The sequence below is a fragment of the Acidobacteriota bacterium genome (assembly GCA_022340665.1).
GTDB lineage: Bacteria > Acidobacteriota > Thermoanaerobaculia > Thermoanaerobaculales > Sulfomarinibacteraceae > Sulfomarinibacter.
The window spans coordinates 1-57,671 of sequence record JAJDNM010000028.1; the positions used below are offsets into that span (position 1 = coordinate 1).

50 protein-coding genes and 1 tRNA gene (1 of these 51 running past the window's edge) are annotated in these 57,671 nt (G+C 61.8%); 22 read left to right on the forward strand and 29 right to left on the reverse strand.

The window, feature by feature from the left end; translation table 11 throughout:
- Positions 1-294: 294 nt before the first annotated feature.
- Together surE and LJE93_03920 are read right to left on the reverse strand one after the other, a co-directional pair.
- On the reverse strand, positions 295-1,185 hold the full coding sequence (gene surE / locus LJE93_03915; protein ID MCG6948048.1) for a 5'/3'-nucleotidase SurE: 891 nt from the start codon (positions 1,183-1,185) through the stop codon (positions 295-297).
- Between the two features lie 79 nt (positions 1,186-1,264).
- Positions 1,265-1,408, reverse strand: coding sequence for a hypothetical protein (locus tag LJE93_03920; GenBank protein ID MCG6948049.1), 144 nt, complete (start codon positions 1,406-1,408; stop codon positions 1,265-1,267).
- A gap of 179 nt (positions 1,409-1,587) precedes the next feature.
- Between LJE93_03920 and LJE93_03925 the strand changes: the two genes are divergently transcribed.
- The 6 genes from LJE93_03925 (at position 1,588) to LJE93_03950 (ending at position 10,736) form a co-directional block, all read left to right on the forward strand.
- A complete protein-coding gene (locus LJE93_03925) occupies positions 1,588-2,982 on the forward strand; it encodes a TolC family protein (GenBank protein ID MCG6948050.1) in 1,395 nt (464 codons plus the stop codon).
- On the forward strand, positions 2,972-4,045 hold the full coding sequence (locus LJE93_03930; protein MCG6948051.1) for an efflux RND transporter periplasmic adaptor subunit: 1,074 nt from the start codon (positions 2,972-2,974) through the stop codon (positions 4,043-4,045). The genes LJE93_03925 and LJE93_03930 overlap by 11 nt, the downstream gene beginning before the upstream one ends.
- The gene (locus LJE93_03935) at positions 4,045-7,119 is read left to right on the forward strand and encodes an efflux RND transporter permease subunit (GenBank protein ID MCG6948052.1); all 3,075 of its coding nucleotides are present in this window, start codon (positions 4,045-4,047) and stop codon (positions 7,117-7,119) included. The genes LJE93_03930 and LJE93_03935 overlap by 1 nt, the downstream gene beginning before the upstream one ends.
- Before the next feature lie 364 nt (positions 7,120-7,483).
- On the forward strand, positions 7,484-8,923 hold the full coding sequence (locus LJE93_03940) for an MFS transporter (protein MCG6948053.1): 1,440 nt from the start codon (positions 7,484-7,486) through the stop codon (positions 8,921-8,923).
- 94 nt (positions 8,924-9,017) lie between these two features.
- Complete coding sequence (locus tag LJE93_03945) at positions 9,018-9,725, forward strand: GntR family transcriptional regulator (protein MCG6948054.1); 708 nt, start codon at positions 9,018-9,020, stop codon at positions 9,723-9,725.
- Between the two features lie 42 nt (positions 9,726-9,767).
- Positions 9,768-10,736, forward strand: coding sequence for a PHB depolymerase family esterase (locus LJE93_03950; protein ID MCG6948055.1), 969 nt, complete (start codon positions 9,768-9,770; stop codon positions 10,734-10,736).
- Positions 10,737-10,742: 6 nt separating this feature from the next.
- Here LJE93_03950 and LJE93_03955 read toward each other — a convergent pair whose 3' ends face one another.
- On the reverse strand, positions 10,743-12,098 hold the full coding sequence (locus LJE93_03955; GenBank protein MCG6948056.1) for a 2-oxo acid dehydrogenase subunit E2: 1,356 nt from the start codon (positions 12,096-12,098) through the stop codon (positions 10,743-10,745).
- 10 nt (positions 12,099-12,108) lie between these two features.
- Positions 12,109-12,657, reverse strand: a complete 549-nt coding sequence (locus LJE93_03960) for a VOC family protein (protein ID MCG6948057.1) — start codon at positions 12,655-12,657, stop codon at positions 12,109-12,111.
- A 312-nt stretch (positions 12,658-12,969) separates the two neighbouring features.
- Between LJE93_03960 and LJE93_03965 the strand changes: the two genes are divergently transcribed.
- From LJE93_03965 to LJE93_03975, 3 genes are all read left to right on the forward strand, one after another.
- Complete coding sequence (locus LJE93_03965; protein MCG6948058.1) at positions 12,970-15,132, forward strand: TonB-dependent receptor; 2,163 nt, start codon at positions 12,970-12,972, stop codon at positions 15,130-15,132.
- A 230-nt stretch (positions 15,133-15,362) separates the two neighbouring features.
- Positions 15,363-17,546 (forward strand): MFS transporter, encoded by a 2,184-nt coding sequence (locus LJE93_03970; protein MCG6948059.1) that lies wholly within the window; start codon positions 15,363-15,365, stop codon positions 17,544-17,546.
- 56 nt (positions 17,547-17,602) lie between these two features.
- Complete coding sequence (locus LJE93_03975; protein ID MCG6948060.1) at positions 17,603-18,415, forward strand: alpha/beta hydrolase; 813 nt, start codon at positions 17,603-17,605, stop codon at positions 18,413-18,415.
- A 128-nt stretch (positions 18,416-18,543) separates the two neighbouring features.
- Here the strand turns inward: LJE93_03975 and LJE93_03980 are convergent, their stop codons facing one another.
- The 5 genes from LJE93_03980 to LJE93_04000 form a co-directional block, all read right to left on the reverse strand.
- A complete protein-coding gene (locus LJE93_03980) occupies positions 18,544-19,182 on the reverse strand; it encodes a hypothetical protein (GenBank protein MCG6948061.1) in 639 nt (212 codons plus the stop codon).
- A complete protein-coding gene (locus LJE93_03985) occupies positions 19,160-20,059 on the reverse strand; it encodes an ABC transporter ATP-binding protein (GenBank protein ID MCG6948062.1) in 900 nt (299 codons plus the stop codon). The genes LJE93_03980 and LJE93_03985 overlap by 23 nt, the downstream gene beginning before the upstream one ends.
- On the reverse strand, positions 20,056-20,439 hold the full coding sequence (locus tag LJE93_03990) for a GntR family transcriptional regulator (GenBank protein ID MCG6948063.1): 384 nt from the start codon (positions 20,437-20,439) through the stop codon (positions 20,056-20,058). Before LJE93_03990 ends, LJE93_03985 begins: the two co-directional genes overlap by 4 nt.
- Complete coding sequence (locus tag LJE93_03995; GenBank protein MCG6948064.1) at positions 20,436-21,446, reverse strand: SpoIIE family protein phosphatase; 1,011 nt, start codon at positions 21,444-21,446, stop codon at positions 20,436-20,438. The genes LJE93_03990 and LJE93_03995 overlap by 4 nt, the downstream gene beginning before the upstream one ends.
- Positions 21,447-21,638: 192 nt before the next feature.
- A complete protein-coding gene (locus LJE93_04000) occupies positions 21,639-23,135 on the reverse strand; it encodes a Do family serine endopeptidase (protein ID MCG6948065.1) in 1,497 nt (498 codons plus the stop codon).
- 401 nt (positions 23,136-23,536) lie between these two features.
- Between LJE93_04000 and LJE93_04005 the strand changes: the two genes are divergently transcribed.
- The 3 genes from LJE93_04005 (at position 23,537) to LJE93_04015 (ending at position 27,662) form a co-directional block, all read left to right on the forward strand.
- Positions 23,537-25,000 carry a BON domain-containing protein gene (locus LJE93_04005; GenBank protein ID MCG6948066.1) on the forward strand — a complete coding sequence of 488 codons (1,464 nt, stop codon included), beginning with the start codon at positions 23,537-23,539 and terminating at the stop codon, positions 24,998-25,000.
- Between the two features lie 176 nt (positions 25,001-25,176).
- Positions 25,177-27,087: a potassium transporter Kup gene (locus LJE93_04010; GenBank protein MCG6948067.1), complete on the forward strand. Its 1,911-nt coding sequence runs from the start codon at positions 25,177-25,179 to the stop codon at positions 27,085-27,087.
- Positions 27,088-27,191: 104 nt separating this feature from the next.
- Positions 27,192-27,662, forward strand: a complete 471-nt coding sequence (locus LJE93_04015) for a hypothetical protein (GenBank protein MCG6948068.1) — start codon at positions 27,192-27,194, stop codon at positions 27,660-27,662.
- 36 nt (positions 27,663-27,698) lie between these two features.
- Here the strand turns inward: LJE93_04015 and LJE93_04020 are convergent, their stop codons facing one another.
- The 4 genes from LJE93_04020 to LJE93_04035 all read right to left on the reverse strand — a co-directional run bounded on the left by LJE93_04020 (position 27,699) and on the right by LJE93_04035 (position 32,063).
- Entirely contained in the window at positions 27,699-28,454 is a 756-nt protein-coding gene (locus tag LJE93_04020; protein ID MCG6948069.1) for a hypothetical protein, read from the reverse strand.
- A 23-nt stretch (positions 28,455-28,477) separates the two neighbouring features.
- A complete protein-coding gene (locus LJE93_04025) occupies positions 28,478-29,200 on the reverse strand; it encodes a cytidylate kinase-like family protein (GenBank protein ID MCG6948070.1) in 723 nt (240 codons plus the stop codon).
- Between the two features lie 19 nt (positions 29,201-29,219).
- A complete protein-coding gene (locus tag LJE93_04030) occupies positions 29,220-31,700 on the reverse strand; it encodes a plasma-membrane proton-efflux P-type ATPase (GenBank protein ID MCG6948071.1) in 2,481 nt (826 codons plus the stop codon).
- Positions 31,701-31,904: 204 nt separating this feature from the next.
- Positions 31,905-32,063: a hypothetical protein gene (locus LJE93_04035; GenBank protein ID MCG6948072.1), complete on the reverse strand. Its 159-nt coding sequence runs from the start codon at positions 32,061-32,063 to the stop codon at positions 31,905-31,907.
- Between the two features lie 131 nt (positions 32,064-32,194).
- On the opposite strand from LJE93_04035, the gene LJE93_04040 reads away from it, so the two are divergent.
- On the forward strand, positions 32,195-33,487 hold the full coding sequence (locus tag LJE93_04040; protein ID MCG6948073.1) for an APC family permease: 1,293 nt from the start codon (positions 32,195-32,197) through the stop codon (positions 33,485-33,487).
- Between the two features lie 48 nt (positions 33,488-33,535).
- On the opposite strand, the gene LJE93_04045 is transcribed toward LJE93_04040, so the two are convergent.
- On the reverse strand, positions 33,536-34,933 hold the full coding sequence (locus LJE93_04045; GenBank protein MCG6948074.1) for a sigma-54 dependent transcriptional regulator: 1,398 nt from the start codon (positions 34,931-34,933) through the stop codon (positions 33,536-33,538).
- Entirely contained in the window at positions 34,926-36,356 is a 1,431-nt protein-coding gene (locus LJE93_04050) for a two-component sensor histidine kinase (protein MCG6948075.1), read from the reverse strand. Before LJE93_04050 ends, LJE93_04045 begins: the two co-directional genes overlap by 8 nt.
- A 392-nt stretch (positions 36,357-36,748) precedes the next feature.
- On the opposite strand from LJE93_04050, the gene LJE93_04055 reads away from it, so the two are divergent.
- Positions 36,749-37,294 (forward strand): type II secretion system GspH family protein, encoded by a 546-nt coding sequence (locus LJE93_04055; GenBank protein ID MCG6948076.1) that lies wholly within the window; start codon positions 36,749-36,751, stop codon positions 37,292-37,294.
- Positions 37,295-37,560: 266 nt separating this feature from the next.
- On the opposite strand, the gene LJE93_04060 is transcribed toward LJE93_04055, so the two are convergent.
- The 6 genes from LJE93_04060 to LJE93_04085 form a co-directional block, all read right to left on the reverse strand.
- Positions 37,561-37,977 carry an SgcJ/EcaC family oxidoreductase gene (locus LJE93_04060; GenBank protein ID MCG6948077.1) on the reverse strand — a complete coding sequence of 139 codons (417 nt, stop codon included), beginning with the start codon at positions 37,975-37,977 and terminating at the stop codon, positions 37,561-37,563.
- Positions 37,978-38,075: 98 nt separating this feature from the next.
- Complete coding sequence (locus LJE93_04065; GenBank protein MCG6948078.1) at positions 38,076-38,381, reverse strand: YdhR family protein; 306 nt, start codon at positions 38,379-38,381, stop codon at positions 38,076-38,078.
- A 111-nt stretch (positions 38,382-38,492) separates the two neighbouring features.
- Positions 38,493-39,635 (reverse strand): PQQ-dependent sugar dehydrogenase, encoded by a 1,143-nt coding sequence (locus tag LJE93_04070; GenBank protein ID MCG6948079.1) that lies wholly within the window; start codon positions 39,633-39,635, stop codon positions 38,493-38,495.
- Between the two features lie 109 nt (positions 39,636-39,744).
- Positions 39,745-40,191 (reverse strand): response regulator, encoded by a 447-nt coding sequence (locus LJE93_04075; protein MCG6948080.1) that lies wholly within the window; start codon positions 40,189-40,191, stop codon positions 39,745-39,747.
- Positions 40,192-40,215: 24 nt separating this feature from the next.
- Positions 40,216-40,587, reverse strand: a complete 372-nt coding sequence (locus LJE93_04080) for a hypothetical protein (protein MCG6948081.1) — start codon at positions 40,585-40,587, stop codon at positions 40,216-40,218.
- Positions 40,588-40,615: 28 nt separating this feature from the next.
- Complete coding sequence (locus LJE93_04085) at positions 40,616-41,137, reverse strand: ester cyclase (protein MCG6948082.1); 522 nt, start codon at positions 41,135-41,137, stop codon at positions 40,616-40,618.
- A 219-nt stretch (positions 41,138-41,356) separates the two neighbouring features.
- Here LJE93_04085 and LJE93_04090 point away from each other — a divergent pair, with 219 nt between their 5' ends.
- Positions 41,357-42,103 carry an MBL fold metallo-hydrolase gene (locus LJE93_04090; protein ID MCG6948083.1) on the forward strand — a complete coding sequence of 249 codons (747 nt, stop codon included), beginning with the start codon at positions 41,357-41,359 and terminating at the stop codon, positions 42,101-42,103.
- A 98-nt stretch (positions 42,104-42,201) separates the two neighbouring features.
- Here the strand turns inward: LJE93_04090 and LJE93_04095 are convergent, their stop codons facing one another.
- Complete coding sequence (locus LJE93_04095) at positions 42,202-43,161, reverse strand: DUF1028 domain-containing protein (GenBank protein ID MCG6948084.1); 960 nt, start codon at positions 43,159-43,161, stop codon at positions 42,202-42,204.
- A 135-nt stretch (positions 43,162-43,296) separates the two neighbouring features.
- Here LJE93_04095 and LJE93_04100 point away from each other — a divergent pair.
- Positions 43,297-43,374 (forward strand) — tRNA-Glu (locus LJE93_04100).
- 102 nt (positions 43,375-43,476) lie between these two features.
- Here the strand turns inward: LJE93_04100 and LJE93_04105 are convergent.
- Both LJE93_04105 and LJE93_04110 read right to left on the reverse strand, forming a co-directional pair.
- Entirely contained in the window at positions 43,477-44,160 is a 684-nt protein-coding gene (locus tag LJE93_04105) for a response regulator transcription factor (GenBank protein MCG6948085.1), read from the reverse strand.
- Positions 44,157-45,836 (reverse strand): HAMP domain-containing histidine kinase, encoded by a 1,680-nt coding sequence (locus LJE93_04110; GenBank protein ID MCG6948086.1) that lies wholly within the window; start codon positions 45,834-45,836, stop codon positions 44,157-44,159. The genes LJE93_04105 and LJE93_04110 overlap by 4 nt, the downstream gene beginning before the upstream one ends.
- Positions 45,837-46,111: 275 nt before the next feature.
- Here LJE93_04110 and LJE93_04115 point away from each other — a divergent pair, with 275 nt between their 5' ends.
- Positions 46,112-46,579: a PDZ domain-containing protein gene (locus LJE93_04115; protein MCG6948087.1), complete on the forward strand. Its 468-nt coding sequence runs from the start codon at positions 46,112-46,114 to the stop codon at positions 46,577-46,579.
- 103 nt (positions 46,580-46,682) lie between these two features.
- The gene (locus LJE93_04120; GenBank protein ID MCG6948088.1) at positions 46,683-46,877 is read left to right on the forward strand and encodes a hypothetical protein; all 195 of its coding nucleotides are present in this window, start codon (positions 46,683-46,685) and stop codon (positions 46,875-46,877) included.
- A 93-nt stretch (positions 46,878-46,970) separates the two neighbouring features.
- Here LJE93_04120 and LJE93_04125 read toward each other — a convergent pair whose 3' ends face one another.
- From LJE93_04125 to LJE93_04140, 4 genes are all read right to left on the reverse strand, one after another.
- The gene (locus LJE93_04125) at positions 46,971-48,695 is read right to left on the reverse strand and encodes an acyl-CoA dehydrogenase family protein (protein MCG6948089.1); all 1,725 of its coding nucleotides are present in this window, start codon (positions 48,693-48,695) and stop codon (positions 46,971-46,973) included.
- Positions 48,696-48,823: 128 nt separating this feature from the next.
- Positions 48,824-49,531 carry an LON peptidase substrate-binding domain-containing protein gene (locus LJE93_04130; GenBank protein ID MCG6948090.1) on the reverse strand — a complete coding sequence of 236 codons (708 nt, stop codon included), beginning with the start codon at positions 49,529-49,531 and terminating at the stop codon, positions 48,824-48,826.
- Positions 49,532-49,547: 16 nt separating this feature from the next.
- Positions 49,548-49,964, reverse strand: a complete 417-nt coding sequence (locus tag LJE93_04135) for a hypothetical protein (protein ID MCG6948091.1) — start codon at positions 49,962-49,964, stop codon at positions 49,548-49,550.
- A gap of 80 nt (positions 49,965-50,044) precedes the next feature.
- Positions 50,045-51,766 carry a cyclic nucleotide-binding domain-containing protein gene (locus LJE93_04140; protein MCG6948092.1) on the reverse strand — a complete coding sequence of 574 codons (1,722 nt, stop codon included), beginning with the start codon at positions 51,764-51,766 and terminating at the stop codon, positions 50,045-50,047.
- A gap of 133 nt (positions 51,767-51,899) precedes the next feature.
- Between LJE93_04140 and LJE93_04145 the strand changes: the two genes are divergently transcribed.
- The 4 genes from LJE93_04145 (at position 51,900) to LJE93_04160 (ending at position 57,531) form a co-directional block, all read left to right on the forward strand.
- Positions 51,900-53,657 carry a hypothetical protein gene (locus LJE93_04145; protein MCG6948093.1) on the forward strand — a complete coding sequence of 586 codons (1,758 nt, stop codon included), beginning with the start codon at positions 51,900-51,902 and terminating at the stop codon, positions 53,655-53,657.
- On the forward strand, positions 53,654-55,753 hold the full coding sequence (locus tag LJE93_04150; protein ID MCG6948094.1) for a hypothetical protein: 2,100 nt from the start codon (positions 53,654-53,656) through the stop codon (positions 55,751-55,753). Before LJE93_04145 ends, LJE93_04150 begins: the two co-directional genes overlap by 4 nt.
- Before the next feature lie 133 nt (positions 55,754-55,886).
- Positions 55,887-56,387 carry a pantetheine-phosphate adenylyltransferase gene (coaD, locus tag LJE93_04155; protein ID MCG6948095.1) on the forward strand — a complete coding sequence of 167 codons (501 nt, stop codon included), beginning with the start codon at positions 55,887-55,889 and terminating at the stop codon, positions 56,385-56,387.
- Positions 56,388-56,394: 7 nt separating this feature from the next.
- The gene (locus LJE93_04160; GenBank protein MCG6948096.1) at positions 56,395-57,531 is read left to right on the forward strand and encodes a glycosyltransferase family 4 protein; all 1,137 of its coding nucleotides are present in this window, start codon (positions 56,395-56,397) and stop codon (positions 57,529-57,531) included.
- Between the two features lie 106 nt (positions 57,532-57,637).
- On the opposite strand, the gene LJE93_04165 is transcribed toward LJE93_04160, so the two are convergent.
- A protein-coding gene (locus LJE93_04165; protein MCG6948097.1) for a hypothetical protein crosses the window boundary here: on the reverse strand, positions 57,638-57,671 show its final stretch. It continues 989 nt past the right edge of the window; 34 of the gene's 1,023 nt are visible here — the last part of the coding sequence; its start codon lies off the right edge, out of view; it ends in the stop codon at positions 57,638-57,640.

Consider the following 57,671-nt stretch of genomic DNA (forward strand, 5'->3'; position numbering starts at 1 on the left):
GAGGGTCTCAACGGTGGTGAAGCCGTCGATGTCGGCTGAAGGGAACAGCTTGACCTACAGCTTCCCGCCGCACGCAGTCACCCTGCTGCGGGGCAGAATCGAATAGCGGCTTCGCGCGGCGACTATTCAGGAACTGGGCGAGAAGGCGCCTGGTACGAGGGCTCTGATGTCTCGACCATGACCCTGTCCCATCGGTGCGAGCGATCTGGAACCACGGCCTCTCTGCTCTAGCGGGCGGACAGGGATCGGGCTGATTGTTGAATTTTGAATAGAACAACGATCGGTACTCACGACTCAGTTCAGAAAGGACTCCAGGGAAGGCTCCCATGCGGCGATCGACTCGAGGGTCGGGTGATGCGTCCGGTCCAGCTGAAGCGGTGTCAGTGTGATGCAGCCATTCTTGAACGCCCAGAGGTCCGTGTTGGGATCGGGCGTTTCGTTCATGATGCGCTCGCCTCTGTAAATGGTATCGCCATCAGAGTCGCCGATCGGTGGGAAAATCATCTCGTAGCGTCGTCCGCCTGGCGGGGCTTCGGTGACGCATTTGATCGTGCCGTCAGGAACATTCACCGAGAGCAGGACTCCATTTTCGAGTGGGTGCGCGAGGACGTGTCGCACGATACGCGCCGCGAACTCTGCTGCCGTGGTGTACTCGGCACGTTGTTTGGACTGCGAAAAGGCAATCCCGGGAATGTCGTTTAACAGCGCTTCGAATGCCGCGCCGACGGTGCCTGAATAGTTGTAGGTGCTGCCGATGTTTGCGCCGTGGTTGATTCCCGATACTACGAGATCAAAGGGCCGGTCCTGGCCGAAGATCCTGACGCCGAGGTACACACAGTCGGTCGGGGTGCCATCGATCGCGTAACCGGTCAGGTGGTCGCCGATGGAAACGTTGTGCACTCGAATCGAATCACGTTTATAGGCACGGTGCGATTGGCTCGCGCCAGACTCGTTTTCTAAAGGCGCGATCACGAGCACGTCTGCGAACCCGGAGAGCGCCTCCGCCAACGCGGCGATTCCTTCGCTCGAGAATCCATCGTCATTGGTGACGAGAATGCGGGGCGTTCCTTCGTCGGCCTGGGGGAAGGACTCCGCAATCGCACCTTCCTGTGCGCGGCCACACGCAACCCACAGTATCAACCCGAGCACCAGTGCGACTCCGAGTAAAACAGCAGCTCTTTTCATTTCACATTTCCTTCAGGTGGTACGCGACACGCAGGCGGCGCCACATCGAACAGTGATTACCTCAGCCAGCATTCAAGGTTCATTTTCGTTCCCTGCGCACGAGTGTGCGTCGTCGGTCGAGGGGCGTCAACCTGTATCTCGTCACGCTTGGCCAAGCTGCGAGACCACAAGCTTGCCGCAGCGCATACGCGATCTGCTCGTCCGTGTACATCTTCCGCTTCATCGATCCTTCCTTTCCGAAGGTCAACTCTAGCCTCATCTCTCAACTTGGAATTGATACAGCTTTTGGGGGAATGGGTCGGTGTACACGTCCGGTGTAGACTCGTAGCGCCCGGTAACCGGAGGATGACCACGTTCCAACCGCCACACTTACGAGCAGGATTATTTCGTGGCGCCAGGATCGTGGCCGCGTATCTGTTGTGCGTGCTCGTCAACGGCTGCGTCCACTACCAACCGCGCCCGATCGTAGCCGACGCGACCCTCGACGACTTCGAGGCGCGAAGCCTCGATGCCCCGGAGATCCGACGTTTTCTTCACGACCAGGTCGGTGTCGACCAGTGGCCGCCGTCGTTTTGGGATCTCCAGTCACTGACCCTGGCCGCGCTCTACTACAGCCCCGATCTCGACGTCGCCCGCGCGCGTTGGGGTGTGATACAGGCTGGGACGATTACCGCCGGTGCGCGCCCCAATCCGGCGCTCAACGCCTCCCTGGGTTACAACAGCACATCGGAGTTGATCCGGCCCTGGATTCCGGAGGTCGTGCTCGGCCTGCCGATCGAAACCGCCGGCAAGCGGGGTCTCCGCATATCCGAAGCACAGACGCTTTCGGAGGCGGCACGGCTGGATGTGATCTCCGCCGCCTGGGTTGTGCGCAGCCGCTTGCGCCACGCGTTGGTAGACCTCTACCGTGCTCAAGAAATCGAGGCCGCCCTGCTCCACCTGCATGAGCTCCAGGTTCAGAGCCTCAATTCGCTGGAGGCGCAGCTTGCCGTGGGAGCGATTTCCGCCAACGAGGTAACCTTGACGAGGATCGCCACCGGGCGCACCCGACTGGCTGCGCTCGAGGCCGCGCGCGAGCGCGAGCGGGCCTGGGTGGAATTGGCGGCCGCGCTCGGCATCCCAACCACGGCCGTCGAGGGCATCGAGATCTCCTTTGACGAGTTCGAGCGCCTGACCACCGACGTGCCGTCAGACGAAATGCGGCGGCAGGCGATTGTTCATCGCACCGACATCCTGAGCGCGCTCGCGGAGTATGAGTCCACCCAGGTGGCCCTGCAGATCGAGATTGCCAAGCAGTACCCTGACATCGACATCGGTGCCGGCTATCAGCTCGACCAGACCGACAACAAGTGGACGCTTGGGCTCAATCTTGTCCTTCCAATATTCAACCGTAACCGCGGGCCGATCGCCGAGGCCGACGCCCGTCGTGCGGAAGCGGCGGCACGTTTTCTGGCGCTCCAATCGCGGGTCCTGGCCGAGGTCGATGGTGCTACGGTCTCCTATCGGAGCGCGGTCGAGGCTGCGGCCGCCGCCGACGAGATACTGACGAAGCTCCGGCAACGCGAAGACTCCATCCAGACGGCCTACGGATTGGGAGCAGCTTCGAAGCTCGAGGTGCTGAGCGCCGAGATCGAGATCGCCACCGGCTGCGTTGCCCGGCTCGAGGCGCTGGTGCGCGCCCAACGCGCGGCCGGGGACCTGGAGAACGCTTTGCAGAAGCCGCTCGACACAGCGGAATGGATTCTGGTGACGCCGGCGAGGGCAGAAGGGGATACGGAGGCGCAAGATGACGAGTGATCGGGCACGTTGGGTGGGGAGGCTCGTCTTCAGCGCGGCTGTGGTAGCCGCCGCTATCCTCATGAGTCCCGGATGTCGGCGAGGCGACAACAACAGTGATGCGCGCGTCGAGGTCTTGGTCCACGTTGGCACCGTCACGCGTGCTACGCTCCACAGCTACGTAGAGGTGTACGGTCGAGTCGAACCGCAGCCACCGGGAATCGACAGCCCGCCGGCGCGCGCGATCATCGGTGCACCAGTCAGCGGCCTCCTCGCCCGGATCGAGTGCGCGGAGGGCGAACGGGTCGGCGTGGGATCGACGCTTTTCGTCCTCGACAGCCGCGCGGCGGAGGTCGCAGCCACCAGGGCGCGGACCGCCCTGGCGTACGCTGAGAAAACGCTGGAACGGCAACGCGAACTTCTCGAGGCCGGCGGCACCTCTGAACGAGCGGTGCAGGATGCAGAGCAGCTGCATGACACCGCCGAGCTCCAGCTAGCGGCCGCAGAAACACAGCTCGAGCTGTTGCGCGTCACCGCACCGGTGGCCGGCACGGTTGTCCGCATCGACGCAGCGCTCGGGCAGCCTGTCGAGCCAAACACGATCCTGGCCGAAATCATCGATCTCGACCGTCTCGTGGTCGAGGCCGGTGTGCCGGACCGCGAGGCGCAAAACGTCGCTCTGGGTCAACGGGTCGAGTTCGTGGCGGACGGCTCTATTTTTGGACGCGTTGTCTTTGTCGGTCGAAAAGTCGATCCCGCGACCGACACCGTCGTGATCCGCGCCTCCGTACCGGCGGACTCGACACTACGACCGGGGCAATTCCTCGAGTTCCGGATCGTCACCGATGAGCACCCGGACTGTCTCGTGGTCCCGGTGGCGAGCGTGGTCACCAGCGAGGGTGAGGGCAGTTGGGTCATGGTCGTCTCCGGCGACGCCGCGGTCAGAACACCGGTAACTATCGGGTTGCGGGAGGATGGCATGGTTGAAGTCAGCGGGCCGGAGATCGCGGAGGGAACCGTCGTCATCACCGACGATGCCTACGGCCTCCCGGTGGAGACCCGGATCCGCATCGCGGGCAGCTGATGCTCGGGCGATTCGCCACCCGCCACGCGATTCCCATCGTCTTCCTCAGCATCGCACTATGCTTCGCGGGGGTCTTCGCCGCATCGACCCTGTCGTCATCGGTGTTTCCCCAGACCGATTTTCCGCGCGTCGTGATCCTCGCCGACAACGGCGTCATGCCCGGCGATGAGATGATGGCCACCATCACCCGTCCCATCGAGGAGGCGATGAAGGACATCCCGGGAGTGGTCACTGTTCGCTCGGCCACCGGCCGCGGCGCGGCAGAGATCAACGTCTTCTTCACTTGGCACGTGGACATGGTGCGTTCGGAGCTTTACGTCCTCAGCCGTCTATCGCAGATCCGCAGCCGCCTTCCGGTCACCACCGAAACCACCGTCTTCCGACTGACCTTTGCGGCGTTTCCGATCATCGGCGTCAGCCTGACCAGCGCCACGCGCGACATTACCGAGCTGTGGGAAACGGCGCGCTACGACCTCAAGCTGCGGTTTCTGCAGATCCCCGGTGTTGCGAGGGTGGACCTGGTTGGCGGCCGCAGGCCCGAGTACCACGTCGTCGTCGACCCGATCCGACTCGGCGCCGCCAACCTTACGCTGGCCGAGATCACCGAAGCGCTGAACGCCACCAACCTGGTCCAGTCCTCCGGGATGCACGAGGAAAACCACACCCTCTACCTGACCGTGGTCGACGGCCGTGTGCACGGCATTGCGGACATCGAGAACCTCGTGATCACGGCGATCGATGGGCATCCGCTGCGCGTCGCCGACATCGCCACCGTCCAGCACGGGCACGAGCCGATCTTCAACATCGTCACCGCGGACGGCGAGGACGCGGTACTGCTCAACATCCGCAGCCAACCCGACGGCAGCACGCTCGAAATCGCAAAGGCGCTCAAGGATGAGGTCGAGCAGCTGCGGCGGGAGCTCCCGCCCGATATGAAGCTGGCGTTCTTCTACGACCAGTCGGAGATCGTCAAGGCGTCGGTGGAAAGCGTGTGGGAGGCCATCTTCTTCGGCCTCCTGTTGTCGGTGACCATCCTTTTTCTCTTCCTCAAGAAATGGGGAACGACCCTGGTTGCCACCCTGGTGATCCCGGTGACCGTGCTCATCACCCTGGTCTCCATGCGCGCCTTCGGGTTGACCTTCAACCTGATGACGCTTGGCGGCATCGCGGCCGCCATCGGTCTGGTCATTGACGATGCGATCGTGGTGGTGGAGGCGATTCACACCAAGCTCACAGCCGGCACCAGCCGACTCGAAGCGGTGGAGACCGGGATTGCGGAAATTCTTCGCCCGCTGGTGGGCTCGACCTTGACGCCGGTGGTGGTCTTCCTGCCGCTCGCCTTCCTCGACGGCATCACCGGAGTCTTCTTCCGCGCCCTCGCCCTGACCATGGTGGTTTCGCTGCTGACGTCGCTGGTGCTGGCGGTCACCCTGACCCCATCGCTGGCGGCCACGCTGATGCGCCCGAGCCGCCGCGAGCAGGGTACAGCCGTGGACGAGAAAGGCCCAGTGCTGCGTCGCCTGGTCCGCCTCTACGAGCTCGCGGTGCGGCCGGCGCTGCGCCACCCGCGGTTGACATTGGGGGTGTGTTGTCTGGTCATCCTGGCCGGCATCCTGCTCTACGCCCACCTCGACAGTGAGTTCCTCCCGCCGATGGACGAGGGCGGGTTCGTGATCGACTACGTCACGCCGCCGGGCACGAGCCTGGCCGAAACCGACCGCCAGCTCCTGCAGGCGGAAGCGATTTTGAGAACCATCCCCGAGGTGGAGAGTTACTCGCGGCGCACCGGGGCGCGGCTGGCGCTCGCCATCGCCGAGCCCAATACCGGTGACTTCCTGGTCAAGCTGCGGCGCGATCGGCGGCGCTCGACCGACGACGTCATCGGCGAGCTGCGGGCGCGTTTCAACAGCGAGCTCCCAGGCGTCGAGTGGGAGTTTCCGGGCATCCTCGGCGACCTCATCGGCGACCTCATGTGGGCGCCGCAGCCTATTGAGGTCAAGCTGTTCTCCACCGACCAGGGCTGGCTCGAGAGGAAGGCACCCGATGTCGCGGCGCGGCTGGCCGCGATTCCCGGAGTTGTCGACATCTTCGATGGCCTCGTCTACACCGGCCCCACCATCTCGCTACGGGCGCGGCCGGCCGAATCGAAAAGGTTCGGTCTCGACACCGCGGCCATTGCGGCCGCGGCCAGTGTCGCCATGTTGGGCGAGACGGCGTCGTCGGTGCTCGAGGGTGACCGCGTCGTCGACATTCGGGTCACGGTCGACCCCACCCGGGTCGGCTCTCTCGACGCGCTCATGCAGCTGCCGTTAAGAACTCCCGGCGGCGACCTGGTAAAGCTCGGGCAGATCGTCGATGTCGTTGAGGAGCCCGGGCAGCTCGAGCTGCGGCGCGAGGACGGACGCCAGAACGTAGCCGTCACCGCTCGCCTCGAGGGCCGCGACATGGGCAGCGCCATGGCCGAGATCCGCGCCAGCCTCGGTCAGGACGACTCGATCCCACCCGGGACCATCGAGTACGGCGGGCTCTATGAGCAGCAGCAACAATCGTTCAAGAACCTGGTGTTGGTGCTGTTGATGGCCGTGGTCCTGGTGTTTACGGTCCTGCTCGTCGAATTCGGATCCTTCGCCGAACCGCTGGCCATTGTTTTCGGCGCCGTGCTCGCCCTCTTCGGTACCGTACTCGCTCTGTGGCTGACCGGGACTTCGTTCAACGTCGTTTCTTTCCTGGGTGCGATCATCGGCGTCGGAATCGTCGCCAAGAACGGCATCCTGATGCTCGACTACGTCCGAAACCTGCGCGACCAGGGCCTCGACCTGGTCGAGGCCCTAGTGGGTTCGGGACGTCGCCGGCTGCGGCCGGTGCTGATGACGTCGCTGGCGGCGGCCCTCGGCATGTTGCCTTTGGCGTGGGGCGTCGGCTCCGGCGCCGACATGCTGCGGCCGCTGGCCATCGCCGTCATTGGCGCCCTCTGTATCTCGGTGCTCCTTTCGCTGGTGGCAACGCCAGTCGTGTACTCTCTGCTCGTGCATCCTCGAAGGGGTGAGGCTGATGACGGTCGGAATCATCGCTGAATTCGTGGCAGGACGTGCCTCGGGACGCGCGAATTTCCGCACCATGACGTCCTGCAGCGCTGGCGAGTAGGCCTTCTCCTCCCCCCCCCCAGGTAGAGCTACGGCGGCCCCGGGCTGGCTGGATGGCGTTGCCTGCTCGACGCGAGGCATCGCGTTGGTGACACCCTCAGAAAATCTCAGAAATATGATTTGTATCCAATATTGAAAATACGTACGAGAAATATCGCTCTGAAGTGAGCTGAAAAGATAGATAGGATACAATCAGATCGTCTCCAGGGTTTGGTGGTCGAAGGAATGTTTACTTCGGATCTCCCAACGCTACTGATCGACAGCTGAAAATCCAACGCCGGGATCGGGGGTTCGAGTGACGGGCAACAACGGTGAAATCGATGCCAGCTCGACGGCGTCGCTTTTCAGTGAGGGCTACAAACGCGGCGTGTTGAGCTTGTTGCTCCTGGCGTACACCTTCAACTTCATCGACCGTACGATCGTCAATACGATCGGACAGGCCATCAAAGTCGATCTGAGGCTCACGGATACGGAACTCGGCCTGCTCGGTGGCTTGGCCTTCGCACTGTGTTACACATTTCTCGGCATACCGATCGCGAGGCTGGCTGATCGTGGCAATCGCGTAACGATCATTACCGTTTCGATTGCCGTATGGTCGGCCTTCACGGCCGCTTGCGGGATCGCCCAGAACTTCGTGATGCTCCTCCTGATGCGGGTAGGCGTCGGTGTGGGTGAGGCCGGACTTTCCCCGCCGGCGCACTCCCTCATCTCCGATTACTACGAACCCCACCGTCGTGCCTCCGCGTTGTCCGTGTATGGTCTCGGAATTCCCCTCGGCGTCATGTTCGGCGCGGTAGCAGGCGGGTGGATTGCCGACAATTTTTCGTGGCGCATCGCCTTCCTACTGGTCGGTCTTCCGGGTCTTTTCGTCGCGCTTCTGGTCAAGGTCTTCATCAAGGAGCCACCACGCGACTCCGTCGGGCGTAGTGGTTCGGCGTCGACCTCTGTGCTGGCAGATCAGAACCCGTCGCTCTGGGACGTCATCCGGACGATGTTCAGCACCTGGGGACTGATCCACCTCGTGGCAGGCTGTACCCTCGTGTCAATGGCCGGGTACGGGACGAGCATGTACTCGCAGGCCTATTTCATCCGCTATTTCGGGGTCAGTTACACCCTTGTCGGTTTGATCTTCGGCGTGATCGGCGGTATCAGCTCCGCGATCGGGACTTTGCTTGGTGGATGGCTGGCAGATCTCGGCGGTCGCTCAAATCTAAGGTGGTACGCTCTGGTTCCGGGAATCGGAGTGACGCTGGCGCTGCCGTTCTACGTCTTGGTCTTCACGCGCGGATCGTGGCAGGCCTCGGCCTGGCTGCTCATCCTTCCTGGAATTTTCCATTTCATGTACGTCGGGCCTTCCTGGGGCCTTGTGCAGAATGTCATGCCGGGCCCCACGCGAGCAACAGCCGCTGCGCTACTTCTCTTCATAGTCAACATCATCGGTCTCGGGCTCGGGCCACCGGTCTGTGGTTGGTTGATCGATACATTCAGCGCCTCCGCCTTCGACGCGTACGAGCTCGGCAGTATGGCGGAACAATGTCCGGGGGGGATTGGTTTCGAGGGTTCCTCGGCGCAGTTGGACGCAGCGTGCAGAGCTTCGGTATCGCTCGGAACACGGTGGGGGATCCTCGTAACCTTGATTTTCTATGCGTGGGGAGCGCTGCATTACTTCCTATCGGCGATGGCGTTGCCGAGAAAATTTCCCGCGCAGATCGACACGCAGAATAGGGCCCCCTGATCGTGTATGACATCGTGGGCGGTCCCAATTTGAAGGTCCGCGCCCGGCTCATTATCATGACGGGGACCTGATCTGACGGAGGAGGGAAGAGCGATTGCGAAAAAGTGAAGCGGACTGCCCACCGAAGGAACCTGGCGACCGGGCGAAGAGCGCTCCGCTTAGTGATCAGGTCACCGCGAAGATTCGGGAGCTCATTTTGAACGAGGAGTTGCGGCCCGGCACCCGGATCGGCCAAGAAGCGCTCGCCAAACGTTTTGGAACCAGCCGCATTCCGGTGCGTGACGCCCTGCGCCAGCTCGAGAGTGAGGGGCTGGTCATTCTCACTCCCAACAGTAGCGCGCGGGTGGCGAAGCTCGATGCCCAGGAGTGTTCGGAGATTTACAAAATTCGCGAGCGCATCGAGCCGCTGGCGTTGGCCGAGTCGATTCCCCGAATGTCCGATGAAGACGTCGCGGCCCTGGAGCGAGCGGCTGACAGAATCGAGCGCACTATGGACAGTGATGTTTTCTTGCGGCTGGATCGTGAGTTTCACCTTTCAAGCTACCGGGCAGCGAATACGCCACGGTTAATGGCACTCATCGAACGTTACTGGAACACGACCCAACCGTACCGAAGGGCGTACACGAACATGGTTTGGCAGAAGGGGAACTGGATCATCAACTCCGAGCACAGGCTTCTGGTTGAAGCGATCGGGCGGCGCAACGTCGATGATGCCGGTCAGATCCTCACGCTGCACATTCGGCGCACCCGCCAGGAGCTGATTCGGCACATGGAACTGTTTCCAGACTCCGATTCAGGGTGAGCTCGATCAAGGAGCGTTGCCGGCTGGCTTGAGGGGTTCATCATGGAAAGGTACACGGCAGGAAAAACATGTTGCGTGCTCGCTGGATTGGCGGCGATGCTTTTCGTGGCGAGCGCATCCTCCTCAACGCTGCGAGAGATCGAGTCATTCGGCTCGAACCCCGGACATCTTCAGATGTTCGTGCACGTTCCCCGCGATTTGCCAGAGAACGCTCCGCTGGTCGTCGTGCCGCATGGGTGTTTTCAATCGGCTCAGGACGTTGCTGACAACTCGGGTTGGGTAGAGATGGCGGATCTCCATGACTTCGCTCTCGTGTTTCCACAGACCTCGAAAGCCAACGAGCCAAACGGCGGGTGTTTCCGAACCTGGCAGCCAGAGCACCAGAAACGTGGCGCCGGAGAGCCGCTGTCGGTACGGCAGATGATCACATGGGCGGTCGAACACCACCAACTCGACGACAACCGGGTGTTCATCGCTGGCATGTCATCTGGCGGGCTCTTGACCGGCGTCATGCTCGCGACCTACCCGGATGTGTTTGCCGCTGGCGCGCCGCAGTCGGCCTATCCGTACAGATGCGCCAACAGCTATGACGAGCTGAAACCCTGCGCGGAAGGCGCGCGTCACCTCCCGGGAGAAGCTTGGGGTGATTTGGTCCTCAACGCATATGCGGAATTTTCCGGTGTCAGGCCGAGGGTTTCCATCTGGCATGGTGAGACAGACCCACTGATCGCGCCCGCCAACCTCCACCTTCAGCTCGAACAATGGGCCACAGCGGCCGGTGTTGATCAGGACGCCGATGACGTCGAAAGAGTCGGCGGTCATGTGCGAAAGCGCTATAACAACTCTGACGGCAAGCCGGTGATAGAAACCTACATGGTCCAGGGCATGGGGCATGCGATCGCCGTCGACCCTGATGGAACCCCCGGGTGCGGCGTTGCCGCACCGTTTTTCGTCGACGCGGGCATATGCTCCGCTTTCTGGATTGCGAGGTGGTTCGGCATCGCGCGCTGACGTGTTTCAGTGCGCGCCAGCCGATGCGACCGTTTCCAGGTGCTTTTTGAAGGCCGTCAGGAACTCGGCTCCGATGACGCCGTCAACCACCCGGTGATCGCAGGTCAACATGACGGTCGCCATCGTCGCGATGGAATACCCGGAATCATGGAACAAGGGCCGCCTCTCGGCCGCACCGACCGACAGCACGCAGGCCTGCGGAGGAGTGAGGACGGATGAGAACGACTTGATTCCGTACATTCCGAGGTTCGAGACCGTGAACGTGCCACCATCGATGTCCGGCCTCTCGAGCTTGTGCGACCGTGCCTTTTCAACCAGGTGCCTGATCTCCGCGGCAATTTTCTGGACCGATTTCGATTCGGCAGCCTTCACCACCGGAGCCACGAGGCCGCCATCGACCGCGACGGCCACCGCAATGTTGGCGTGGTTGTGCCGCGCGACGCCTTTATCGGTGTACGAGGTGTTGGCTGCCGGCACCTCTTTGAGTGCGGCCGCGGCCGCCGCCACCATGAAATCGTTGAGGCTGAGCTTGACGTCGCCTTCGCCCGACGACTGGTTCATAAGCGCTCGGCGTCGCGTGACTCCATCCAGCTGTATGTCCACCGACAGCGAGAAATGTGGAGCTTCGCGAATGCTCTCCGACATGCGGCGGGCAATCGTCTTGCGCATTCCGGTTAGAGGTTCAAGACGATAGCTTCCCGGCTCGATGCCAAGGGCGGTGAGCCTCGGCGACACCCCCATCTCCTGTGCCGCGTTCTGCGGCTGCAAATCCACGCTCGGCTCGGCAGTGGATGCGTTGGCATCTGGCAGCTCGAGATCGCGGCTCACGATCCTACCGCGAGTTCCCGAACCTGAAATTTCGTGGAGACTGATCCCGTGCTCGCGTGCCATACGGCGAGCTCGCGGCGAGGCCAGAACGCGCTTTGACTGTGCTTGATCGGGCGTCGATGGTTGATTACCCGGCTCGGCAGTGGAGTCGACCTGACCCATCGAACTCGGTTGGTCGTCGCGAGCGCCGGAATCCACGGGAGTCGGCTGATTCGAGGACGAATCACCCTGTGGCGCCCCCTGCTCGCCGGGATGCTTGCACGAGTCGACCCCATGATCTGCCGTGACCAGACGAGCGAGCGTCGTTCCGACTCGAACCGGCTCGCTTCCCTCGGCGACCTCTATGGCGTCGATGATGCCGGTTGCTGGCGCCTCCAACTCGACCGTGGCCTTCTCGGTTTCGATTTCGGCAATAACCTGGCCGGCCTGGACCGTGTCACCGACCTCGACGAGCCAGCTGATCACGGTGCCCTCCTCCATCGATGTGTCGAACGAGGGGAGGGTGATCTCAATCGGTTTTTCTGCAGCGTGCATCGTGCTCCACCTAATCCGCCGGGCAGGCCGGGTGCCACAGTCGAATCGACGTCTCTCGCTCATAGGCTTTGCCGTTCGGAAAGCTGACAAGCTCGAGCTGCATGCCCCAAGGTGTGAGGAAGTAGACCCACGTCTGACCGCCGCTCGGTCCGCTCGTCCGCGTCGTGGGCTCGCCCAGGATCTTGAGGCCGTGGCTCTTGAGGTATTTGAGCGCACGGTCGAAGTCGTCGACATAAAACGCCAGGTGGTGCCCTCCGACGTCGCTGTTCTTTGGAGGCGTGTCGACATGATCCGGCGATTCGTACTCGAAGATTTCGAAATTTGGGCCGTGCTTGCAGCGAAAGAACCTGAGCTCCTTGACCACCGCCCTTGGATGCACGTTGAGGTGCCGCGCCATCCAATCGCCGTCATCCTGGAAAGGTCCCAGGGAATACACGTACTCGCAGCCGATAACGTCGACAAAGAACCGAGTCGCTTCTTCGAGGCAAGGAACGGTAAAGCCTACATGTTCCGTCCCACGCAACCCCGGGATTCCGTTTTGCGGTTTGTTCTCCGACATGGTGTTGCCCCCGTGAGTACTCGATCGTGCAGAGAAAACTGCTATTCCGCGGACCCTGGTCTATCTACAGTTGGATCCAATAATCGTTATCATACGCTATTTTTCACTTCGTTCGTTACAAAATGTCAAATTTTGGATACAATTCTGTTGACATGGAGCTCTTTTCCGTGATATTCCGTCGGCCAGGGAATCTCAGCGGCGAATGGACAAAATGGCCAAACCTGACCGCACCGCTCGCGTCACGGAGCTTGCGGTCACAAACGACAGTTGGGGGGTCTGAAAATGTCGAGAGTCGTTTGGTGTAGATGGAGCATGATCCTTATTCTGGTGCTGATGCCCGTGGCCCTGCTCGCCCAGGAGTCAGAACCTGAAACTCCAACCGATGAAAGCGCCGAGGGCCAGACCGTTGCCTTTACCGGCGAAATCATCGTCAACGCTCAACGCCGTGAGGAAGCCCTGGTCGACGTCCCGATCTCCGTTACCTCGAACGATGCAGATCAGCTCGACAAGGCGGTTGTGTACGGGATCATGGATCTGGAGAAGCTGGTTCCGGGCATGCGGGTAGACCAATACGGCGCTTATGCCCAGCCGACTATTCGCGGTGTCGGGACGCAGGATGTCACCGGACCCGGCGCGAACGCAAACGTCGCGATCTATGTTGACGGCTTTTACATGCCGTCCCAGGCAGGCAACATTTTCGATTTCGCGAACGTCGAGCGAGTCGACGTGTTGAAGGGCCCGCAGGGCACGCTGTTCGGACAGAATGCTACCGGTGGCGCCATTCTCGTGACGACGCCGGATCCGAGCTTCAACCCGAACGGGTATGTCCTAGGCAGTTACGGCAGCTTCAACGATTATCGCGGCAGCATTTACGGGACGACTGGGTTGAGTGACACCTTTGCGATGGACTGGTCACTGTACTACCGCAAGAGTGACAACTATCTCGAGGACATCACGACTGCCGAACCGTCGGCGCCGATCCATTACAAGGTCGCGCGAACCAAGCTGATGTACAAACCGAGTGACAGGACCAAGGTCATCCTGAGCCTCGAGTACTCGGACCTCAACGATCCCACAGGTCTGGGAGAGGTGACCGGTCAACCGATCGCGCAGTTTTACAACGATTTCTATGGGGTACCGATTACGACCACTCTCGAGCCCGGCAAAACGTCCCTCAACTTCCAAACGCTCGCCAATCCGGTCACAAAGACGGCGTCGCTCAAGGGTGTCTTCGACATCGGCAGCGGAGTAACGCTGACTTCCTTGACGCAATACAGGGACCAGGACAGCGACGTCGCGGCCGACCTCGACGGAACGACGATCCAGTACTGGCACGTGGACTACACCGAGCTCCAGGAAACCTTCACACAGGAGTTCAACTTTGGTGGAGCCGAGGGCCGCTTCGACTGGACCGCGGGTGTGTTCTATCTCCACGACGTTGGCTCACTCACCAACAACGCGTGGCAAGACATCTTCAACACCGGGACCCAAACCAACTGGCTGTCCTCGGATGTCGAGGTAACCACCGATTCCATCGCCGCCTACGGCGATGTGGTCATCGGTCTGACAGAAAACTTCTGGTTGACCGTCGGTGGCCGATTCACATCGGAAGAGAAGTCACTGGCATCTCAAGGTTTGCTCGATCCGTTCATCTCTTTCGAAGACTCGACGAAATGGAACGAGTTCACACCGCGCGCCGTGCTCCGCTGGGCCCCCAACGAGGGCTCGAGCCTGTATGGATCGATCAGCCAGGGCTTCATGAGCGGCAACTACCAATACACCACCGTCGGACCCCAGGAGGCGGTGGATCCCGAACGGATCACCCAGTACGAGATCGGCTTCAAGACCTCTCACGAGAAATCGTCGTTCAGCACCGCCGTATATTTCCAGGACTACAAAGATCTTCAGGTATACCAGTGGAGCGATGCGTGTGCGTGCTTCATCCTCGACAACGCGCCGAAAGCCGAGAGCTACGGCTGGGAAGGCCAGCTCGGGTACAGCCTGACCAAGAATCTCTCCTTCAACCTCGGCGCCGCCTACACCAATGCCCAGTACAAGGAGTACATCGGGTCGGGGATCACGGGCGATCCGTATTTCCCGCCAAGCTACGGCTTCGCGACTGCGCCTACGGATTTCAACGGACGGCAGATGCTCCGGACACCCAAGTGGACAGGCAATCTGGCCGTTCTCTACAATCTTCCGGTCAGCTTCGGTCAGCTCTATTTCGCCGGCAATTACTACTTCACCGACGATATCCCGCTGTCGCCGGGTGGCGAGCTGGTCCAGGACGCGTATGGACTGCTGAGTGGTCGGGTCGGGTGGACGTCGAGAAAGGGCACGGTCTCGATTTCCGTCTTTGGCAACAATCTCCTCGACGAGGAATATCTCATCTTTTCAGCGGCTGGCTTTCTCGGCAACAACCACATCTACGGTGCGCCACGCAGTGCGGGGGTGCAGTTCGACTTCCGCTATTAGGATGGGTTTTGGCTCGACGAGATGTCGACGACGCGATCGCGGGCTGTCGAAATCGGCGTTAGGAGTGACCGGGAGACGAGCTCTCAGAGCCTGGATTGCGAACGCAGAAGTATCTGACAACGTTAACGCTGTCGTCTCGCAGCCCAACCGTGGTCGACCCGAGCTCGGATGCAGGGACCGCAGTGCGGCAGCGTCGCAATTGAGCGAATCGATTCAAGGAATAGGTTGACATGCCACGTCTTGAACCCCTCCAACCGATGGTCCCCTGGTTCGACGTGTCCACCACGCCAGAAGACTGGGACAACGCGCCACCGGATATCCTCGGCACCATCCTGACTCGTCTCTATCTGATTCGGGCATTCGAAGAGAAGGTGCTCGACCTCGCTGGCGAAGGCCTCATCCATGGACCGGTCCACTCGTCCATCGGGCAGGAAGGCGTGGCGGTTGGCTCGTGCGTCGCATTACGTCCGTCGGACCAGGTGAATGGCTCGCACCGCGCACACCACCAATTCCTGGCGAAATCGCTCGGATTCCTCGCCGACACCGACGATCCGACGGCGGAATTTTCGGCCCGGACCGAGGAACTCGTGCAGCGGACCATGGCCGAGATCGCAGGCCTCGCGGATGGTTTCTGTAAGGGTCGGGGCGGTTCCATGCACCTGCGATGGAAAAACGCGGGCGTTCTCGGCACGAACGCCATCGTGGGCGGTGGAGTTCCGTTCGCGGCAGGAGCGGCGTTCGCACAAAGGCGCTCGGGATCGGACGACGTGGTGGTGACGTACTTTGGCGATGGTGCAGTGAATATCGGGTCGGTGCTCGAAACGATGAATCTGAGTGCGGCCTGGAAGCTCCCATTGCTGTTCTTCATCGAAAATAACCTGTATGCGGTGGCGACGCATTTTGAAGATGTTTCCGAGGAGTCCCGCGCGTCGAGCCGCGGCCAGGCATTCGGGATTCCGTCATGGCGGGTCGACGGAATGGACCCGCTCGCGGTCAAGATCGCCACCGACCTCGCGTTGGAAGTCCTGCGCGCCGAGAACGGTCCTGCGATCATCGAAGCCAACTGCTACCGGTACTTCCACCAGAGCGGACCGCTTCCCGGCAGCGCTTTCGGTTACCGCAGCAAAGAGGAGGAGCAAGAGTGGCGCGCGCGCGACCCGCTCGAATTGGTCAAATCCGCGATGATCGATCGCGATCTCGTGACGGTCGAAGACATCAATCAGTTGGCCGAACGCGCACGATCTCTGATGCAGAGATGCGCGGAACGGTTGACCGAAACAGTCGACAACCGTCGCAGAATACGGGATGAGCTCTGGCCCAAACCCGAATTTCGCGATGTCGGCATCCGGGGTGACCTGTCGGAACTCGACGGCCTGCGGAACGAGGAAGAGCTTTCTTTCTCTGGCCCGCTTCACGAAAGGAAGTTCGTCGACGCCGTGGCGGACGTGATGCACAGGCGCATGGCGAGCGATGATTCGATCATCGTGTTGGGTGAGGACATCCACCGGCTCAAGGGCGGCACCAACGGCGCCACCAGGGGGCTCGCCGAGGCTTTCCCGGATCGCATTCTCTGCACACCGATCAGCGAAAATGCCTTCGTTGGGCTCGGCGGTGGTGTGGCCGCGGACGGACGCTTCAAACCTGTAGTCGAACTGATGTACGCGGACTTCTCATGGGTCGCTGCGGATCAGATCTTCAACCAGATTGCCAAGGCGCGCCACATGTTCGGCGGCGACATCGACATGCCACTTGTCCTGCGGACGAAGGTCGCGATGGGCACCGGATATGGATCCCAGCATTCGATGGATCCTACTGGCACGTACGCGGCGTCGCCGGGTTGGAGAATCGTGGCCGCATCTACGCCGTTTGATTACGTCGGCCTCATGAACTCGGCGCTCGCGTGCCAGGACCCGGTTCTCGTTTTGGAACACGTCGCTCTGTATCAGACCAAGGGCCGGATCCCCGTCGATGACCTCGACTATTACATACCGCTTGGCAAGGCCAAGATCGCGCGTTCCGGAAGCGTGCTGACGATTCTCACGTATCTGTCAATGGTTCATGAGGCGGTGGAGGCGGTCAACAATCTGGGGATCGACGCCGAGGTCGTCGATCTTCGGTCACTCGACCGAGCGAGTCTCGATTGGCACACCATCGAAGCGAGTGTGCAGAAGACCAACAACGTGATTGTTGTCGAGCAGGGCTCACTTGGCCATTCATACGGGGGCATGCTGGCAGACGAAATCCAGCGTCGTCTATTGGATTGGCTGGATCAACCCGTGTTAAGGGTCCATGGCGGGGAGGCGTCACCGAGCATCTCAAAGGTTCTTGAACGGGCGGCCATCGCAGGCCAGTCGGAGATCGAGGTGTGTCTCCGAACTGCGATGTCGAATCTGGGCACGCCCTTGCCTGATTAGCAGTCTCGGGTGTTCTACGAACTGAACTCGAAAAGGTACGGCGATGGGAGGTTCTAGTGCCGTTCGCACACAACGGAGAAACTCGGATCTTCTGGAGAGAAATCGGCTGCGGTGAACCGCTCCTCCTGATCATGGGCATCGGCTACACGTCGGACATGTGGCTCCACGTTGAACCGGGCCTGTCCGATCACTATCGAGTCATCATGTTCGACAACCGGGGCGTCGGCAAAAGCGATACCGTGCCTGGTCCGCACCGCATCCCGACGATGGCTGAGGATGCCGCAGCGGTTCTCGATGCGGCTGACGTCGAGACCGCCCACATCTTCGGCCTTTCGATGGGTGGCTACATCGCACAGGAATTCGCCCTGAATTTCCCACAGCGAGTTCGCGCGCTCGTTTTGGGTGGCGCTTCGTGCGGTGGGGAGAACGCAGTTCCGGCCAGACAGGAAGTCTGGGACGTTGCGCAGGAGCGACTGAACATGCCACCTGAAGACGCCGTCCGCGCGTTGGTTCCGTACATCTACGATCCGTCGACGCCGAGAGAACGGATTGAAATGGATATGAAGATCCGTCTCAGGACCTACCCATCAGCTGAATCTTACGTGGCACAGCTGGAGGGTATCCTTCAGTGGGAGTCTTTTGGACGACTCGGACAGCTTCGAGCCCCGACGCTGGTAATGCACGGGGAGCACGATCAGCTGGTTCCGCCTGAGAATGGCCGGCTGCTGGCCGAAATGATACCCGGGGCGACCCTCGAGATGCTGCCGGACGCCAGCCACATGTTCACCACCGATCGACCGCAAGAAACGGTTTCTACCGTCGTTCGATTCTTGGATGGGTGTGAGCAAAATGCACCCACTCCATCCTGAAAGTCGGTGCAGAAGGCCACACCCTGTGGGTGCTGAAGGCTGCCGGTCGATCCGGCCGCTGGGCGTAAGCCGTCCAGCTCTCGCCCTTCCGCTTCGGCCACGCCGTCAGGTCGCCGATTTTCGCCGTGTCACCGCGTGAAATCGGTGCGGTGTTGGTAAAGCATCGCGGCGACCACCAAGGTGGTGCCGCCAACCGCCGCGAAACCGAGAAGACCCCAGATCGAGTGCATGAAGAACTGGGATACTGCCAGGACCAGGATCGCTGCGACGAACAGGGTCCAGCCGGCGATATATGCCGAGGTGCGCTGCTGGCGGCGGGCGGCGCTCGATTCCTGCGCCAGCGGTCCGAGCTGCGCGTATGCCCAGAACTGGCCGGCAAAACCGGCGACGACGCGAAGGTCGGAGGCCTCGAACTTGCCGGTGATCCAGGTGGCCAGCCCGATCATCGGAACGGCCGCGAGGACGCCGAAGGCGACAAAGATCACGGGCAGGAGAACGGTCACACCGGCAAGTTGACGCGGGGTGAGGGGCCCTGCGAGGAGCAATCGCGCACGTCGCTCCTCGGCCCGATAGCCCTGAGCGACGAAGGACACAACCATACCGGCGATAATCGGGAACATCGCGATGACGAAGCTCGGTGGTCCCTGCCCTTCTTCGAGAAACCGTACCAGCACGCTGAGCAGGATGACGACGAAGGCAGCGATGCCGAAACCGCCGAGCAGCCACGGCCAGAAATAGAGGAGCTCAGCTTTCAGTGCTCGCCACATGGTGTCCCTCCTTGAGGATCTGTACCGCGATCTCGTCGACGCTCATGCGCGAGACCTCGACCGCCTCCGCCCCGAGCTCGTCGAGCTGGCGCAAGGTGGCCTCGGCATCCCGGGTGATGACCTGGTGCTCGGAGCGCACATGGCGGTGCTCGACGACACCGGAGAGTTCGACCTCTTCGTTCGTTAACCGGAAAGAAACCCGTCGCCAGCGCTCGCCGAGCTCGTCCCGCCCGGTACGCAACACGATTCGGCCGTCACGCAGGAAGACCAGCTCGTCAGCGAGGCGATTGATATCGGACAGGACGTGGGTGGAGTAGAGAACCGCGTGCTCTCCGTCCTCGATGGTCTCCCACAGCACGTCCAGCACCTCTGCTCTGACAACCGGGTCGAGGCCGGAGGTCGGCTCGTCCAGCAGGAGCAGGCGCGGCCGGTGAGACATGGCCGCTACAAGGGCGAGCTTGGTCGTGTTGCCGCGCGACAGCTTGTTGACCGGCCTGTCCAATGGCAGGCCGATGCGATCGGCGAGTCGCCTCGCACGGTCGTTCGACCAGCCGGGGAGCAGGCCGGCCAGGTACTCGAGGTTGCGGCCGGCTGTCCAACGCTGGAAGAATCCGCTCTCTTCACCGACATATCCGACATCGCGTCGGTACTCCGTTCGGACCGGGTGGACGGGCGCGCCGAAGACTCCGACGGCGCCCTCGTCCGGCACGACCAGACCGGAAATGCAGTTCAGGGTCGTAGTCTTACCGGCGCCGTTTGGCCCGACCAGGGCGAGCACAGTGCCCGCTTCCAGGGTCAGGTCGAGCGGCCCCAGCTGGAAACCCGGGAATCGCTTGCTGAGCCCGGCGAGGCGGATGGCCTCGGCATGGTCATTCATCGATGCGCCCCTCTCTTCAAGAGTTCGTCCAGGATGCGCCGCATCTCGGCTTCGCTCAGGCCCTCGGCGGCGGCATGCGCCACCAGCCTTCTCAGTGCGTTCTCGAAACGCTCCTCGGCCATCGTATTCTTCCTTCCTTTGGGTATCGGCGCCACCCAAAAACCCTTGCCGCGACGGGAATGCACGAGTCCCTCGCGCTCGAGATCGTCGTACGCGCGCTGCACCGTAATGACGCTCACCCGCTGTCCCTTGGCGAGACCGCGGATCGAGGGCAGCGGAGCGCCGCCGTCCAGATCGCCGGCAAGGATCTTCGCGCGAATCTGACGCGAGATCTGCGCGTGCAGCGGTTCGTCGGAAAGATCCGACAGGGTCAGGATCATGACGCCCCCTCGGCCTCCCTGCGCACCAGCATGGCTGCGGTCCAGTCGTCCTCCGGTGCGCGCACGCTGCGCTTCTGGACCGAATCGAAGAGCTCTGTGAGCCACGAGGAGGGCGACCCGGTCGGAGGTGCCTGGGAGAGCATCTCCTCCAGCACCTCGTACCCCATCGGCTCGCCGGCGGTATCGCGTGCCTCTGGTAAACCGTCGGTCAGCAGGAGCAGACTGTCGTCTTCCCTCAGCTCCACCCTGCGCGAGGCGTAGGCAACCCCCTCGCGAACGCCCAGCGGCAGGCGCGGTCCGGGCACCGACAGGGGCTGCGGGGGCTGGCCTGGTCGCACCAGATAGGGATCCGGCGCACCGGCGTTCGCCAGCTCGACGCGGCGGTCGGACGGATGGTACCGAGCCAACGTCAGGGCGACGAACTCGCCGCGGCCGAGCTCGAACGTCAACCGGCCGTTGAGCTGGGCCAGTGATTCGGCGACAGTGCCTTCGGCCGTGACGAAGGGAAGCATCGCCTTGACCGACGCCATGATGAGGCTGGCCGCGAAGCCCTTGCCGGCGACGTCGGCAATGATCACGTCGACGCTGCCGTCGGCGCGTCGCAGCACGTCGTAGAAATCTCCCGCCACGATCCGGGCCGGTTGGCAGCGAGCGGCCACCTCCCAACCCGGGCCAGTGACCTCGGATGGGGGCAGCAGCCGGCGTTGGACGTCGCGGGCCATCTCCAGCTCACGCCGCCCGAGCTCCTGCGCGACCAGATTTTCGAGTTGTAGACGCTCGACCATGTCGCCCCTGCGTTCGGCACCGATCTTCGCCACCTTGATGCCGCCCTCCGGCGATCCGGTCAGTAGCCCGTCGGCGAGGAGTGCCTCGTAGGCTGCCTCGACGGTGGACGGAGCTACCCGGAACTGGCGGGCCAGCTGCCGGTGTGCGGGCAGGACCTGGCCGGCCGCCAGCTCGCCGCGCACGATCCGTTCGCGGAGTTGGCGCGCGATCTGGTCGCGCACGGGCTCAGGGTCCCCGGGAGCCAGATGAAGGAGCAGTGGGAATGACTCACTGTTCATATACGATATATACAGTAAAATTCGAAAAAAGTTTCTTCCAGGGCGGGAGATTTCCCAATTATGTTGGGTGCCACCCATGAGAGGAGGGCGCGCCGGTTGGCGCGCCCTTCATAAAGAAATCGCACTGCGGCTCTCCTACTCGGTCAGGTTGAGAACGGCAAAGAAGTAACGATCGAATTGGGGCCGATAGATATACAGGCGAAGGTAGCCGTTGTCGTTTGCCCTGACCTGCTGGGTGAGGGCTTCGGTGGTGGCGATCGACAGGCCGTTGGCCTCGGTTATCACATCACCGGGAAGAAGCCCTTCCTCGCCGGCGGGCGATACCGGATCGACTCGGGTGATGACCACGCCGGAGATCTGATCACCGATACCATAGACCTGACGAAGCTGAGGGCTGATCTCCCGTGCCGTCACACCGATACGCGCCGAGGTGGTGTCCTCGGAGGATTCGGGGGAAGATGCCTGGAGCTGTTCGGAGCTCGGTCTTTCCTCGAGCTTGACCTTGAGTTCAACCTGCTTGCCATCACGAATTACCCCCATCTTGACTTTCGATCCAGGTTGCCGCGCGGAAACGGAGTCAATGAGCTCACGTGGGTTTTTGACAGCTTCTCCGTCGACCGAGACGATCGCATCGCCATGATCGAGGCCGGCCTTGTCGGCCGCGTGTCCGGGCTCCACCTCTTCGACGAATGCGCCGTCACGGGTGTCGAGCTCGAAGGCCTTCTGGATGTCAGGGCTGATGTCCCGAATCTGAGCGCCGAGGTAACCGCGCACCACTTTTCCATTCTCTCTGAGCTGGGGCAGGATTCGGGTCGCGGTGTTGATCGGTACAGCGAAACCGAGGTTTTGACCTCCGGCGTTGATGGCGGTGTTGATTCCGATGACCTGACCGAGGTCGTTGACCAGGGGACCGCCGGAGTTGCCGAAGTTGATTGCCGCATCGGTTTGGATGAAGTTCTCGAACGAGTTGTCGGCGAGGCCGAGAACACGTCCTGTCCCCGAGACGACACCAACGGTGACCGTGTCGTCCATGTTGAGCGGGTTGCCGACAGCGATCACCCACTCGCCGACCCGAAGAGCCTTTGAATTGCCGAGGGCAAGGAAGGGAAAGTCGCGATCCGGCTTGATCACCCGTAAGACCGCGATGTCGGTCGCCGGATCGCGGCCGACCACTTCGACGTTGTATGTCGTGCCGTCGTTGAGCTGAATCTCGATCTTGTCGGCGTCGTCGATGACGTGATTGTTGGTCAAAAGCTCGCCACCGCTATCGATAAAGAAGCCCGAACCGGCCGAACGACGAACCAGGGGCTGATCCGGTTGTTGCGTGGGCTGGCGAAATTCTGGACCGAAAAAGAACTCGAACGGGTTCGTCGGCATCTCGCGCCGGAGCTCGTCCGGTTGCACGACGTCGGTCGAATACACGGACACCACCGATGGGACGATGCGCTCTGCAAGCGTAGCGAAATCGAACTGGTGGCTCGGCCCGCTGACAACGGCCGGTGGCGGTGGTGGTGGTGTGGCTGCGGCCTTTGCCGTCATGTGAAAGCCACCGGCCAACATCACACCCCCCAGGAATGCGACTGCCACGATCACTACGATTGAAATTCCGCGCATGAGAGCTTTCAGTTTCATGATTCACCTCCGTTGCGAGCGGCCACGATCCGCTGGCACCCGGTAGCCACTGCCAGATTCATGCCAGGTTGCGAGGTGAGGTTCCGACGTCACGTGTCCCCCGAGTTCCGGGGCCGCGCAGGACCTGACGAGGCCGCGATACAAGGGGCCCACAGTCATCGCTCGTGGCCCTCGGCCGCGCTCGAGCCTGGTTGCACACGTTGATGGAAGATGGAGCATTTCAACCAAAGGTGGTCGAATTCGACCACCGTCCTCAGGTTCCGGCTGAGAAAAGCGCCTCATTTTCAAGGTTCCAAGATCTGGCACGGCCTTTGCGGAAGTCAGTGGTGCCCCAACGGTCCGGCGCCGTGCCGGGAGCCGGGTGGGACGCGACGGATGTGAATGATGGAAAGGAGATCATCATGAATAGCAAGCAAACTACTGTCATAGCTGTCATCGGGACCGTGTTTCTCGGTTTGACGTTGTCAACGCCGAGCCTCGCCGGCGACAGGGTTGCCGACACCGACATCACGTTCTGGGTTCAATCCGCCCTCCGTCAGGACGAACGAGTCGACGCATCGCGGATCACGGTTGCCACCACCGACGGCATTGTCACGTTATCCGGCGAGGTCGATAACATCACTGCCAAAGAGTATGCGGAAAGGGAGACCAAGAAGATCAACGGCGTGCTCGGCGTGATCAACCAGATTATCGTCGAGGCAGGCTGGAGGTCGGATGCAGACATTCAGCTCGTGGTCCGAAGGCGAATCCTCAACAGCGCTGTCATCGATTCGGAGGGCATAAAAGTGACCTCCGCCAACGGGAAAGTCACCCTAACGGGAGAGGTCGACTCATGGTCCGAATGGGAGGAGGCGGGCCTTCTGGCCGGCGAGGTCCGCGGCGTGCGAGAGGTGGCCAATGATCTGATGGTCCTGCCCACCGCCGGACGCAGCGATCTCGAAATCAAGAACGATGCGGTAGCGGCGTTGGCGAGGAACGTCTACACGACCAGCCTGCCGATCACCGTCGCGGTCAGGGACGGAGTGATCACCCTCACGGGTTCGGTCGGCAACGCCTTCGAGAAGGACCGCGCTGAAGAAACGGTCCGTTGGATCTCCAACGTACGAGGAGTCAACAATGCACTCGAGGTTGCCTGGATCGAAGAGAGAGGCGTGCGCGAAACGGAAGCTGTTCCCTCTGACTCCGAGCTTCTGCAATCGGTGCGAGAGGACCTGGATCAGGACTGGCGCCTGATCAACTCCGATATCTCTGTCGCGGTTACCGACGGAAACGTCAAATTGTACGGCTCGGTGCCGAACTACTCCGAGAAGCGTCTGGCCGAGAAGGATGCGCGTGACGTCGTCGGCGTCGGATGGGTCACCAACAACCTGTTTGCACGGGTTGACAAGCGGGAAGACCCCCTCATCGAATTCGATGTACGGTTCGACCTCGTCACCGATTCCAGCGTCGGTGCTTTCGACATCACACCGCGGGTGGAGAGCGGCATCGTTACGCTCTCTGGGAATGTCCACACTTGGTACCAGAAGTATCACGCCGGAGAGGTGGCGGCGGGTGTGAGAGGCGTGCGAGACGTGATCAACGAGATCGCCATCGCCCGCACGAACTGGGAATCCGACGCGGAGCTGACCAAGGATATTGCAAGCCGGCTCACCTGGAACTGGACCACGTGGTGGGTGCACGACGACATCGGAGTCACGGTGAAGAACGGTGTTGCGACGCTGACCGGAGACGTCAGCAGGTGGTCACAACGCAAGGAGGCCGGAAACGTGGCGATACATACGCCGGGCGTCTCGAAGGTCGACAACCGGCTGACCGTCAGGGGCTACGACTATCCCTGGGACGAGTGGTACACAAAGCCAACCTAACGGAGACGCCTTGTCGGTTGCTGGTGAATCAATCCGCTGAAGCTCAACGTGCCGCGAATGGAATCGATGGAAGCCGGTTGGCGCCGGCTTCCGTTCGTGGCGTCAGAGCGGTGGCTTCCAAAGTCGATTTCGCGAGCCCATGTCCATGCGCCGGGCTGGGGCTCGGGTAATCTGTCATGGTGACCACTGCGGAGGAAACCGAAAAGAATAGTGCCGACGAAACTCGGGGCAAGCGGCTTGCATTCCTCTCTCTGGCGGCTCTCGGGGTGGTGTATGGCGACATCGGAACCAGTCCCCTCTATGCAGTCCGCGAGTGCTTCCACGGCACCTACGCCATCGAAGTCAACCGCGCCAACATTCTCGGGGTGCTATCGCTGATTCTCTGGGCACTTTTGATCGTCGTCACCGTCAAGTACCTGTCGTTCATCCTGCGCGCCGACAACCGGGGCGAGGGCGGTGTGATCGCTCTGACGGCCCTGATCAGTCCGCAACGACGCACCCGTTCGGGACGTGTCCTTTTCCTCGGGGCCCTAGGTCTGTTCGGCGCCTCGTTGCTCTACGGCGACGGCATGATCACGCCGGCGATCTCGGTCCTCAGCGCTGTCGAGGGCCTTGATGTCGCGACGCCAGTCCTTTCGCCGTACGTCGTCCCGATCGCGGTCATGATCCTGTTCGCCCTGTTCGCTGTTCAGAAGTTCGGCACTGGCAGCGTCGGCGCGTTCTTCGGCCCCGTGACCCTGGTGTGGTTCGGCGTGCTGGCGGCGCTCGGTATCAGGAGCTTGGTCGCCAGTCCGGAGGTGCTTGTTGCCATCAGCCCTGCCTACGCCGCGGGGTTCCTCCTCAACAACGGGTCGGTCGGTTTCCTGACCCTCGGCGCGGTGTTCCTCGTCGTCACCGGTTCGGAGGCTTTGTACGCAGATATGGGTCACTTCGGCCGCCGGCCGATCCGCGTGGCGTGGTATTGCATTGTCCTGCCCTCCCTACTGCTCAACTACTTCGGCCAGGGGGCGCTGCTGTTGCGGCATCCCGAGGCCGCTCACAACCCCTTTTATAACCTTGCCCCGGCCTGGGCCCTTTATCCCCTGGTCGGGATCGCGACAGTTGCGACAATCATCGCCTCCCAGGCCGTGATCTCGGGCGCCTTCTCTTTGACGCGGCAGGCGATCCAGCTGGGCTACTGCCCGCGAATGCGGATCGAGCACACCTCGTCGGAGGAAATCGGGCAGGTGTACGTTCCCTTCGTGAACTGGACACTGATGATCGCCACCATCGGCATCGTGATGGTTTTCCGGTCATCCCACACTCTCGCTGCGGCCTACGGAGTCGCGGTCACGACGACCATGCTCATCACAACGATCCTATTCTTCTTCGTCGCCCGCGAGCGGTGGGGCTGGGGACTGCTCCGGGCAGGCCTGCCGACTGCGCTGTTTATCGTCGTTGATCTGTCGTTCTTCGGCGCCAACATCTCGAAGATCGGCCACGGCGCGTGGTTTCCACTGGTGATCGGCGTGGTCGTGTATTTCCTGTTTTCTACCTGGAGGCGTGGACGCCAGATCCTCGCCCGGAAGTTTGCGGCGAAAACGCAGCCGTTCGAGGATTTCTTTGCGATGCTCGAGACAGAGAAGATCCCGCGTGTGCCTGGTCGCGCGGTTTACATGACGAGCACTCATTCCGGAATCCCTCCGGTGTTGCTCCACAACCTTGCCCACAACAAGGTCCTGCACGAGGAGGTGGTGTTGCTCACCGTAGTGCCGGCGGAGGTTCCCCGCGTACCTGCCGGTGAAAAGATCGAGCTCGAGGAGCTCGGGCACGGCTTCTTCCAACTCACCGCCCACTACGGCTTCATGGAGACCGCAAGTGTGCCGCACGTGCTTGGCGCTGCAAAGGCAAAGGGCCTCGATCTCTCGATGGCCGACACCAGTTTCTTCCTCGGCCGGGAGGCGCTGTACGCGCGCACGAAGGATGGCCTGGCGGCGTGGCGGATCGCCGTCTTCCGCTTCATGTCACGCAATGCCCTTGGCGCCACGACGTTCTTCCATATTTCCCGAAACCGCGTCATCGAGATCGGCGCCCAGATCGAGCTCTAGAGGCCGGAGCTGTCGTGCAGCATTTGCTGATCACCAACCCAGAGAACCGGACCGTAGCTGTTTATGGTCCGTAGGATTAGAATCAGTGGCGTTTGGGAGGAGCAATGAAGCGAGCAATCGTCAGTCTCATGGTTGCGGGCCCAATACTCCTGATAGTCGGCGGTTGCGGACCCTCGGGGGAGGAGCTCAGGCAGGAGGAGATCAGAGAGCAGGCGCGAGTCGGAGCCGAACGGGCGGTGGAGGACAAACGACGCGACGAGATGGAGCGAGAAAAGACGGCTGCGGCTGTCGCGGCCTACCACGAATGGTTCATGCACGCGATGCGAGAGCCCAGCCCTCGGCCTCGAAAGTACGAAAACGCCGTGGAACACGTCTCACTCCAAGACAGGACCCTCGTGATCGGTCTCTCCATCGATGACAAGGAGGCGGCGATCGGCCTCTGTGATCTCACGCTCGAGGAATGGTCGGACCGAGTACGTCACGGCGTTTCCAAGATTCTGGTGGTTTCCGCCGGCGATGGGTCGAAGCTCGCAGAGTCATTCGGAACATCAGCCGGGACACAGGTGTGCCGGTAGATCCTCCCGGGTGCGCAAGACCGCGGCCGGGTTGATCTACATCCGAAACCCGAACACGAACGCATGGGCCTCGGTGTCGCCAACGTTGCTGACAACGCTGTAGCCCGCCGGAAGCCAGATAGCTTCTCCCGCCTTCATCACCTCTTCAGAGTCACTGACCGCCGCCCCTTGGAACTCGAGATCACAGTCTGAAGACGCAACCACCAACAACGGCAGATTGGGGGGCAGCGGGTTGCCCTGGAGCTGATCGAGCCTGCTATCGACAACCAGCACGTTTTCGTCGTCGAGGAGCACCTTGCCGTGGCGTTCCATTTCGATGGCGACATCGGGTACGGCAAGAGTCTCGAGATGTGGTGATGTCTCGACGGCGCTTCGTTCGACGATCAGAAATTCGCCCTCGGAGTCGCTGACGTTGGCGAAAGACAGGCGTCCCTTGGGCCAGGTGGCAATCTCGCCAGGAACCATGTGAACGATTTCTTCGACGCCGTTGTCGACGACACTCAAGGTGCACTCGGACAGCGGAAGAGCGTAGCGGACACCCGCCTCGTGCGGTGGGATCAGCTCCCCCGGGGGGAGAGCGACGTGGGCGACAGCGGCCCATTTGTTCGCGAACACGGTACGCGCCATCGACGGCGCCGCGGTGACCATCGCAGGATCAGTCGGTTGATCGGGCAGAATTTCAGCGACCTCCTGGGTAAAATCTTCGGATTCCTTTGTTTCGAGCTGCCGGCCACATCCCCACAGTGCGCCGAGGCAGCAGACGAACACCAGAATGTTGCGTGAGAGTTGCATGGTAATCCTCCATTTGTTCGGAATCATTTGTCGTAGCCACGTTGATGACAGAGGGCGACCACGGTCTGCAAAAGCTCGTCGTCGCTCAAAGTCGATCGGTTGAGCACCAGGTCGTAAAGGGTCGGATCATCGACAGTGTGCCCGAAGTAGTGTTCCAGGAAGTGTGCGCGACGATGGTCCACGTCTTCAATCCGCTTTCGCGCCTGTGCGGCGTCGACAGCGTCGCGACTCATGACGCGGCGGACTCGCTCTTCCTCGGACGCCACTAACCGAACGGTCAGCCCTCGGTTGTGGGGTAGAAAGAACTGTGCGCCGCGACCGACCAGCACGACGTTGCCGTGCATCCCGACGAGCCGGACAACCTTGCCAAGATGGTGCACATAGGTGTCGAGGTTGATGATCTGGTGCGGCATGAGATCACCGAGCACCTCACGCACCCAGTTCGCCTTGGCATCGTCGAGCAGGTGCACCATCTCGCTGTCGAGCTCGAAGGTTTCGGCGATGAGATCGACGATCTCGCCATCGAGAACCGGCCACTCGAGGGCCTCACCGAGGCGCCTCGCAAAATCACCGCCGCCGGCGCCCGATAACCTCGACACGGCAACATATGGTCCCATGTGATGATCAGGCGGATCATCCGGGAGCTCGTGATGCAGCGCAGCGTCGATGTTGCGTTTGATACGGTCCCAGTACAGCCTGTGATCGGCCAGTCGTTCAATGATTTCGCTCGTAGTCTCTGTCGTCATGATGTCCTCCAATGTCGCGTCATGCGCTCGCTCGTTGTGTTGCCAGCAGTCCGTACCCTTCGTCGTCGAATAGCCGGTAACCGGCTCGTTTGATCAGATCGTTCACCACGAACCAAACCAGGGAGTAGCCCCAGACGAAGCCCGCCCAGCGCCAGCCGATGGGGTTCATGAGAACGCCGTACACGGCAGCCAGTGTTGCCAGTACCTTGGTGGCGACGGCGGCCCACAGAAGGGCGGGCGCGGGCCTGCTCGACCAGAACGGGCCTCGGGTGCGAGTGAGAAAGATAGTCAGGTGCCCGGCCACCGCCAATTTGAGGAAAATCAGCGATTGGATCGTCGCGCGATCGAGGTGGAAGACCCGTTCGGCGAGGAAGAACAGTCCGAAGGTCGCAACAACTCCGGCTATGCCGAGAAGCGACGAAACCCCAAGAACGCGACCCATGTTCCATCGTTCCGGTTGCTCGGATGCCTCGGCACGATCGAAGGCGATCGCCAAGATCGGGCCGTCGTTGAGCAACGCCAGCAGCACGATCATCGCCGCTGTCACCGGGTAGAAGTTGAAAATCAAAATCGACGCTGTCATGAACAGCAGCACTCGAATCGTCTCGGCGATTCGGTAGATGGCGTAGCTGTTCATTCGCTGAAAGATGCGGCGGCTTGAACGGATGGCGTCGATGATCACCGACAGCCCGGGGTTTGTGAGGACAATATCGGCTGCGGCGCGTGCGGCGTCAGTGGCGCCCGACACGGCGATCCCGCAGTCCGCCTTTTTCAAGGCAGGCGCATCGTTGACGCCGTCGCCGGTCATGCCCGTGATGTGCCCCTTTTTCTGCAGCACGTCCACGATGTGATGCTTGTGTTCGGGAAACACCTGAGCGAAGCCGTTCGCCGCTTCGATGTCGTCGGAGAGCTGTGCGCCTTGGTGGTGAACAGTGCTTGAAAGCCGATCCGCATCGACGATGTTCGTGCCCAAACCGACCTGGCGCGCGATTTCTCGAGCGATCGACATCTGGTCGCCGGTGACCATTTTGACCTCGATGCCCAGGTCTCGGGCGGCGTTCAGAGTCTCTCTCGAGTCGGCCCGAGGCGGATCGTATAGTGGTAACACGCCAAGCATGCGCCAACGTCCGCCATCGACGGTGCGCGCGACGCCCAGCGACCGGTAGCCGCGCGTTGCGAACTCGTCCACCGTCGCCATCATCTCGTGGCGCATTTCGTCGTCGTCGTCGACCAGGGCGAGAACCGCCTGCGGCGCCCCCTTGGACACTTTGAATGTATGCCCGCGCTCATCCGCAACAGTGGCTTCCGTACGCTTGTTGACAGGATCGAACGGCACGAAGCTGGTGACCCTATGGCCCGCCAGAAGCGCGTCGTCGGGAACCTCATCGAGCACGGCAAGGTCGATCGGATCCTCGTTTGCCGGGTTCGACGCGAGCGCGGCGCAACGGATGACGTCGTCGAGTTCGACGCCCGGAGCCACAACCGGTTCACCGAAGCTGAGTTTGTTCTCCGTCAACGTGCCGGTCTTGTCGGTGCACAGCACATCCATTCCTGCGAGCTCCTCGATTGCCGCCAGGCGGCTGACGATCGCGTTCTTGGCGGCCAACAGTCGCGCGCCGACCGCCATGGTGACCGACAGCACGGCCGGCATGGCGACCGGGATTGCGGCGATCGTCAGCACCAGGGCGAACTCAAGCGTGGTGACGATCGGGTCACCCCGGAAGAGAGCCACCAGGAGAATCAGGGCGATCATCGCCGCTGCCAGGACAAGCAACGCGTCACCGATCTTGAGAACCGCCTGCTGGAAATGGCTGACAGTTTCCGACTGCTCGACCAAAAGCGCGGTGCGTCCGAAGAACGTGTCGCCTCCGGTGGCGATCACCGTGGCGTCAGATTCGCCCAGCTTGAGGACCGAACCCGAGTACACGGCATCGCCATGTGATCGCTTGACGGGCAGCGACTCGCCGGTGAGTGCGGACTGGTCCACCTGAAGCTCGCCGTCATCTCGAAGGCGGGCGTCAGCCGGGATCACGTCGCCGAGCCGGAGCCTGATGAGGTCTCCGGGAACGAGCTCGCGTGCCGCGATCGTCCGCCACGCGCTGTCGCGCCGGACCCGCGCCGTTGGTGCGAGCTTTGACTTGAGCGCATCGATCGCCGTGTCCGCCTGGTACTCCTCCCAAAAACCGACAACCGCGTTGCCGACGAGGAGCACGAGAATGATCGCCAGATCGGCCCAGTGGTGGACGACGGCTGACAGAACTGCAGCAGCTTCGATCATCCAAGGGATCGGACCCCAGAAGTACGACAGGAATGTGCGCAACACGTTCCGGGGGTGTTCAGGAAGCTCGTTCGGACCAAACCGCTCGAGGCGATTGGCGACCTCGGAGGTGGCGAGGCCTTCGCTGGCGGTATCAAACTCCGCGTCGAGGGTATTGATCGACTTGTGATTGTCGTCCGTTCCGGTGACGAACTCCGTTGCAAGCTGTCGCGCTATCGCCATAATTTCTCCTTGCCGACCGTTTTGGCGGGCCGACACCCGGTCATTGACCACCGCAAGGAACGTGCCAGAGAAAGATGCGTTTCAATATTCGATCGGCAGTCGTGAACGGGTCGCGGGCTGGCTCATTTGAACCAAGCGTGGTTGATCTCGGCCGGAGACCTGGCGTGGATATGTGCGGGTTCGACAGGTTCGATTTCAAGCCGCCTACAATTCGAGATTCGCAGACGCCAGACCGAAGAGGTCCTTGAGGGTGAGGATGCCGAGCAAATGATCTCCCTCGACAACGGACATGAGCGATTGGCCCGTGCGGCTCATGATGGCCGGGGCCTGCATCGCATCGACCTGCAGGAATATATCGTGCATACTGAGCTCGCCGTCATGATCAAGAGAACACCAACATTCGGGGTGAGTGCCGCCGCTCCGGGGAAACAGGTCGTGTCGACGGGGATCGCGAGCGCCCGCAGCATTGGGTCGACCGCGGATCGAACGAGCCCATGAACTCCTCCCCGAACGGCAGCCTCGGGACGTGGGAATTGGTCGCGATCGGTGTCGGGGGCATGGTGGGAGGCGGGATCTTCGCGGTCCTGGGCTTGGCGGTGCAGTTTGCCGGAGGCGGTACTCCGGTCGCCTTTCTCATCGCCGGGTTCGTCGCCCTGCTCACATCGTATTCGTACGCCAAGCTCGCCGTGGCCTATCCCAGCCAGGGGGGCACCGTCGTGTTTCTCGACCGTGCCTTCGGTGTCGACATGTTCACGGGCAGCATGAATGTGTTGCTGTGGTTGAGCTATGTCGTCATGCTCGCACTCTACGCTCGTGCATTCGGAAGCTACGGCGCGACCTTCTACTCTGGGACCCATGATCCCTTGATCGAGCACCTCCTGATCAGCGGCGCAATTCTCGTGCCGACGGCACTCAACCTGCTGAGCGCCGATATGATCGGGCGTGCCGAAACCTGGATCGTCGGTCTCAAGATCGGGCTTCTGGCGGTATTCGTCGCGGTCGGCCTCGCCGGGATAGATCCTGAACGCCTGGCATTCGCCACCTGGACTCCGCCCGTCCAATTACTGACCGGCGGCATGATCATCTTCGTTGCCTACGAGGGCTTCGAGCTGATCGCCAACGCGGCCGGCGATGTCCGCCAACCGGCGCGGGTGCTGCCGAGGGCCTTCTACATCTCGGTGGGCAGCGTGATCGTGCTGTACGTTCTGGTATCAGCGGTGACGGTCGGCAATCTCCCCCTGGCGCGCATCGCCGCAGCCCGAGATTACGCCCTCGCCGAAGCGGCACAGCCCTTCCTCGGCCGCCCCGGGTTCACACTCATCGCGATCGCGGCCCTGCTGTCGACGGTGTCAGCCATCAACGCCACCCTGTATGGTGCGTCCAGGCTGAGCTACAACATCGCCAAGGAGGGCGAACTGCCGGCTGCCCTGGAGCGGAAGATCTGGAACCGGCCCGTCGAGGGTCTCCTGATCACCTCCAGCCTGTCTCTCCTGCTCGCCAATCTGGCGGACCTGTCGAGTATCTCTACCATCGGGAGCACCGGTTTCCTTTTGATTTTCGCCGCAGTCAACGCCGCAAACTTCGTTCTTGCCGATTCCACCGGTGCCCTCCGGTGGTTGGCCGCAACCGGGATTGTTGGTTGTCTCGTGGCGGCTGGCGCGTTGGTATGGCAGACGGCGGAGAGCTCACCGCGGACGTTGTGGGTGATTGTTGCCATGATTACCCTTGCGGTGGCAATCGAGGGCGCCTATCGGCTCACGCGGCGCCGCACATTACACCTGATGTGACCTGAGGCACCGGTTCCGTCGGCAGGCGTTGTAATGTTGCGTCGAGGCTCAGTCCGAAATCTCTATGTGGTGTTTTTCGATGCGGTAACGAAGCGTCTGGCGGGTGGTGCCGAGTATCCGCGCCGCCGAGGAGACGTTGCCGTGCGTGCGATCCAATGCCTTCTCGATGATCATCTTTTCCATATCGTCGAGCGATAGGCTGCCGTCAACAGGCAACTGCAAGGAGCCGGAATCCACGGACATCGTCGTTGGTCCGCCCTCGGCCCCTGTCGGTTGTCCGAGCTGCAACCATTCGACCGGAAATCGTTCGCCGTCTGAGAGGAGCACGCAACGCTCGATGGCGTTGCGCAGCTCACGGACATTCCCCGGCCAGTGGTATCCACGCAGCGTGTTCCACGCCGGGTCCGGGATATCGCGCACGCATTTGTCCGCGACAACGTTGAACTCATCAACAAAAAGCGGCACCAGTGCGTCGAGGTCGTCCATTCGCGACCGCAGCGGCGGGACGTCAAGCACGAACACGCTGAGGCGATGATAGAGATCAGCGCGAAACGACCCGTCAGCCACGTGGTTCGGCAGGTTGCGATTACTCGCCGCGAGGACCTGCACGTCAACCTCGATCTCGCGTTCACCGCCGACTCGCCTCAGCCTGCGGTCCTCGATCGCCTTCAGCAGCTTGGCCTGGAGACCTGGAGCCAACTCCGTGATCTCGTCGAGAAAGATGGTGCCCCCGTTCGCCTGCTCGAGGAGGCCGCGATGGCGTCCCTTGGCCCCGGTGAATGCTCCGCCCTCATGGCCGAAAAGCTCCGATTCGAGGAGCTCCGCCGGCAGTGCGGCACAGTTGATTTCGACCATCGGCGCGGCGGCCCGTACACCGGAGTAATGCAGGATCCGCGCAGCCAGTCCTTTTCCCGTCCCGGTTTCGCCTGTGATGATAATGGCGGTAAGCGGAACGCTGGAAAGCTTGTGCATCATCCGGCGGAGTTCGGATGTCGCGGAGCTCGAGCCGACAAACGCTTCGGGCGAGTAGCGGCGGTTGTGCGCGGCCGTCTGGTCATGCAAACGCCGTTGGGCGCGGGCACTGCGGGTGGCACCTGCGACCACCAGATCAAGGCGCTCGACGGGGCATGGCTTTTCGAGAAACTCGAAGGCACCGAGGCGCAAAGCGCGGACGGAATCCGGGATGGTTCCATAGGCTGTCAGCAGGATCCACTCACCCCCGATCGTATGGTTGCGGGCCCACTCGAGGATGTCGAGCGCATTGCCGTCTGGGAGATTCATATCCGACAGCACTACCAGCGGATCGAGAGATTTCTCCTTCAGGAGTCTCTTCGCAGCGCCGAGGTCGGCTGCATGAACCACCTCCCAGCCGGAGTCACGGTAGTGCCGGGCCAGCTCGTTTGCCAACAGGTCTTCGTCCTCGATGACGAGCAGGGTGTCAGCCATTGCAGCATTCCACGATCAGGCGTACGCACGCTCCATGGGGTTCCATGTTGGTCAACTTGATCTCCCCTCCCAAATCGGCGGCCACCCGGCGCACCATCGCGAGACCAAGGCCGGTGCCGGAGCCGCCGGTGGCAAACTTCCTGACGCCTCCGGTCAGGATCTCGTTCGAGAACCCGGGGCCATCGTCGCACACGGTGACCTCGATGTTGCCATTCTCCCGCTTAGCCCCAATGGCGATATGGGCCGGTTCACGGCCGACCGCCTGAACTGAGTTGAGAATCAAATTCAACAGAGCCTGCCGCACCCTGTCCTGCGGCAGATTGCAGTGAAGGTCGTCATCGATTGTGCACTCGAGCACAATGCGATCAGGAATCTGGTAACGCATCAAATTCAACAGATTCGTCACGAGCTCCCGAAGATTGACCTTTCGCGGCGGTTCAGGACGATGGCGCGCCGCTTCAAGCGCCTGATTGAGGAGACGGGTGAGACGCTCAATTTCGGCGATCACGAGATCGAGGCGTTCGGTCATGTCGGCGTCGGTCGTTTCGCGGCGCAAATTACCGAGGCTCATCAAGATGCCCGCTAGAGGATTGCGGAGCTCGTGGGCGAGATTGGCCGTTGTTTCACCAACCGCAGCCAACCGTTCGGCCCTCGCGAGGGTGCTTTGCTGTTCGAGCAGGGTTTCGGTCGCAGTGCGAATTTCGGCCTCGAGATTCGCGGTGTGGGATCGCTGAATGGCCTCGAGCTCATCGAGCCGCCTGACGAGCTCGTTGTAATTGGTAAACAGGGGCGTGAGGGAGGGATGCACCGCCTCGACACTGACTCGGTGACGGTCCCCACTTCCGAGCTCCGTCAGGAGGCGACGAAGATCGTCCAACGGCGAGGCGATCCATCGTCTCCTGATCCACCACATCACGACCACCAGCAGGGGCACCACACCGCATATGCCGACCGCGAGGGCGAGTTCCCTGCTTGCGGCCCTTTCGGTAGCGTCCCACAACGAGTTCTGCGCGGTTGCCTCAGTCCGGAGTACGTTCCCCATCGTCGCCACAATCTCGATAAGACGATTCCTCGAGACCTCGTCGTCCGATTCGAGTATCTCGGTCAATCTCAACAAGCGCTCGTCGTTGGCAGGGTCCAGAGCGCGCCCGCTCGCACGCAACTTGCGCAATTCCTGGCGGAGCTCCTCGATAATGACGGGATCCACGACTTCCCGGTCTCCCGGATGCTCGAGAAACGATTCCTGTGCCCGGAGGCCGAGCCGGAGCATCCGGCTGGTGTGATCGCCTCGCTCGCGCATAGTGTGCAGGCGTGAGCGAGCCTGGACCGCAAGCAAACTGAGCCCGATGATCGCGATCAGACAGCCGCTCAGCAGCACGGCAACGATCGCCTGCGCTGGCCGGATCAGCACCCGGGTCCACATGAATTCGATCCTTTCCTCCCTCGACATATTCTCCCTGCCGTGGACGTTGCGCAAGCCAGTCCTTTTTCGATTGCGGATACGGACGGAGCCTGCCCCTGGCGGACCACGCCCCAAGTGGAGCCGGAAGCAGTGGCTTCTGGCCGGCGTCGGGAGGCCGAAAGACGGGAAACGACGAAGGCCTTCAGTGTGTTGATGCAAGCAAATACAATTTTTCACCGAAAATCATTCAATGGGGTGAAGAAGACCACTCATTTGAGGGATTGCAGGGAACACTTCGAGGCCCTATTGTGTATATAACGTGAACGATTTATTGGCCGGCGCACCGAGTCCGACAGGGTCTTTCAGGGTGGGTTGGTTTTTTGGGGGCATCCGTTGAGGAGAGGAAGGTGGCCATGAGTCAAAAAGGATTCACCCTGACCGAAACACTCATCGCCGTTATGCTGGTCGGTATTCTTTCGGCGGTCACCGTTCCGTTGGTACCCGCGGTGCAATCGGCGGCCTCGACCGCCCGCTGCATGGCGAACATGGAGAACTTCGCCAGCGAGATCCAGACGCTCGCAATCGACGGCCACATCCCCACCCAGGATGAGGTGCGGGAACACATCGATTGGGAAGGCAAGTACAAGGACTACTGGTACATCCCCAACAACTCGGACTTCAACAAGGGCCACGGAAACGACCTCGATGGGTGCGACGAAGAGAACCCCGGACAGTCGATGGCCAACCGCGAGTGCATCCCGATGCGTTTCTTGATCATCTGCAGGCATGAGTTCCACGGCAGCGAAAGCGACGCCAAGTACTGCTTCAAGACGGATTTCCTGGTGCCTCAGATCGTGCCGTGGAACGAGGTTCCCCACACCTACCTGAAGGACGCGAACTGGTGGCTCGGAGACGACCCGGGCTTCCAGAAATGGATCGGGCGGACTCCGAAGAAATAGCGCAACAGTATGAGCGGCGCCCTGGGCGGCGAGGGCCTCATCCACCGCGCCCTGAATCGGTGGACTACGGTACCGCTGTCGATCACTTCCCGGTGGAGTTACCGGACGAGAAGCCGTCGTTCATGTTGTAAGGATCGGCGAGGGTGGCGGCTAGCTCCTCGTTAGCCCCGTTGGTGATCGTGGCCTGGAACTCATCGTCGGGAGCAGGATTCAACTCGAAAGTGGAAGTGATTTCGTCCGTTCTCCAGGGGTAGCTGTCGTGACGATCAGGTTGGATCCGGCTGGCCCTCCGGCTGATCGATCCGGGCGAGGGCCCAGAAGGATCTCCAGATACCGTCCTCTTCCTTGCGCCCGATCCAGAGCCCACGGCCCGGGAGGCTGACCGGCTCCTCGCCGGGTGGCTGGATGGTGGCGGTGAAGCTTTCGCGGACAAAGACGTGGTCCCCCACGATTCGATACTCGTTGCTGTAGTCCGAGATCCTGGCGTTCACGACCTCGAAGGACTGCCGGTAGAACTCCTCGAGGGCCTCGCGGCCGCGCACCTCCGGACCCATCGGCGGCTGGTGTACCCCATCCTCCGCCCAGTACGAGGCGACCCGCTTGAAGTCGCCGTCGTTGAAGGCCTGCAGATAGTCCTGGATCATCTCGTCGAAACCGGCGTCATGTGTCGCGGAGTGATTCATGGCCCATCTCCTTCGTCGCGCAGCTTCCTTGTATCGTGCTCCGCCGCAGTGAATCCGGGTGCCGCGGCGAGCGACAGCGGGATGCGACACCCCTTTGATCAGATCAAACCTTTGGTGACCTCGGTCGGGCCGAGGAGGACTCCGAAGTCAGTGGAGGTGACGTTATCGAGGTTCGGATGGGTAGCGACCGATTTGAAGAGTTCAGTCTGGGCGAAGTCCTCCATCGATTGCTTGTCCTTCCAGAAGTAGACACCGCCATACGTGCCGGTCTCCGAGTCCGCCAGCCAGGTTTTCCGAACCAGGCCCGGTATGGCGGCGTAGCTGGGCGCAAGGTTGTCGCAGAGGCCCGCGTAGTCAGCTTCGCTCACATCTTTCAGCCTAAAGGTGATGATTTGGATGTGCATTGCCACCTCCCTCGAGTTGGTTGCCAGTCAGTCCGAAACCATGATCGATACTCGAAATGTAGTCCCCGAATCACTGATTGTCTATGCAGATGCCCTTGGCGTGAGACCATCTCAATTCCCTGACGCGTAGCTGATTCGATAGATCGCGCCGGCGTAGTCGTCCGACACCAGAATCGATCCGTCGGGCAGCTGCAGCAGATCGACCGGACGGCCCCACGCCTTCTGGCCATCGAGCCATCCCTCGGCGAACACTTCGTAGGAGGCGGCGCGCCCGTTCCGGATCTGGACCAGCGTGATCCGGTAGCCAATCTTCTTCGAACGGTTCCACGACCCGTGCTCGGCGATCAGCACCTGGCCTCGGTACTCGGGCGGGAACTGGTAGCCGGTGTAGAAGCGCAGCCCGAGTGCCGCGACGTGGGGCCCCAGATTTTGCTCGGGCGCGACGAATTCCTCGCATCCCCGCTGGTCGCCGAAATCCGGGTCCGCGATGTCTCCTCCGTGACAGAAGGGGTAACCGAAGTGGTGTCCCTTGCCCGGGGCGCGGTTGAGCTCGTCGGGCGGCGAGTTATCGCCGAGCCAGTCGCGGCCGTTGTCGGTGAACCAGAGGTCGCCGGTTCCGGGGTGCCAGTCGAAGCCGACGGTGTTGCGGACGCCGCGGGCGAAGATCTCGAGCCGGTCGCCGTCGGCGCTGACCCTCAGAATCGAGGCAAAGCGCTCGTCTTCCGAGAGGCAGATGTTGCATGGCGCGCCGATCGGTACGTAGAGCATGCCGTCGGGTCCGAATGCGATGTATTTCCATCCGTGGTGGGCCTCGCTGGGCAATCCGTCGACGAAGATCTCCGGCATTGGAGGGTCGTCGATCCGATCTACGATGTCGGGAAACCGCAGGATACGGCTGATCTCGGCAACATAGAGATCACGATCTCGTATCGCCACACCGTTCGGCGAATCGAGACCTCTGGCCAACCTCACGACCCGGTCCGCCCTGAAGTCACCGTCGTCGTCTCGCACCGCCCACACCGAGTCTCCCTTTCGGTTGCCGACGAACACCGTTCCTCCGGGACCGAGAGCCATCGAGCGCGCATTGTCCACCCGGGCGTACAAATCGATGGAGAATCCGTCCGGCAGCTCGATCTGGTCCAGCGGGAGCTCGCTTCGATTGCCGATGGCGATCGCCGGCGAAACGCCCAGGTCCGATCCGCATCCGAGAAGGAGGAGACAGGTGATCGCGTATCGGGAGTGTTTGTACCTCATGGGTTGTGAGCCTATCAGTGTCGCGGGCATCTGGCAGGTCCCCGTCGGCAGCGGAGCGCGCCTTCGGGCCGCGGGTGCGTTCGTGTCGATAGTCCGAGGCTGCCGCCCGTCAGTCCTTCGATCTGGATGCCTTCCGCTTTCGCAAGCCGAGGATCCGCCGGATCGTGTCGACCGCGAGCTCCGGATCGCACGGCTTGTTGAGGAAGCCTTCGGGCGGCGCCACCGGCCGGTCGTAGATCACCTTCCGGAACTCGGGGTGGCCGGTGATGATGCACACCGCGATGCCTGCCGTCTCTGCGTTTTCACGAAGATCGGTGAAGGTATCGATGCCGTCCCTGCCGGGCATCGATAGGTCGAGCGTGATGAGGTCGGGCCGCTTACTCTCGGCCATTCGGAGGGCCTCGAGGCCGTCGGCGGCTTCGAAGGTCAGAGCCCCTTCATCCGAGAAGAGAGTGGTGAGGAACGTGCGGATCTCTTCGTCATCGTCGACGACCAGCACCTTCGCACCGCTGAGCTTGCCGAGTGGCACATCACCGAGTAGTTCGCGGTCTTCCATGATGCGTCCTCCCCGCCGTCAAGCTTATCCGATCGTGGTTACCGCATCGGATCGGATCGCGAAGAAGGTCCAGAGCGCAGCCGTGAAATCGATTACGCCGAAGAGGATCATCGCCGGTGGAGCGATGCCGGCGATCACGAAGGCAATGAAGAAGAGAAGAACCGACGACCTGGCGATCACCGTCCAGACGAAAAAACCTTTGAGCTCGGAGCGGGCAGCGTGCGAGTAGTAGAAGCCGAGAATAATCACCAGCATGCCGACCACCCGGACCCACAGCCCGTCAGACTCCGGGAAGTTGAAGATGTTCAGCAAGGTGTCGGGTGTGACGACCAGAACGAAACCGAGAATGTAGAGATAAACCGAAAAGGCGAACACGCTCCTCGCGCCTCTGCTCATCTGTGCCTCCGTCTCCGAGAATCGGGCGCTACTCCGTGGTGTCAATCTCCGGCGCCGACGGGTAGAGTCCGAGCTGAGTGAGGGCGGTTAGGGTGTCCCAGGTCACCCATGTCTCGACGATCTTGCCGTCGGCGATACGATGCATGCCGGAAAAGTCGAGCTCCATCCGTTTGCCGGTCGCCGGGAACGGACCGATGGGCCCGTCCTGGATCCCCGTGTAGGTTGCCCAGAACGCGACCAGGTCGTCCTCGGCGACCATGCGGTGGATTACCATCTCCGGCTTCGACACCGATCCCAGCTCACTCATCAGATACGCTTTGAAGTCCTCGAGGCTGGTCACGTTGAAATCAGGGGTAGCCTGGCAATGACGGACGTAATCATGCGCGATCCATTGGTCGAGCTTGTCCAACTCAAGGGCATTGATGGCGGCGAAGGCATCGGCCACCAGCTCCTTGTTCTTTTGACCCTCGCTGCAGGGCTCGCACACGCATCCCAACACTCCGATCAGACAGCTGATCACGGTGATTCCGAGAATCAACTTCTTTGACATCGAGTTCCCCCTTCCGTCGCTCTACGACTTTTGGCGGGCACCGCGCCCATGAACCAAACCGAGATCGCCTCCCGGTCTCACACGACTCGTCGAGATTCCCTGCCCTGAATGTGTTCCTCCAGCTTCTCGATGTCAAGCGGCGTCCGGACGGGTATGATCGACATCGCATCTCGAACGAATGGTGATTCGGCCCCAGGGGTCGGGAAAACGGAGGACCTGATGAAAAAGGCAAGCGCGTTCGCCGCGGCGTTGGTGTTCATCGTGCCGGTCGCCGCCGCCGGCGCCGGCGGCAGCTCGATCGCGAGTGACAAGGGGCCGGTGATAATCCACCCGGTCGAGCACGCCACGTTTGTCATGCAGTGGAATGGCTCGATGATCGCGGTGGATCCGGTTGGCGGTGCGGCGGGATTCGAGGCCTTCGGCAAGGCAGACCTGATTCTGATCACGCACACACACGGCGATCATCTGTCGGTCGAGACGGTGCAGGCGGTGGCGAAACCTTCCGCGACGATCGTCGCGCCGAAGGCGGTAGCGGAGAGGTTTCCCGAAACGGACGGCAACCGGATCACGGTCGTTGCCAATGGCGATTCGGTGGCGTGGGGCGACGCAACGATCGAGGCGATTCCGATGTACAACCTGACGCCCGACCGCCAGAGCTTCCATCCCAAGGGCCAAGGCAATGGCTACGTCGTAACCCTCGGCGGTGCGCGGATCTACATCGCCGGTGATACCGAAGACATCCCGGAGATGCGCGCCCTGAAAGACATCGATGCGGCTTTCGTGTGCATGAACCTGCCGTACACGATGGATGTGGCGGCGGCGGCCGATGCGGTGCTCGAGTTCAAGCCGGCGGTGGTCTTTCCCTACCACTACCGGGGCAAAGGCGGAATGAGCGATCTCAAGAAGTTCTCGTCGCTGGTTGCCAGGGATCCCGACATCGAGGTCCGGCTGCTCGATTGGTATTGATCGTGCGGTGATGGCTCACACCTGAAGCTCATCTCCGGTGTTTTCTGGCATCAACCTTCGACCCGGTCCAAACCATAGAGACACAGAGGGCACATCGATCACTGCCGAAGCTCGGCAAGGTCCCCATCCACCTTCGCCTGCTCGGCGAGCTTTGGATTGAGGGCGACGGCGCGGGCAAGGATGGACCCCGCGCCATCGACATCGCCGTTCGCCAGGCGGATCACCGCGAGGTCGTAGAGTACCTCCGGCAGCACTTCCGGCTGGTTCTCGGCCTTCTTTGCCGCGAGCTCCTGCCAACGGAGAGAGTCCTCGAATTGTTTCCTGGTGAACGCCGTCCATCCGCGGTTCCAGGCGTCGTTGACGAGACCGATTTTGAGCAGACGTCCGAGTTCCCGAATCGGCTCGGGGTGATCGTCGACACGGAGGTCAATGGCGCGGTCGGTGAAGCCACCGTAACCGCCCTCCTTGCGACACACGAGCAGCGCCGCAGATTGTTTGCCACGGCTATCTCCGCCGGCCGCATCTCCAGCCTGAATTGCCGCGTAGAGGCGCTCGCCGAGGGTCTGTCCGCTGGACGAGAGGAATGCCCGCTCCATCGCCAGGACGACCTCTTCGCCGGTGAGGATATTGCCCTGAACCGCGTAATTCGGGCCGGCTCGCCCCCCCGCCCAGGCATTGCAGGCGGATCCGGTGTAGGTGGCTGAAACTCCGGAATCGGAGACCAGGCCCACCTGACGCTTGCTGCGATCCTTGTCGTTGCCGAGCATCACCTCGAGGACTTTCTCGGGCGAATTACCGTGCGAGAGCAGTGACAGACCGTGCGGACCGAATGTGGTGTTGGCGTAGGATTGGGTCGCGACCGCGCCGACACCGGCGCGGGCGTGCGGAACGACCGTGCCGACGGCGAAAAACCGGCTCGCCACCGCTACGCCGACCTCGCCCGTCTCGGGATCTGCGGCGACGATCGAGAATGTCGACGGATTCGGAGCTTCCGCGGAAAGAAGGGACGAACAGAGGATGACAATCACGGCGACGGTGAAATGTCTTGTGAGGTTCATCGGATGCCTCCGGGGGAATTGTAATGCCAGCCGGGCTTTATCACCGAACTGGAGGTCCACTTTCCGATTGACGACTTTTGCGGTAGGATACGCACCGGTTGGCCGTCCCCGTCGCGGTGATGGTTGGCCGGGCGTGACCCCATCGTCTAGCCAGGTCTAGGACACCAGCCTTTCACGCTGGCGACACGGGTTCAAATCCCGTTGGGGTCACCACTTTTGATTTCGATCGTTGGTCGAAATCAAAAGTGCCACGGCGTAGTGCAAAGCACGAAGCCGGGCACACTCCTCCCTCCCAGTTCGAACTCCGAATTCCAGTCACCCCACGAACTTGTATCCCAGCCGATGAACCGTGATCAGGTGCTGCGGGTCCGACGGATCGTCCTCGATCTTCTTGCGCAGCTTGGCGATGTGGGTGTCGACCGTGCGCGTGAACGGGATGGTGTCATAGCCCCAGACCGCGTCGAGCAGCTCCTCGCGGGAAACGACCTCGCCCTGGTGCGCGAGGAAATATCCGAGAAGGCGAAACTCCCGCGGCGTGAGATCGAGCTCCTGGTCGCCCTTCCGTGCCTCGTGGTGGTCGAGGTCGACAGTGACACCGCCGAAGTCGAAGACTTCACCCTTCGCGTTACCGCCTGGCTGCGATCGCCGCAGGACCGCTTCGACCCGGGCCATCAGCTCCATGAAACTGAACGGCTTGGTCACGTAATCGTCGGCGCCGAGCTTGAGTCCGAGCACCTTGTCGATCTCTTGGCCGCGCGCGGTGAGCATGATGATCGGCAGTTCCGATCCCTCGCCGCGAAGAGTCCTGCAGACCTCGAGGCCGGTCATCTTGGGCAACATGACGTCGAGGATCATAATGTCGGGCGAGCTGTCCCGCGCGAGTTCGAGACCCGCTTCACCGTCTCGTGCAACCGTCACCTCGTGTCCTTCGTAGGTGAACCCGTCGCGCAGCGCGACCGCCATCGCCTCATCATCCTCGACAACCAGTACCCGACTCATTCGCCCTCTCCCTCCGGACGTTCCAGCGGTAGATAGATCGTGAAGGTGCTGCCCTTGCCGACCTCGCTCTCGACGGTCACCCGCCCGCCGTGTGCCTCTGCGATGTGCCGAACGAGTGACAGGCCGAGCCCCGAGCCTTTGACGTCGTGTACCAGACCGGTGCTGACACGGTGGAAGCGCTCGAAGATCCGTTCCTGCTCTCCGCGGGGGATGCCAATTCCATGGTCGCTGACCGAAATGACGGCCTCGCCGTTGGTGCGGCCGAGAGTCACCTCGATCGAGCGATCGTCATTCGAGTACTTGACCGCGTTGTCGAGGAGATTGGCGACCGCCCGGTCAATTGCGTTGGGGTCGACCTGGACCTCGGGAAGTGGCTCGTCCGGTCCGTGATACGAGACGTCGAAGCCCCTGTCCCGCAGCCGGACCGTGAAGGTGCCGAGGGTGCCGGCGAGAATCTCCTCGAGATCGGCGTCTTCGAGGTTGTAGACCTTTCGACCGGATTCAATCCTCGAAAAGTCGAGGATGTTGTTGATCAGCTGCGTCAGACGACGGCTCTCGGTCTCGATGTAGGAGCCGTACTCGCGGACCTTCTCCTGGTCCTCCACGCGACCTCGGCGCATGAACTCGCCGAATACCCGGATCGACGACAGCGGGGTTCGCAGTTCGTGCGAAACGTTGGAGACGAATTCGTTCTTCATCGCCGAGAGCTTCATTTCGCGCATCGCCGTTCGGACGGTGAGTGCGATGCCGCCGAGCAACACGGCGGCGAGCACCGCTGACAAGGTGATGTTGTAGGCGAAGTTGGCCCGTGCCCACTTTTCTGCCGAAGCGAAATCACCTTGCAGGCTGACCCTCCAGTCGGTGAAGATGAAATCGAAGGCTCGAGACACGTGGTCTTTCTTGGGGTGGGCCTTTTCGCCGACCGGCAGGATCTGTCTTTTCAGGTTGTCCCTCACGACCACCAAGAGCTCGGTCTTCTGCTTGTCGTCGAATTTTGGCAGCGAAGCCTCGATCGCTTTCGGCAACACTTCGCCGACGAAAACATCCTGGTCGATGATCATGCCCGCCAGGCCGACCAGCTTGGATTCCTCGTCGGTGATCGGGTTGATGATGATGCGGTTGCTCGGATCGTGCTGGTCGGAGCTGAGAGACGTCGTCTCGAGCTTGGCACCCTTTTTTCTCAGGTACGCCCATGGCGAGGCTGCAGCCCACACCGCGACCGTTTCGTCGGAGTGCTCCGGGACCACCATCTTGTCGATCCTCGGCTCGTAGAAGAGCAGTGGCTCTTTCCTGGCCAGGAAGCTGACCACGAAGAGCCTCTTCGCTCCCGGGATCTCCTTTTTCTTGAAGTACGCCGCAGCCTTGCCCATCTTTTTCTCGCCAAAAACCTCGGGTGGCAGGTTCAGAGCGCGCTCGGAGATCTTCCAGTAGAAGTAGTGGACGTCCTTGGTGATCGCTTCGAGATAGTTTTTCAGCGTCGCTTCGCGGGCGATGGCCGAGTTGCGCTCGAGGTCCGTCAGCCACCAGTACTGGAGGAAAAGGAGTAGCGCGAGAGGCAGAAGCACTGCGAGGACCCCGGCCCACAACACGCGTCTGCCGCCGAACACGCTGCGTTCGACAGCCCGCAGCTCGGATTCTGAGAAGGCTCCGTTCTGGTTGTGGTTCAGCGACGGCATCAGCGACTCCCGGGTTCGAAACTCGAGAGCAATATAGCGCACGAATCAGGCTCCGCCATGGGGTTTTGCATTTCGGTTACACGCTTCACAGCTTATGACCGTTCGGTGAGGACATTCACATTGCGGGGGAGCAATTTGGTGAGCATGAACAGCACATCGCCTACCCGACCGCAGCACCGAATTCGACCCTCGGGCGGTATGGGTTTCGTCAACCTGGAACGAAGGCGCGCCGCCATGCTGCGTGACCTTCGTGAGACGGAATTGGAGGTCTCGGTATGAGGAAAGTGTTTTCACTGCTGATCGTGGTGCTGATCCTGGCGATGCCCGCCCTGGCCGGTGAAAAGGGTAAGTGCAACGGGAACCCCGAAGATTGCATGAAGAAGATGAAGGCGAAGTATGCGGAGAAGGCCTGGCTCGGCATCGAGTACGACACAGACGAAAGTGGGCACTGGGTCGTCAAAGATGTCTACGACAAGAGCCCGGCGCAAAAGGCCGGATTCCAGAAGGGCGACATCATGCTCGCCGTCAACGACGTGAAGTATTCGAAGGACAACAAGCCGAAGCTGAAGGAGGTGTACGCCAAGTTCGAGCCCGGCTCCGACGCCACCTACTGGGTCAAGAGGAACGGAGAGAAGGTGAAGCTCCACGCGACCCTCGGGTCGGTGCCGAAGGATGTGCAGAAGATGTGGATCGCCGAGCACATGAAGACCTACCATCCCGAGTTCAGGATGGCTTCGAAATAAAGGCGATGGACCGCAGGCGGGCCGGCCGCCGCTCGTCCGTCGGCCCGCCTGCAACTTTTCGGTGACCTACGGCGTCATATATGTAGGAGGAAGCGGGGACTCTATGACCAGGTATGAAGCAGAGGCGACAAACGGATTCGACGGTGAAAGGGCGAAGAGGTCAGATTGGTCCCAGATCCTGATCCCGATCGTGGCCGCGGCTCTGGTCCTCGCACTGGGCCTCGCGCTCGTGGGTCTCACCAGCGAACCCGACTCTCCGGGCTTACTCTCGCCGACCGCAGAGGCCGGCGTCCTTTGAACCATTTTTGACCAACCGATCTCCTCGATACAGATCACCATCGACCTCAGCCCGGGTCCCCAGCCCGGGCTAAATTTCAATCGAATTTATGCTTCAGATATGTGTTGAAAATCTCCGATTGAGCTCGATCAGTTGGGGCGCTCCCTGGGGATCGGCCCCTTCCAGGACCGTCAGACGGTAGAGCTCGAGGGCGTCGGCGGTGTCGGTGTCGATCCCCGTCGTCTTTTCCCACTGCAGCTGGGTTGCGAGAGTAACCCAATCGGTGAGCCGGCACATATGGTCGACGACGTGGCGGATCTGAGCGGACGCACTCTTTTGGTCGCTTTTGACGAGAGTGTCGATCCTTTTGACCACCTCCTGGTGTTCCCTGCGGGCGATCTCGAGGTGAGATTCCAGATCGGCATGGTCGAGCGCGCCGATTTCCCGGTTGAGGTGATCGAGCCACGAGCGGTGGAGTCCGCGTTCCGAGAAGTCGCGGAGGACCTGCGCGCAAAGGGTGTTGTGGGTACCCTCCCAGCTCTCGACGACGATCGAGTCTCGATACAGCCTCGGCAAGACCGAGAAATCCTCGATCGTTCCATTTCCGCCGAGCAGCTCGATGCCGTCCCGGGTACAGGCGGTACCCTTGACCGCCGTCCAGTACTTGTTGATCATCACCGCGATGCGCCGGGCCGCAATCAGTTCCGGGTCGCCTCGACCGGCCTCGACGAGATCGGTCATCGCGAGGATCCGGAAGGTGGTGCAGAGAGCGGCCATGGTCGAGAGCTTCATGCGAGCGAGAATCTCCTGGACGCCCGGATAGACTTCAATCGCGTTTGAGAAGGCGCGCCGGTGTCGGGCGTAGGCGTGGCCCTCGACGAGCGCCCTCCGGGCGAGACCGCAGGCTGCGATCGCATTGTGAACCCGTGAGGTGTCGAGGACGATGCCGACAAGGTTTTTGAATCCTCCGGCAAGATCGCCGACAGCTTCACCGAAGGCGTCGTCGAATTCGATCTCCCCGGTGGCCATGGAACGGGTGCCGAGCTTGTACTTGAGGTTGTGAAGTTGGAATCCGTTGACCTCGCCGTCGATAAGCCTCGGGACCAGGAAAAGCCCGAGACCGGAGGTTCCCGACGGCGCGCCGTCCATCCGAGCACTGATGACAAACAGATCGGCGTCCGCCACCGAGCAGAACCACTTCTCGCCGCTGATTCGGAACCACCCTTTATGTTCCGAGTCGGCCCTCGCTCGACAGCTGTTGGAACCGACGTCCGATCCGCCCTGCACCTCGGTAACAAACTGGGCGGCGCGCAAACACTGGTCGTAGTCTGCGCTCATGAGCCCCGGCAGGAGGCGGTGCTTCTGGTCGGCGCTGCCGACCTGTTTGATCAGTTTGATGGCACCGGCCGTGCAGGCGACCGGACAGGCGTGGCCGGCTTCGCCGTGCTGATCGAGGAGGTAAGCGATTCCGCCGGCGAGGACCTCGTTGCCGGGCTCGGAGAGCGCCGCCAGCACGCCGCTCGCCCAGAAGACCCGGCCGGCGTCGTGGTAGGAAGGATGAAAGACGATGTCCTCCGTACGGTGACCGAACTCGTCGCGCCGTCGCAGCCGTGGGAGATTCTCATCGCGGTTGGATTCTCTGGCGAGGGCGTCAAGGCGCGGTCCAGCCTGATCCGCCACCGTCCGCAGAAGGGTGTCCGCCTCGGCCCATTTCTTACCGAGGTGGTGTTGCAGAAGCCGTCGGATGAAGCTGTCGATCTCGTAGAAGTTGGCGGAGGTCTGACGGCGCCAGAGATCGAGGTCTTCGCGGGCGGATTCCGCCACATCGTTGGCCGGCATCACGCACCTCCCAGCAGGTTTGCTCTGAGGATACCACCGCGGTGAATTTTGAATTTTGAATTCTCAATTTTGAATTGCCCTACCCGTGCGGAGAGGGGGTGGGGCGAGGGGAATTCAAAATTCAAAATTCAATTGAGCTCGTCCGGATTGAAGCTGTCGAACTCAGGGTTCACGTCGAGGTGGCGATAGAGATCCTCGTAGACCATCAGGAATCGTTCGGAAAGGGTCCCGGCTTCGAGCATTGCCTGCTTGCGGTCGCTCGGAATTTCGAGGATCTGGGACGCGAGGGCGATGAGCTGGGCATCGGAGACCTCGTCCATGTGGCGGGCAAAATGTTCGCGTGACGCTTCGTCGAGTTCGACCAGATCCGGCAGCAATGTCCGCAGTTCCTGCCGCAGCTGTCGAATGCTGGCGAGGCGCTTCGGAGACTCCTGAGTCGGTTGGTAGTGCACCCTCACCTGGCGATAGCTGGTGTCGACGTCCAACTCCTGCTCGATCAGGAACCGCTCGAGACCGAGCAACCACATCAAAAAGCGCCCATCCTCGAGCTCCTCGTGCGCGGCGATGAAGCCGACGCAACCCACCTCGCGCACAGGGGGCGAGCCAGCGAGTTCTCGTTCGTGGCCGGGAAGGACCTCGACCATTCCGATCACCCGGTGAGAGGCGAATGCGTCACGCACCATCTCGACATAACGGGGCTCGAAAACATGGAGTGGCAGTACCTCGGCGGGCAGCAGGACGACCCTGGGCAGCGGGAAGATCGGAATCACGTCGGGCACTTTCACCGTCTCCGGTGGAGGTGCTTTCGGACCATCGCTGAATGAGATGCCTTTCACCTGATGTCTCCTCATCCTAATACAACACTCCGACGCCGCCTTTCTCTTCCATTTCGGGTGGCCGAATGTTGAGGGCCGTGATGATGAGCGCCACGCTGGACAGTCCGAAGGCAACGACCAGAGTAATCGAGAAGGGGGTCGAAAAACTTTCGTCACCGAGGGCAAGAAAAACGAGGTGCGTGAGGCTCCCGGTGGCTCCGGCGACGCCGATCAGGATCGACCACCACCGCGATCGGGCTGATCTACGGGCTACGCTCACGAGGCCCACAAGGATGACCGGCACGACGATCAGGTGCATGGCGACAAACCCCGCGGCGCCTCCGGGCAGGTGGAAAAGCCGCCACTCGTGCCAGTGGGCGGAGTCGATCTCGTGGCACAGGACCAGGGTCGCGTTGAGGAGATATGCGCAGAGGAGTCGTTTGCGGGAAGCCATTTCGAAGAAGGACGTATTCTCTCGAGCCTTGTTTCACCATTCTGCGAAATCCAAAATCCAAGATCCGAATTCCGAAATCTCTACTCGTGCGAGGCCATGACCCGCCATGCAACCAGTCGCTCGTTCATTGCCCGCAGGCGGCCGCAGAGGAGACGGCTGAGGAGGTTGAGGAATTGAATTGCCGCGTCCGGGTCCATCAGAAGGACTTCTTCCAGGAGCGATCTGCTGATCGACAGGACTGTGGTCGCGGACCGGTGGGCGCGGGCGTCGGCCGAACGTGGTTGGTCATCGACCAAAGCCAGCTCGCCAAAGACCTCGCCACGCTCGAGGATGATCAAAGCCTCTTCGCCCATTCCCGGAACCATGCGCGAAATACGAACCGCACCATCGACGACGATATAGAGGCAATCTCCCGGATCACCTTCGGCAAAGATCAGGGCACCCTCGGGGTACTTCCGTTCACGTGAATACTTGGCGAGTAGTCGCAGCTCCTGGGCCGACAGGCCTTGCTCGCGCAGCAAGTTGATTTTGGTTTCCTCCTCGACGTGCACACGATCCCCAGCGCCGTTCTCGTTCCTCTCCGCAGGGAAGGGTTCCGCCGGCGCACCGAAGAGTTCGCTCATCTGTGCGTTGGCCGCGCGGACCTTGGCGGCCAGAGTCTGCCAGAAACCCCAAAGCAGGCTGACCGCCAGCTCTTGATCGTTGGCGACTGCCTCGTCCAGGGCTTCGGCCGGGAGCGTGAAAATGGACCCTTCGCCGACCCCGTACGCGGTGGCGGATCGAGGCTTGCCGTCGAGGTACGAAACCTCCCCGAAAAGGGAACCCGCATCCTGCGTGGTCAACACCTGGCTGCCGACTGGAGTCCTTCGCGCGATGCGGACAGTACCCTGGCGCACGATTTTCAGATCTCTGCTGGATTCGCCTTCAGAGAAAAAGACGTCGCGGTCGGAGAACTCGCTGGGCTTCGCGATCATCGCGAGCGGGATGATCGAATCGTCTGAAAAGTGACGAAAGAGCCCGATCGAACGGAGTTCGGTCGCGCGGCGCAGGAGATCGTCATCCTTGGAGCTGAAGCTCTTCGCTCTTTTTCGCGACCGAGGCGTTGTCTTCGCACCGGTGAAGATCCGCGCGTGGCTGAGGGCCATGTTGTCGCAGGCTTTTTGCAGTACCGAGGTGCGGTTGGAGATCAACTGCTCCACCTCCTGCGGGCCGCGTTGACAGAGCCGAACCAGGGTTTCGACCCGACGCCGCTCCTGTTGTTGCTCCCTGTCGGAACGCCAGCTCGCCAGCAGCATGGCGTCGACCGCGGCTTCGAGGGCAGCGTCGAAATCTTCGTTTTCCAGTGCGGTGCGCGAGGTTTCCACGGCGAGCCGGAAATCGAGTGGATTGAGGCGCCGCGCCTGGATGAACTCCTCTTGAGCCGTCACCGCGTCGTTGTGACGAAGGTGAAGGAAGCCGGCCGCCGCGTACGCCAGGTAATTGAAGGGCGTGCGGAGCTTTGCCAGGTCGATCATGTCGACTGCGCGGCCAAACTCACCGCGCGTCTCGAAGATATGTGCCATGCCGAGAGCGTGGGAGGCCTCGAGGTTGCGGCGCTTGAACTCGCGGTCGAAGTCATCGATGCCCTGCTCGCTGCGTACGCGATCGGCCTCCTCACGAAGGGCCTTGCCCTGGGGCGAGAATGCGGCAGCAATGTCGAGCAGCTCTGCAGCTTCGGCCGGTCGACGGATCGATCGAAGGCGTCGAGCCACCTCGACCAGCCGGTCGATCATCGATGGGTGGGGCAGAACAGAATCGTCCATGGTGGGTCCCGAATAACAATTGTATGGAAGTATGAGGCAGGTGGTCAAACCGGCGGTTCCGGGTGGACCGAGATACCGTCACGGGTGGGTTTCGTGACGATCGGCAATCGGGTGTGCGTAGAATGGCCGTCTGATGAAGTGGATTTCAATGCTGTTGGCGGCGGTGGTCCTGACCTTCGGTGGATCCGGAACGTGGGCGGTCGAAGGGCTCGATCCGTCGGAGGCAACCCCGGGAAGGACCGGCGTGTGCATCACCGAGATGGACGGCGGCACCCGGCTCGAGATTCCGCTGACCGTGCTCGGGACGATCGGTTCCGGTACGCCGGACGGAGAAATCATCCTCGTGCGCCTCGACCACCCGCGGATGCAGGAAACCGGCATCATTGCCGGGATGAGCGGTTCCCCTGTGTACCTCGATGGAAAGCTGCTGGGAGCGCTCGCTTTTGGCTGGCCGTTTGCCACGGAACCGATCGGCGGTGTGACCCCGTTCTCTCGCATGATCGAAGTGGAGTCGGGGCCTTCGGCGACAGCTGTGAATGTCCGTCCCGAACTGGAAGAAATCCTGGCTGCCGCTGGAGAGGAGACCCTCGGCGAGCTCGTCGTAGACTGGATTCTGCCTGCGGACTCGGGTGAACAACGACCACTTCCGCTGGCAGTCTCCGGGTGGAACCCGCCACCGAGCGGGTCCTGGCTTGCCGAGGGATGGCGCCGTTTGGGTTGGGTTGCTGCAACTGGCGGCGGCGAGGGACGTAGCGAGGGCTCCGGCGAGGTCGAGCCTGGCTCGATGGTTGCGGCGGTGATGGTGGACGGGGACGTCACCCTGTCTGCCGGCGGCACGGTGACGGAGGTCCGGGGCGATCGCCTGTGGGCGTTCGGCCACCCGTCCCTCGGCACCGGCACCAGCAACATGCCACTCGCGCGGGCGCAGGTGGTGGCGGTGCTTCCGAACCTGATGAGCTCCTTCAAGTTCTTCACCGTCGCCGAGCCGATTGGTGCGATCGTGGCCGACCGCCGCGATGGGATTGTCGGCCATCTCGGGGCCGAGGCGCCGATGGTGCCGGTCACGGTGACGGTCAATGGTCACACCTATTCGTTCCGAACGGTCCGTCACCCGGTCCTGATGCCGCTCCTGACCGGCTACCTTTCGCAGGCCAGTCAGGCGGTGCGGGGTCGGAACCTGGGCCTTCAAACGGTGTCAATCCGGGTTTCCGTCCATTACCCGGGTCTGGAGACGGCAACCGTGTCGGCGGCATTTGCAGGCGTCGAGGCGTCTGCCGAAGCGAGTGCCATCGCGACAGCGTTGATCGCCTATCTCGAAAGCTCTGTATATGAAAAACCAGAAGCAGAGTCGATCGACATATCGCTCGACACAGTCGAGAGCCTCGAATCAGCGTCGATCGTCGACATCATTCCGGAACGCCGGATTGTGAGGCCCGGCGAGAACCTGGCGGTTCATTTCCGTTTGCGCCCTCATCGCGGGCCCGCGATGACCCGCACCCTAATGGTGCACGTTCCGGAAACGACGCCCGAGGGCCGTATCGACCTCGTCGGAGCTGACGGCACGGCGTGGACCACGTACGACTTGCGGATGCGTCCGCTGAAACCGGCCGACTTCGCAGACGAGGTGAGATTGGTCAACTCGATCCAGCCGTCGACGACCCTGGTGGCCGTGCTCGAGCGGCGCGACGCCGGAGTTGTCGTGCCGGGAGGCACCGTGTCGGCACCGCCAAGCGTCGTCATGCAGATGCAGTCTGCCCTCGGCCCCAACCTCGATACCGTTGCATACCGCGTTGTTGCAAAGACCGATGTCGAGATGCCCTACCCGGTGTCCGGTGCGCAGCGCATCCCGCTCACCGTTCGCGTCGAGACGAGAGAATCGGAGACACGATGAAACGTTACCGTTTGCTGACCGGAGCTCTGCTCAGCCTGTTGATGGCGCACGGAGCAACCGCCACTCAGACGCGCCGCTGGATCGTAGATACGACTGAGGAACTGCTCGGAGGCCGGGGCAGCGGTGTCCAGGTCACCGCGGACGGCACGCTGAAGCCGGTCGCCGGGTGGGAGGCCGGGCCGGAACTCGAGGAGGCGGTGGTCATGGCAGCGACCCGCACCGGTGATGGATCACTGATCATCGGAACCGGATTCCCGGCACGTCTCTACCGTGTGCGAGGCGATCAGGCGGAGTTGCTGGCGGACATCGATGCCGAGCAGGTCACCTCCGTGCTTGCTGAAGATTCTGGCGCAGTGTTGGTGGCGACGGTCGCCCCCGGAGTGCTCTACAGGTGGTCGGGCGGTTCGATCAACGAGATCGGTCGGCTGGGAGAAGGCGGCATCTGGGATCTCGCAAAATTCGACGGCGATGTGGTGGCTGCCGGAGGACCGCCGGCCTCGATCTTCAAGGTGACGGATCGCGGACTGGTTCGCTGGGTCGAGCTGCCGGATATCCATGCGCGCTGCCTCGATCCGCACGGCGACCGTCTCCTGGTAGGTACCTCGGGCAAGGGACTGATATTGGCTGTCAGCCGATCCGGGCAGTTGGGTGTGCTCGCCGACAGCCCGTTCACGGAGATCGCGGACCTGGTGGTCGGTGGAGACACCGTGTGGGCGGCCGCGCTGGTCGGGGAGCCGGTGGCGGCCCCGCAAAAGCCGAAAAAGGAGAACGGAGAGGACAAAGATGACGACGCCGAGCCGGAGGTTTCGGTAACGGCGGACCTCAAGCTTCCGGAGGTCAACGGCGAGACGGCGACCTCGGAGGTGCTGAAGCTGACGCCCGACGGAGGGTTGCTCAGTGTCCACCGGTTTGTTCGCGAAGTGGCGACGACTCTGGCCTGGGATGGCGAGGGTCTCCTGGTCGGTACCGGGTTCGAGGGTGAGGTTTGGCGCTTCGTCGATGGAGGTGGCGCCAGGATCGCGACCGTCGACGCCGTGCAGATCGTCGGTGTGGTCGACGGGGGCGAAGCTCTCCTGACGCAGGGTCCGGGCGGGGTGCTCTGGCGGCGTGACAACGGTACCCGCGCCGGGCATTTTCGCTCCAAGGCAAGGCAGTTCAAGCACCCGGTCCGGTTCGGTGAGTATCGGGTGGAGCCGGCGTCCGAAGATCTGCGAATTCGATTCCGATCAGGCGTGTCGGCGAAGCCGGACGGCACCTGGCTGCCGTGGACCGACTGGATGTCCGCCTCAGGAGGGTCCGTGTCGCTGCCGCCGGCGAGGTCGCTGCAATGGGAGGTGGAGTTCCCGGCTGGTGCGGCGAAAACATCTCTGGTCGACAGGGTCGAGGTGGCTGTTGTCGAGTCGAACCTCCCTCCGCAGGTGAAGACCTTGAAAGTCGAGGAACCCGGAGTTGTGTATCTCGCTGCTCCACCTCCGTCGGGACCGGTGATCGAGGCGGTCCATCCGGATATCAACGGCATCTTCACCGTGATCGACGATTCCGCGCCGAAGTCGAACAACTCGACGAAGGGGAAGAAGTTCTACCGGGCCGGATACCGGACCGTAAGCTGGGAGGTCGCGGACCCGAACAACGACCCGTTGGCCTTCAAGCTCGAAATCGAAGATCGGGAGGGTTTCAGCTTCATCGTTCGCGAGCAGATCAAGGGCACGCAACTGGGGATCGACACCAGCGCGCTTCCGGATGGGATCTACCGTTTCAGGCTGACCGCCTCGGATGCGCCTCGGAACCCCGAAGGACCGCTCGAGGTCAGCCGCGTGAGCCGGTGGTTCCCGATCGACAACTCCGAGCCGGAGGTGAGCCTTCGTCGCTCCGGTGACTCGTGGGTTGTCAGCGTGCGCGACGGCCTGAGCCCGGTTGCGCGTGCCGAATGGTCGCGTGACGGCGGAAGGTGGACGGCACTTGCACCCACCGACGGTTTGCTCGACGGGCGTGAAGAAACCTTCGAGTTCCCCGCGGCTTCCGGCCGCCACATGGTAGTGGTCCGCGTCGTGGACCGGCAGCACAATCGGGCCACCGCCGGCGCCACCGAAGAATAGGTTTGAGTTAAGAGTGTTGAGTTTTGAGTTCCGCTCCACCCTCCCAATTCTGTGGGGGGGGAGGGAGAAAACTCAGAACTCAGAACTCAGAACTCAAAACTCGTGTGGTCGTGTCGGGTGCTACAATCTGCGCGTGACCCAGCCCTATCCGACCGTCGCCGTCTTCCCCGGCTCGTTCGATCCGTTCCACGTCGGGCACGTGTCGATCGTCGAACGGGCGATGCAGATTTTCCCTCGCATCATCGTCGGTGTCCTGCAGAACACCGGCAAGGATTCGGTGTTCGGTCCGGAGGAACGGGCGGACATGATTCGCGAATATTACCGGGACACTCCGGCGGTGGAGGTGCACTCGTTCTCCGGGTTGCTGGTCAACTTCATGCAGGAGATGGACGCGACCATCATCGTCCGCGGCATGCGGGCGGTTTCGGACTTCGAGTACGAGTTTCAGATGGCGCTGATGAATCGAAGGCTCTGGCCGCCGGTCGAAACAGTCTTCTTGACGCCGAAAGAGGAGGTGCTCTACCTCTCGTCCAGACTGGTGCGCGAGGTGGTTACGCTCGGTGGGGACGTGACCGGCCTGGTGCCGGAGAATGTGAAGGTCCGTCTCGAGGATCGGTTCGGAACGCCGGGCTGAAACCTCTATGCGCCTGGCGGTTTTCGGATCAGGCCATCCCTATCGCGGCGGTGTGGCCCGCACGACGACGGATCTGGTGGCGATTCTTGCAGCTCGAGGCCACGAGTTGTTGTTCCTCACTCCCAGCCGTCAGTATCCCGGCTGGCTCTTCCCCGGCGCGAGCGACCGCGATCCCGACGCCTGCCCGAAGCTTGACTGTGCCGAGCCTCTGCTCGACCCGATGCAGCCATTCTCCTGGCGGAGTGCCAGGCGGCGGGCGATGGAGTTCGGAGCGGACGCCTGGATCATTCCCTACTGGACCTGGGCGTGGGCCGGTCTGTGGCGGTGGCTGCTGCGACCGGGCCGGCCGCCGGTGATCGGGATTGCCCACAACCCGGCCGATCATGGGGCGGGTGTTCTCAGACGACTGGCCGCACGGTCAGTCCTGTGTCGGTGCGACGCAATCTTCACGCATGCCAGCGCGCTCGAGGCCGAGGTTGTGGCGATGTGTCCGGCGGCGCAGACGGCTTCCCATCCGTTACCTCCCCCTGAAATCGGTACGCTCCCGTCTCGAGAAGAGGCCCGAAAGGCGCTTGCCATACCGGCCGATCGGAGAGTGGCGCTCTTTCTCGGCTTGATCCGGTCTTACAAGGGGGCCGACCTCTTGATCGAGGCCGTCGCCCGGCAGCCGGAGGGAAGTGACTGGTTGCTGGTGGTGGCGGGCGAGCCGTGGGAAAACCTGGGACCGGAGCTGCGGAGCCGGGTCAGTGGGCTCGGCATCGAGGAGCGTGTGCAGCTGCGGCTCGGTTGGGTGCCGGAGTCCGAGGTGCCGACACTCTTGGCGGCGGCCGACCTCGTGGTTCTGCCCTACCTCTCGGGATCGCAGTCGGCAGTCGCACCGCTCGCACTCGCGTCGGGCCTCCCGGTGCTGAGCACGAGGGTCGGCGGGCTCGCCGAGGTGGTTCGGGACGGAGTCAACGGCGTGCTTGTCGAACCGGGATCGGTCGACGAGCTCGCGCGTGCCTTCGAACGGTTGGATCGCGAGACTCTGGGTTCTCTTGCCAAGGGTGCCCGGCGAAGCAGGGAACGGTTGACGTGGCGCGGGTATGCGGCCGAGCTGGAGGGGCTGCTCGACGAGGTGGTCGGGACGAAATCGGAATTCTGAATTCGGAATCCCGCCCACCTGCCCCCCTTGATGGGCTTCTCACGAACTGTAGACAGAAAAACGGCCCGCCGGAGAGGCGGGCCGTGTTGTTGTTTTTCGGGCTTCTTCAGCGTCGCGCCAGCTCTCGGATCAGTTCGACC

What these genes read in the sequence shown, in the direction of transcription:
- surE (MCG6948048.1), bottom strand. Translation starts at nt 1,185, where the DNA reads ATGAAAAGAGCTGCTGTTTTACTCGGAGTCGCACTGGTGCTCGGGTTG.
- LJE93_03920 (MCG6948049.1), bottom strand. Translation starts at nt 1,408, where the DNA reads ATGAAGCGGAAGATGTACACGGACGAGCAGATCGCGTATGCGCTGCGG.
- LJE93_03930 (MCG6948051.1), top strand. Translation starts at nt 2,972, where the DNA reads ATGACGAGTGATCGGGCACGTTGGGTGGGGAGGCTCGTCTTCAGCGCG.
- LJE93_03935 (MCG6948052.1), top strand. Translation starts at nt 4,045, where the DNA reads ATGCTCGGGCGATTCGCCACCCGCCACGCGATTCCCATCGTCTTCCTC.
- LJE93_03950 (MCG6948055.1), top strand. Translation starts at nt 9,768, where the DNA reads ATGGAAAGGTACACGGCAGGAAAAACATGTTGCGTGCTCGCTGGATTG.
- LJE93_03955 (MCG6948056.1), bottom strand. Translation starts at nt 12,098, where the DNA reads ATGCACGCTGCAGAAAAACCGATTGAGATCACCCTCCCCTCGTTCGAC.
- LJE93_03960 (MCG6948057.1), bottom strand. Translation starts at nt 12,657, where the DNA reads ATGTCGGAGAACAAACCGCAAAACGGAATCCCGGGGTTGCGTGGGACG.
- LJE93_03965 (MCG6948058.1), top strand. Translation starts at nt 12,970, where the DNA reads ATGATCCTTATTCTGGTGCTGATGCCCGTGGCCCTGCTCGCCCAGGAG.
- LJE93_03970 (MCG6948059.1), top strand. Translation starts at nt 15,363, where the DNA reads ATGCCACGTCTTGAACCCCTCCAACCGATGGTCCCCTGGTTCGACGTG.
- LJE93_03980 (MCG6948061.1), bottom strand. Translation starts at nt 19,182, where the DNA reads ATGTGGCGAGCACTGAAAGCTGAGCTCCTCTATTTCTGGCCGTGGCTG.
- LJE93_03985 (MCG6948062.1), bottom strand. Translation starts at nt 20,059, where the DNA reads ATGAATGACCATGCCGAGGCCATCCGCCTCGCCGGGCTCAGCAAGCGA.
- LJE93_03990 (MCG6948063.1), bottom strand. Translation starts at nt 20,439, where the DNA reads ATGATCCTGACCCTGTCGGATCTTTCCGACGAACCGCTGCACGCGCAG.
- LJE93_04000 (MCG6948065.1), bottom strand. Translation starts at nt 23,135, where the DNA reads ATGAAACTGAAAGCTCTCATGCGCGGAATTTCAATCGTAGTGATCGTG.
- LJE93_04005 (MCG6948066.1), top strand. Translation starts at nt 23,537, where the DNA reads ATGAATAGCAAGCAAACTACTGTCATAGCTGTCATCGGGACCGTGTTT.
- LJE93_04010 (MCG6948067.1), top strand. Translation starts at nt 25,177, where the DNA reads ATGGTGACCACTGCGGAGGAAACCGAAAAGAATAGTGCCGACGAAACT.
- LJE93_04015 (MCG6948068.1), top strand. Translation starts at nt 27,192, where the DNA reads ATGAAGCGAGCAATCGTCAGTCTCATGGTTGCGGGCCCAATACTCCTG.
- LJE93_04020 (MCG6948069.1), bottom strand. Translation starts at nt 28,454, where the DNA reads ATGCAACTCTCACGCAACATTCTGGTGTTCGTCTGCTGCCTCGGCGCA.
- LJE93_04025 (MCG6948070.1), bottom strand. Translation starts at nt 29,200, where the DNA reads ATGACGACAGAGACTACGAGCGAAATCATTGAACGACTGGCCGATCAC.
- LJE93_04030 (MCG6948071.1), bottom strand. Translation starts at nt 31,700, where the DNA reads ATGGCGATAGCGCGACAGCTTGCAACGGAGTTCGTCACCGGAACGGAC.
- LJE93_04035 (MCG6948072.1), bottom strand. Translation starts at nt 32,063, where the DNA reads ATGCACGATATATTCCTGCAGGTCGATGCGATGCAGGCCCCGGCCATC.
- LJE93_04040 (MCG6948073.1), top strand. Translation starts at nt 32,195, where the DNA reads ATGAACTCCTCCCCGAACGGCAGCCTCGGGACGTGGGAATTGGTCGCG.
- LJE93_04045 (MCG6948074.1), bottom strand. Translation starts at nt 34,933, where the DNA reads ATGGCTGACACCCTGCTCGTCATCGAGGACGAAGACCTGTTGGCAAAC.
- LJE93_04050 (MCG6948075.1), bottom strand. Translation starts at nt 36,356, where the DNA reads ATGTGGACCCGGGTGCTGATCCGGCCAGCGCAGGCGATCGTTGCCGTG.
- LJE93_04055 (MCG6948076.1), top strand. Translation starts at nt 36,749, where the DNA reads ATGAGTCAAAAAGGATTCACCCTGACCGAAACACTCATCGCCGTTATG.
- LJE93_04060 (MCG6948077.1), bottom strand. Translation starts at nt 37,977, where the DNA reads ATGAATCACTCCGCGACACATGACGCCGGTTTCGACGAGATGATCCAG.
- LJE93_04065 (MCG6948078.1), bottom strand. Translation starts at nt 38,381, where the DNA reads ATGCACATCCAAATCATCACCTTTAGGCTGAAAGATGTGAGCGAAGCT.
- LJE93_04070 (MCG6948079.1), bottom strand. Translation starts at nt 39,635, where the DNA reads ATGAGGTACAAACACTCCCGATACGCGATCACCTGTCTCCTCCTTCTC.
- LJE93_04075 (MCG6948080.1), bottom strand. Translation starts at nt 40,191, where the DNA reads ATGGAAGACCGCGAACTACTCGGTGATGTGCCACTCGGCAAGCTCAGC.
- LJE93_04080 (MCG6948081.1), bottom strand. Translation starts at nt 40,587, where the DNA reads ATGAGCAGAGGCGCGAGGAGCGTGTTCGCCTTTTCGGTTTATCTCTAC.
- LJE93_04085 (MCG6948082.1), bottom strand. Translation starts at nt 41,137, where the DNA reads ATGTCAAAGAAGTTGATTCTCGGAATCACCGTGATCAGCTGTCTGATC.
- LJE93_04090 (MCG6948083.1), top strand. Translation starts at nt 41,357, where the DNA reads ATGAAAAAGGCAAGCGCGTTCGCCGCGGCGTTGGTGTTCATCGTGCCG.
- LJE93_04095 (MCG6948084.1), bottom strand. Translation starts at nt 43,161, where the DNA reads ATGAACCTCACAAGACATTTCACCGTCGCCGTGATTGTCATCCTCTGT.
- LJE93_04105 (MCG6948085.1), bottom strand. Translation starts at nt 44,160, where the DNA reads ATGAGTCGGGTACTGGTTGTCGAGGATGATGAGGCGATGGCGGTCGCG.
- LJE93_04110 (MCG6948086.1), bottom strand. Translation starts at nt 45,836, where the DNA reads ATGCCGTCGCTGAACCACAACCAGAACGGAGCCTTCTCAGAATCCGAG.
- LJE93_04115 (MCG6948087.1), top strand. Translation starts at nt 46,112, where the DNA reads ATGAGGAAAGTGTTTTCACTGCTGATCGTGGTGCTGATCCTGGCGATG.
- LJE93_04120 (MCG6948088.1), top strand. Translation starts at nt 46,683, where the DNA reads ATGACCAGGTATGAAGCAGAGGCGACAAACGGATTCGACGGTGAAAGG.
- LJE93_04125 (MCG6948089.1), bottom strand. Translation starts at nt 48,695, where the DNA reads ATGCCGGCCAACGATGTGGCGGAATCCGCCCGCGAAGACCTCGATCTC.
- LJE93_04135 (MCG6948091.1), bottom strand. Translation starts at nt 49,964, where the DNA reads ATGGCTTCCCGCAAACGACTCCTCTGCGCATATCTCCTCAACGCGACC.
- LJE93_04140 (MCG6948092.1), bottom strand. Translation starts at nt 51,766, where the DNA reads ATGGACGATTCTGTTCTGCCCCACCCATCGATGATCGACCGGCTGGTC.
- LJE93_04145 (MCG6948093.1), top strand. Translation starts at nt 51,900, where the DNA reads ATGAAGTGGATTTCAATGCTGTTGGCGGCGGTGGTCCTGACCTTCGGT.
- LJE93_04150 (MCG6948094.1), top strand. Translation starts at nt 53,654, where the DNA reads ATGAAACGTTACCGTTTGCTGACCGGAGCTCTGCTCAGCCTGTTGATG.
- LJE93_04160 (MCG6948096.1), top strand. Translation starts at nt 56,395, where the DNA reads ATGCGCCTGGCGGTTTTCGGATCAGGCCATCCCTATCGCGGCGGTGTG.